The sequence below is a fragment of the Bacillus sp. GW821-FHT11D08 genome (genome assembly GCF_058808515.1).
In genome coordinates this window covers 1-55,089 of the sequence record NZ_JBXARS010000010.1, presented here as the reverse complement: position 1 = coordinate 55,089, position 55,089 = coordinate 1, and the positions used below count along the sequence as shown (strand labels likewise).

The 55,089-nt window shown below is 44.6% G+C and carries 70 protein-coding genes, 1 rRNA gene, 1 pseudogene and 2 other annotated features; of the genes and pseudogenes, 1 reads left to right on the top strand and 71 read right to left on the bottom strand.

The annotated features are described in order from the left end of the window. Positions 1 to 124: 124 nt before the first annotated feature. Positions 125 to 598 (top strand): DinB family protein, encoded by a 474-nt coding sequence (locus AC1RRX_RS18035; protein ID WP_053573811.1) that lies wholly within the window; start codon positions 125 to 127, stop codon positions 596 to 598. Positions 599 to 611: 13 nt separating this feature from the next. Here AC1RRX_RS18035 and AC1RRX_RS18030 read toward each other — a convergent pair whose 3' ends face one another. The 71 genes and pseudogenes from AC1RRX_RS18030 to rrf all read right to left on the bottom strand — a co-directional run. After that, on the bottom strand, positions 612 to 1,379 hold the full coding sequence (locus AC1RRX_RS18030; protein ID WP_033575232.1) for a class I SAM-dependent methyltransferase: 768 nt from the start codon (positions 1,377 to 1,379) through the stop codon (positions 612 to 614). 137 nt (positions 1,380 to 1,516) lie between these two features. Continuing rightward, positions 1,517 to 1,909, bottom strand: coding sequence for a 30S ribosomal protein S9 (gene rpsI / locus AC1RRX_RS18025; RefSeq protein WP_032867232.1), 393 nt, complete (start codon positions 1,907 to 1,909; stop codon positions 1,517 to 1,519). 20 nt (positions 1,910 to 1,929) lie between these two features. Then, complete coding sequence (rplM, locus tag AC1RRX_RS18020) at positions 1,930 to 2,367, bottom strand: 50S ribosomal protein L13 (protein WP_003225844.1); 438 nt, start codon at positions 2,365 to 2,367, stop codon at positions 1,930 to 1,932. A 159-nt stretch (positions 2,368 to 2,526) separates the two neighbouring features. Continuing rightward, positions 2,527 to 3,270 carry a tRNA pseudouridine(38-40) synthase TruA gene (gene truA / locus AC1RRX_RS18015; protein WP_144464944.1) on the bottom strand — a complete coding sequence of 248 codons (744 nt, stop codon included), beginning with the start codon at positions 3,268 to 3,270 and terminating at the stop codon, positions 2,527 to 2,529. Positions 3,271 to 3,282: 12 nt separating this feature from the next. Beyond that, positions 3,283 to 4,080 (bottom strand): energy-coupling factor transporter transmembrane component T family protein, encoded by a 798-nt coding sequence (locus AC1RRX_RS18010; RefSeq protein ID WP_144464942.1) that lies wholly within the window; start codon positions 4,078 to 4,080, stop codon positions 3,283 to 3,285. Continuing rightward, positions 4,077 to 4,946 (bottom strand): energy-coupling factor ABC transporter ATP-binding protein, encoded by an 870-nt coding sequence (locus tag AC1RRX_RS18005; protein ID WP_042635690.1) that lies wholly within the window; start codon positions 4,944 to 4,946, stop codon positions 4,077 to 4,079. Before AC1RRX_RS18005 ends, AC1RRX_RS18010 begins: the two co-directional genes overlap by 4 nt. Further along, positions 4,922 to 5,767 (bottom strand): energy-coupling factor ABC transporter ATP-binding protein, encoded by an 846-nt coding sequence (locus AC1RRX_RS18000; protein WP_007615256.1) that lies wholly within the window; start codon positions 5,765 to 5,767, stop codon positions 4,922 to 4,924. Before AC1RRX_RS18000 ends, AC1RRX_RS18005 begins: the two co-directional genes overlap by 25 nt. 131 nt (positions 5,768 to 5,898) lie before the next feature. Continuing rightward, positions 5,899 to 6,261 carry a 50S ribosomal protein L17 gene (gene rplQ, locus AC1RRX_RS17995; protein WP_003156550.1) on the bottom strand — a complete coding sequence of 121 codons (363 nt, stop codon included), beginning with the start codon at positions 6,259 to 6,261 and terminating at the stop codon, positions 5,899 to 5,901. A gap of 77 nt (positions 6,262 to 6,338) precedes the next feature. Then, on the bottom strand, positions 6,339 to 7,283 hold the full coding sequence (locus AC1RRX_RS17990; RefSeq protein WP_003156549.1) for a DNA-directed RNA polymerase subunit alpha: 945 nt from the start codon (positions 7,281 to 7,283) through the stop codon (positions 6,339 to 6,341). Positions 7,284 to 7,459: 176 nt separating this feature from the next. After that, positions 7,460 to 7,855, bottom strand: coding sequence for a 30S ribosomal protein S11 (rpsK, locus tag AC1RRX_RS17985; protein WP_007410409.1), 396 nt, complete (start codon positions 7,853 to 7,855; stop codon positions 7,460 to 7,462). A 20-nt stretch (positions 7,856 to 7,875) separates the two neighbouring features. Continuing rightward, the gene (rpsM, locus tag AC1RRX_RS17980) at positions 7,876 to 8,241 is read right to left on the bottom strand and encodes a 30S ribosomal protein S13 (protein WP_003156545.1); all 366 of its coding nucleotides are present in this window, start codon (positions 8,239 to 8,241) and stop codon (positions 7,876 to 7,878) included. Between the two features lie 22 nt (positions 8,242 to 8,263). After that, entirely contained in the window at positions 8,264 to 8,377 is a 114-nt protein-coding gene (gene rpmJ, locus AC1RRX_RS17975) for a 50S ribosomal protein L36 (protein ID WP_003156543.1), read from the bottom strand. Positions 8,378 to 8,410: 33 nt separating this feature from the next. After that, entirely contained in the window at positions 8,411 to 8,629 is a 219-nt protein-coding gene (infA, locus tag AC1RRX_RS17970; protein ID WP_003156508.1) for a translation initiation factor IF-1, read from the bottom strand. Then, positions 8,607 to 8,889, bottom strand: a pseudogene (locus AC1RRX_RS17965) (KOW domain-containing RNA-binding protein). The gene infA and the pseudogene AC1RRX_RS17965 overlap by 23 nt, the downstream one beginning before the upstream one ends. 64 nt (positions 8,890 to 8,953) lie before the next feature. After that, positions 8,954 to 9,700, bottom strand: coding sequence for a type I methionyl aminopeptidase (map, locus tag AC1RRX_RS17960; protein WP_007410408.1), 747 nt, complete (start codon positions 9,698 to 9,700; stop codon positions 8,954 to 8,956). After that, entirely contained in the window at positions 9,697 to 10,350 is a 654-nt protein-coding gene (locus AC1RRX_RS17955) for an adenylate kinase (protein WP_007410407.1), read from the bottom strand. Before AC1RRX_RS17955 ends, map begins: the two co-directional genes overlap by 4 nt. Before the next feature lie 51 nt (positions 10,351 to 10,401). Then, a complete protein-coding gene (gene secY, locus AC1RRX_RS17950) occupies positions 10,402 to 11,697 on the bottom strand; it encodes a preprotein translocase subunit SecY (RefSeq protein ID WP_007410406.1) in 1,296 nt (431 codons plus the stop codon). A 1-nt stretch (position 11,698) separates the two neighbouring features. Continuing rightward, a complete protein-coding gene (gene rplO / locus AC1RRX_RS17945) occupies positions 11,699 to 12,139 on the bottom strand; it encodes a 50S ribosomal protein L15 (protein WP_007410405.1) in 441 nt (146 codons plus the stop codon). A 30-nt stretch (positions 12,140 to 12,169) separates the two neighbouring features. Next, entirely contained in the window at positions 12,170 to 12,349 is a 180-nt protein-coding gene (gene rpmD, locus AC1RRX_RS17940) for a 50S ribosomal protein L30 (RefSeq protein ID WP_003156497.1), read from the bottom strand. A 13-nt stretch (positions 12,350 to 12,362) separates the two neighbouring features. Next, positions 12,363 to 12,863, bottom strand: coding sequence for a 30S ribosomal protein S5 (rpsE, locus tag AC1RRX_RS17935; RefSeq protein WP_003156493.1), 501 nt, complete (start codon positions 12,861 to 12,863; stop codon positions 12,363 to 12,365). Positions 12,864 to 12,887: 24 nt separating this feature from the next. Further along, positions 12,888 to 13,250 (bottom strand): 50S ribosomal protein L18, encoded by a 363-nt coding sequence (gene rplR, locus AC1RRX_RS17930; protein WP_003156492.1) that lies wholly within the window; start codon positions 13,248 to 13,250, stop codon positions 12,888 to 12,890. A 34-nt stretch (positions 13,251 to 13,284) separates the two neighbouring features. Continuing rightward, positions 13,285 to 13,824 carry a 50S ribosomal protein L6 gene (gene rplF / locus AC1RRX_RS17925; protein ID WP_003156490.1) on the bottom strand — a complete coding sequence of 180 codons (540 nt, stop codon included), beginning with the start codon at positions 13,822 to 13,824 and terminating at the stop codon, positions 13,285 to 13,287. Between the two features lie 30 nt (positions 13,825 to 13,854). Further along, complete coding sequence (rpsH, locus tag AC1RRX_RS17920) at positions 13,855 to 14,253, bottom strand: 30S ribosomal protein S8 (RefSeq protein WP_003156489.1); 399 nt, start codon at positions 14,251 to 14,253, stop codon at positions 13,855 to 13,857. Between the two features lie 31 nt (positions 14,254 to 14,284). Then, positions 14,285 to 14,470, bottom strand: a complete 186-nt coding sequence (rpsN, locus tag AC1RRX_RS17915; RefSeq protein ID WP_003156488.1) for a 30S ribosomal protein S14 — start codon at positions 14,468 to 14,470, stop codon at positions 14,285 to 14,287. Positions 14,471 to 14,492: 22 nt separating this feature from the next. Beyond that, entirely contained in the window at positions 14,493 to 15,032 is a 540-nt protein-coding gene (rplE, locus tag AC1RRX_RS17910) for a 50S ribosomal protein L5 (RefSeq protein ID WP_003156487.1), read from the bottom strand. Between the two features lie 26 nt (positions 15,033 to 15,058). After that, entirely contained in the window at positions 15,059 to 15,370 is a 312-nt protein-coding gene (gene rplX / locus AC1RRX_RS17905) for a 50S ribosomal protein L24 (RefSeq protein WP_003156486.1), read from the bottom strand. 36 nt (positions 15,371 to 15,406) lie between these two features. After that, complete coding sequence (gene rplN / locus AC1RRX_RS17900; protein WP_007410404.1) at positions 15,407 to 15,775, bottom strand: 50S ribosomal protein L14; 369 nt, start codon at positions 15,773 to 15,775, stop codon at positions 15,407 to 15,409. Positions 15,776 to 15,815: 40 nt separating this feature from the next. Then, entirely contained in the window at positions 15,816 to 16,079 is a 264-nt protein-coding gene (gene rpsQ / locus AC1RRX_RS17895) for a 30S ribosomal protein S17 (protein WP_003156484.1), read from the bottom strand. Between the two features lie 22 nt (positions 16,080 to 16,101). After that, complete coding sequence (rpmC, locus tag AC1RRX_RS17890; RefSeq protein WP_003156482.1) at positions 16,102 to 16,302, bottom strand: 50S ribosomal protein L29; 201 nt, start codon at positions 16,300 to 16,302, stop codon at positions 16,102 to 16,104. Beyond that, on the bottom strand, positions 16,292 to 16,726 hold the full coding sequence (gene rplP, locus AC1RRX_RS17885) for a 50S ribosomal protein L16 (RefSeq protein WP_003156478.1): 435 nt from the start codon (positions 16,724 to 16,726) through the stop codon (positions 16,292 to 16,294). Before rplP ends, rpmC begins: the two co-directional genes overlap by 11 nt. Before the next feature lies 1 nt (position 16,727). Beyond that, on the bottom strand, positions 16,728 to 17,384 hold the full coding sequence (rpsC, locus tag AC1RRX_RS17880; RefSeq protein WP_003156476.1) for a 30S ribosomal protein S3: 657 nt from the start codon (positions 17,382 to 17,384) through the stop codon (positions 16,728 to 16,730). Between the two features lie 3 nt (positions 17,385 to 17,387). Beyond that, positions 17,388 to 17,729: a 50S ribosomal protein L22 gene (gene rplV / locus AC1RRX_RS17875; RefSeq protein ID WP_003156475.1), complete on the bottom strand. Its 342-nt coding sequence runs from the start codon at positions 17,727 to 17,729 to the stop codon at positions 17,388 to 17,390. 16 nt (positions 17,730 to 17,745) lie between these two features. Continuing rightward, positions 17,746 to 18,024, bottom strand: a complete 279-nt coding sequence (rpsS, locus tag AC1RRX_RS17870; RefSeq protein ID WP_003156472.1) for a 30S ribosomal protein S19 — start codon at positions 18,022 to 18,024, stop codon at positions 17,746 to 17,748. 57 nt (positions 18,025 to 18,081) lie between these two features. Beyond that, the gene (rplB, locus tag AC1RRX_RS17865; protein ID WP_003156470.1) at positions 18,082 to 18,915 is read right to left on the bottom strand and encodes a 50S ribosomal protein L2; all 834 of its coding nucleotides are present in this window, start codon (positions 18,913 to 18,915) and stop codon (positions 18,082 to 18,084) included. A gap of 31 nt (positions 18,916 to 18,946) precedes the next feature. Next, entirely contained in the window at positions 18,947 to 19,234 is a 288-nt protein-coding gene (rplW, locus tag AC1RRX_RS17860; protein WP_003156467.1) for a 50S ribosomal protein L23, read from the bottom strand. Beyond that, positions 19,234 to 19,857: a 50S ribosomal protein L4 gene (gene rplD, locus AC1RRX_RS17855; RefSeq protein WP_007615239.1), complete on the bottom strand. Its 624-nt coding sequence runs from the start codon at positions 19,855 to 19,857 to the stop codon at positions 19,234 to 19,236. The genes rplW and rplD overlap by 1 nt, the downstream gene beginning before the upstream one ends. A gap of 27 nt (positions 19,858 to 19,884) precedes the next feature. Further along, complete coding sequence (rplC, locus tag AC1RRX_RS17850; RefSeq protein ID WP_007410402.1) at positions 19,885 to 20,514, bottom strand: 50S ribosomal protein L3; 630 nt, start codon at positions 20,512 to 20,514, stop codon at positions 19,885 to 19,887. A 39-nt stretch (positions 20,515 to 20,553) separates the two neighbouring features. Then, positions 20,554 to 20,862, bottom strand: a complete 309-nt coding sequence (gene rpsJ / locus AC1RRX_RS17845; RefSeq protein WP_003156464.1) for a 30S ribosomal protein S10 — start codon at positions 20,860 to 20,862, stop codon at positions 20,554 to 20,556. Positions 20,863 to 21,110: 248 nt separating this feature from the next. After that, entirely contained in the window at positions 21,111 to 22,076 is a 966-nt protein-coding gene (locus AC1RRX_RS17840) for an alpha/beta fold hydrolase (RefSeq protein WP_007410401.1), read from the bottom strand. Between the two features lie 103 nt (positions 22,077 to 22,179). Continuing rightward, positions 22,180 to 23,370, bottom strand: a complete 1,191-nt coding sequence (tuf, locus tag AC1RRX_RS17835; RefSeq protein ID WP_007410400.1) for an elongation factor Tu — start codon at positions 23,368 to 23,370, stop codon at positions 22,180 to 22,182. A 119-nt stretch (positions 23,371 to 23,489) separates the two neighbouring features. Beyond that, complete coding sequence (fusA, locus tag AC1RRX_RS17830) at positions 23,490 to 25,568, bottom strand: elongation factor G (RefSeq protein ID WP_007410399.1); 2,079 nt, start codon at positions 25,566 to 25,568, stop codon at positions 23,490 to 23,492. A 52-nt stretch (positions 25,569 to 25,620) separates the two neighbouring features. Next, the gene (gene rpsG / locus AC1RRX_RS17825; protein WP_003156447.1) at positions 25,621 to 26,091 is read right to left on the bottom strand and encodes a 30S ribosomal protein S7; all 471 of its coding nucleotides are present in this window, start codon (positions 26,089 to 26,091) and stop codon (positions 25,621 to 25,623) included. 39 nt (positions 26,092 to 26,130) lie between these two features. After that, positions 26,131 to 26,547 carry a 30S ribosomal protein S12 gene (gene rpsL / locus AC1RRX_RS17820; RefSeq protein ID WP_003156445.1) on the bottom strand — a complete coding sequence of 139 codons (417 nt, stop codon included), beginning with the start codon at positions 26,545 to 26,547 and terminating at the stop codon, positions 26,131 to 26,133. A gap of 115 nt (positions 26,548 to 26,662) precedes the next feature. Next, positions 26,663 to 26,911 (bottom strand): 50S ribosomal protein L7ae-like protein, encoded by a 249-nt coding sequence (locus AC1RRX_RS17815; RefSeq protein ID WP_003156443.1) that lies wholly within the window; start codon positions 26,909 to 26,911, stop codon positions 26,663 to 26,665. Positions 26,912 to 27,079: 168 nt separating this feature from the next. After that, positions 27,080 to 30,679 (bottom strand): DNA-directed RNA polymerase subunit beta', encoded by a 3,600-nt coding sequence (gene rpoC, locus AC1RRX_RS17810; RefSeq protein WP_007410398.1) that lies wholly within the window; start codon positions 30,677 to 30,679, stop codon positions 27,080 to 27,082. Positions 30,680 to 30,741: 62 nt separating this feature from the next. Continuing rightward, positions 30,742 to 34,323, bottom strand: coding sequence for a DNA-directed RNA polymerase subunit beta (gene rpoB, locus AC1RRX_RS17805; protein WP_003156440.1), 3,582 nt, complete (start codon positions 34,321 to 34,323; stop codon positions 30,742 to 30,744). 244 nt (positions 34,324 to 34,567) lie between these two features. Beyond that, the gene (locus tag AC1RRX_RS17800) at positions 34,568 to 35,173 is read right to left on the bottom strand and encodes a class I SAM-dependent methyltransferase (RefSeq protein WP_007410397.1); all 606 of its coding nucleotides are present in this window, start codon (positions 35,171 to 35,173) and stop codon (positions 34,568 to 34,570) included. Between the two features lie 91 nt (positions 35,174 to 35,264). Continuing rightward, positions 35,265 to 35,636, bottom strand: coding sequence for a 50S ribosomal protein L7/L12 (gene rplL, locus AC1RRX_RS17795; RefSeq protein WP_003156436.1), 372 nt, complete (start codon positions 35,634 to 35,636; stop codon positions 35,265 to 35,267). A 41-nt stretch (positions 35,637 to 35,677) separates the two neighbouring features. Then, a complete protein-coding gene (rplJ, locus tag AC1RRX_RS17790) occupies positions 35,678 to 36,178 on the bottom strand; it encodes a 50S ribosomal protein L10 (protein WP_007410396.1) in 501 nt (166 codons plus the stop codon). A gap of 63 nt (positions 36,179 to 36,241) precedes the next feature. Beyond that, positions 36,242 to 36,384: a sequence feature (ribosomal protein L10 leader region), on the bottom strand. A 48-nt stretch (positions 36,385 to 36,432) separates the two neighbouring features. Then, positions 36,433 to 37,131, bottom strand: a complete 699-nt coding sequence (gene rplA, locus AC1RRX_RS17785; protein WP_003156431.1) for a 50S ribosomal protein L1 — start codon at positions 37,129 to 37,131, stop codon at positions 36,433 to 36,435. Between the two features lie 94 nt (positions 37,132 to 37,225). Next, entirely contained in the window at positions 37,226 to 37,651 is a 426-nt protein-coding gene (gene rplK / locus AC1RRX_RS17780) for a 50S ribosomal protein L11 (protein WP_003156430.1), read from the bottom strand. 167 nt (positions 37,652 to 37,818) lie between these two features. Beyond that, positions 37,819 to 38,352 carry a transcription termination/antitermination protein NusG gene (gene nusG, locus AC1RRX_RS17775; RefSeq protein ID WP_003156423.1) on the bottom strand — a complete coding sequence of 178 codons (534 nt, stop codon included), beginning with the start codon at positions 38,350 to 38,352 and terminating at the stop codon, positions 37,819 to 37,821. 167 nt (positions 38,353 to 38,519) lie between these two features. Next, complete coding sequence (secE, locus tag AC1RRX_RS17770) at positions 38,520 to 38,699, bottom strand: preprotein translocase subunit SecE (protein WP_003156422.1); 180 nt, start codon at positions 38,697 to 38,699, stop codon at positions 38,520 to 38,522. A gap of 32 nt (positions 38,700 to 38,731) precedes the next feature. Beyond that, the gene (gene rpmG, locus AC1RRX_RS17765) at positions 38,732 to 38,881 is read right to left on the bottom strand and encodes a 50S ribosomal protein L33 (RefSeq protein ID WP_003156421.1); all 150 of its coding nucleotides are present in this window, start codon (positions 38,879 to 38,881) and stop codon (positions 38,732 to 38,734) included. 85 nt (positions 38,882 to 38,966) lie between these two features. Next, a complete protein-coding gene (sigH, locus tag AC1RRX_RS17760; RefSeq protein WP_003156415.1) occupies positions 38,967 to 39,623 on the bottom strand; it encodes an RNA polymerase sporulation sigma factor SigH in 657 nt (218 codons plus the stop codon). Positions 39,624 to 39,685: 62 nt separating this feature from the next. Further along, a complete protein-coding gene (gene rae1, locus AC1RRX_RS17755) occupies positions 39,686 to 40,198 on the bottom strand; it encodes a ribosome-dependent mRNA decay endonuclease Rae1/YacP (protein WP_003156414.1) in 513 nt (170 codons plus the stop codon). A gap of 6 nt (positions 40,199 to 40,204) precedes the next feature. Beyond that, complete coding sequence (rlmB, locus tag AC1RRX_RS17750; protein WP_003156413.1) at positions 40,205 to 40,954, bottom strand: 23S rRNA (guanosine(2251)-2'-O)-methyltransferase RlmB; 750 nt, start codon at positions 40,952 to 40,954, stop codon at positions 40,205 to 40,207. After that, positions 40,938 to 41,369 carry a Mini-ribonuclease 3 gene (locus AC1RRX_RS17745; protein WP_003156412.1) on the bottom strand — a complete coding sequence of 144 codons (432 nt, stop codon included), beginning with the start codon at positions 41,367 to 41,369 and terminating at the stop codon, positions 40,938 to 40,940. The genes rlmB and AC1RRX_RS17745 overlap by 17 nt, the downstream gene beginning before the upstream one ends. A 4-nt stretch (positions 41,370 to 41,373) precedes the next feature. Next, the gene (gene cysS, locus AC1RRX_RS17740; RefSeq protein WP_064107494.1) at positions 41,374 to 42,774 is read right to left on the bottom strand and encodes a cysteine--tRNA ligase; all 1,401 of its coding nucleotides are present in this window, start codon (positions 42,772 to 42,774) and stop codon (positions 41,374 to 41,376) included. Then, on the bottom strand, positions 42,771 to 43,424 hold the full coding sequence (cysE, locus tag AC1RRX_RS17735) for a serine O-acetyltransferase (RefSeq protein WP_003156410.1): 654 nt from the start codon (positions 43,422 to 43,424) through the stop codon (positions 42,771 to 42,773). Before cysE ends, cysS begins: the two co-directional genes overlap by 4 nt. A 74-nt stretch (positions 43,425 to 43,498) precedes the next feature. Continuing rightward, positions 43,499 to 43,732: a binding site (T-box leader), on the bottom strand. 2 nt (positions 43,733 to 43,734) lie between these two features. Continuing rightward, the gene (gltX, locus tag AC1RRX_RS17730) at positions 43,735 to 45,186 is read right to left on the bottom strand and encodes a glutamate--tRNA ligase (protein ID WP_007410392.1); all 1,452 of its coding nucleotides are present in this window, start codon (positions 45,184 to 45,186) and stop codon (positions 43,735 to 43,737) included. A gap of 91 nt (positions 45,187 to 45,277) precedes the next feature. After that, complete coding sequence (gene ispF, locus AC1RRX_RS17725; RefSeq protein ID WP_003156407.1) at positions 45,278 to 45,754, bottom strand: 2-C-methyl-D-erythritol 2,4-cyclodiphosphate synthase; 477 nt, start codon at positions 45,752 to 45,754, stop codon at positions 45,278 to 45,280. Then, positions 45,747 to 46,445 (bottom strand): 2-C-methyl-D-erythritol 4-phosphate cytidylyltransferase, encoded by a 699-nt coding sequence (ispD, locus tag AC1RRX_RS17720; RefSeq protein ID WP_064115710.1) that lies wholly within the window; start codon positions 46,443 to 46,445, stop codon positions 45,747 to 45,749. The genes ispF and ispD overlap by 8 nt, the downstream gene beginning before the upstream one ends. Before the next feature lie 12 nt (positions 46,446 to 46,457). Then, on the bottom strand, positions 46,458 to 47,558 hold the full coding sequence (locus tag AC1RRX_RS17715; protein ID WP_003156403.1) for a PIN/TRAM domain-containing protein: 1,101 nt from the start codon (positions 47,556 to 47,558) through the stop codon (positions 46,458 to 46,460). A gap of 113 nt (positions 47,559 to 47,671) precedes the next feature. Beyond that, positions 47,672 to 48,754 carry a DNA integrity scanning diadenylate cyclase DisA gene (gene disA, locus AC1RRX_RS17710; protein WP_007410390.1) on the bottom strand — a complete coding sequence of 361 codons (1,083 nt, stop codon included), beginning with the start codon at positions 48,752 to 48,754 and terminating at the stop codon, positions 47,672 to 47,674. 3 nt (positions 48,755 to 48,757) lie between these two features. Then, positions 48,758 to 50,137, bottom strand: a complete 1,380-nt coding sequence (gene radA / locus AC1RRX_RS17705) for a DNA repair protein RadA (protein WP_014304212.1) — start codon at positions 50,135 to 50,137, stop codon at positions 48,758 to 48,760. Positions 50,138 to 50,230: 93 nt separating this feature from the next. Then, a complete protein-coding gene (gene clpC / locus AC1RRX_RS17700) occupies positions 50,231 to 52,663 on the bottom strand; it encodes an ATP-dependent protease ATP-binding subunit ClpC (RefSeq protein ID WP_007410388.1) in 2,433 nt (810 codons plus the stop codon). Continuing rightward, positions 52,660 to 53,751: a protein-arginine kinase McsB gene (mcsB, locus tag AC1RRX_RS17695; protein WP_003156398.1), complete on the bottom strand. Its 1,092-nt coding sequence runs from the start codon at positions 53,749 to 53,751 to the stop codon at positions 52,660 to 52,662. The genes clpC and mcsB overlap by 4 nt, the downstream gene beginning before the upstream one ends. Then, a complete protein-coding gene (mcsA, locus tag AC1RRX_RS17690) occupies positions 53,751 to 54,308 on the bottom strand; it encodes a protein-arginine kinase activator protein McsA (protein ID WP_007410387.1) in 558 nt (185 codons plus the stop codon). Before mcsA ends, mcsB begins: the two co-directional genes overlap by 1 nt. Before the next feature lie 13 nt (positions 54,309 to 54,321). Then, positions 54,322 to 54,786 carry a transcriptional regulator CtsR gene (gene ctsR / locus AC1RRX_RS17685; protein WP_003156396.1) on the bottom strand — a complete coding sequence of 155 codons (465 nt, stop codon included), beginning with the start codon at positions 54,784 to 54,786 and terminating at the stop codon, positions 54,322 to 54,324. 227 nt (positions 54,787 to 55,013) lie between these two features. Next, positions 55,014 to 55,089: ribosomal RNA gene (gene rrf, locus AC1RRX_RS17680) — 5S ribosomal RNA — on the bottom strand; the annotation flags it as partial.

Genomic DNA, 55,089 nt, shown 5'->3' with positions numbered 1-55,089 from the left:
CCACGCTCCTTTTTACTGTTATTTTGAAAGGAAAAGGGAAAAAGCATGCTTTGTTGATAGTGGAAATCCTCCCAAATGAAGGAGTTTTATGTTAACTGGAAGAAGAAAGAGCTGAGGTGACGTTATGAAAAAGCTGTTTCAATACAATTGGACGGTGCGTGACGAGTGGTTTATGATATGTGAAAAGCTGAGCCGGGAGGAACTGACGAAAACCCGGACGGGCGGAATGAAGAGCATCTTGCGCACTTTATTTCATATCATTGATGTCGAGATCAGCTGGGCTCGTGCCATTTTAGGTAAAGATGATGTTTTACCTGCTGAGTCTGACTATACGAGCATTCAGGATCTCAGAAAGCTGTCTGAACAATATCGGAAGGATGTCATTCATGCGGTCTCCCGCAAAGGACCGGATCTTGTTAAGCCGGAATGGATGGACCAAACCTTTCCTAAAGAAGATATTCTCCGCCACATCCTTGCGCATGAGATTCACCATATGGGACAACTGTCGGTTTGGGCCAGAGAAATTGGAATAGAACCGGTTTCGGCTAATGTGATCAGCCGTCCGCAGGAAAAAGCCGCAAAAAAACAGCACCTCTGACGGGATGCCGTTTTTATATTTTAATGCTTCTTGTTACGGAGTATGTATTAATGTATTCATCCAGCACGAGGCCGCCTTTGTCCTCGTAAAAACCGGCAACCATGAAGCCTGCGTCAATCTGACCTTTAATTTGATCCTCCAGCGTATGGCCGAATTCAAGCGCTTCATGATTATCAATAAGTTCCTTTACCTTTTTCTTACTCAGATCTTTTTCATCCGAAAACGGAATGGAATACTTTACTTTTAGTACGCCTTCCTGCTCTAAATCCATATCAAATAAGAACACGACGGGATTTACAAAACCGGAGACTAAAGACCCGCCTTTTTTCAATACGCGATGAGCTTCTTTCCATACCGGAAGAACCGTATCAACAAAGCAATTCGATACCGGGTGCACGATAAAATCAAATGACTCATCATCAAAACAGCTCAGATCATTCATGCTGCCTTTGACAGTCCGAAGCGTAAGATCGTCCCGCCCGGCAACCATTCTGTCTTGCGCAAGCTGTTTTTCCGAATTGTCAAAGATGGTCACATCCGCTCCTGCAGCAGCAAGGACCGGCCCTTGCTGTCCTCCTCCTGAAGCGAGACAAAGAACCTTCAGACCGTCTATGGGCGGAAACCAGTCCGCCGGCACATCTTTTCCGGGGGTCATTCTGATGCTCCAATTGCCTTTTTTCGCTTCACCAATCGTATGAGAATCAACCGCAACCGTCCATTCATTGCCTGTTTCGACTTTTTTATCCCATGCCTTGCTGTTATGTATGACTAACTTATTCATTATAACTGCGCTCCTTATTGGTAATGAATAGAGTATAACAAACAATTCTAGAAAAACATCGGATAACCTCTTGAATATGAGAAAAAAATACAAAAAAACCACAACCAAGAAGTTGTGGTTTTTGCCATCCAAAACGATTAACGTTTTGAGAACTGAGGTGCACGACGAGCGCCTTTAAGACCGTATTTTTTACGTTCTTTCATACGAGCGTCACGAGTCAGAAGACCAGCACGTTTAAGTGTTGCACGGTATTCTGGATCTGCTTCAAGCAAAGCACGAGCGATACCATGACGGATTGCTCCAGCTTGACCAGATAAGCCGCCTCCATGTACGTTTACTAAAACATCATAAGTACCAGCTGTTTCAGTTAAAGTTAATGGTTGTTTGATATCTTCGATTAGAGCTGGAGATGGAATGTGCTCGTTGATTTCACGATTATTAACGACGATACGACCTTCACCTGGAACTAAGCGCACACGCGCTACAGAACTTTTACGACGGCCAGTACCGTAATATTGAACCTGTGCCAAATTGGTAACCTCCTTTTTAATTAACCGCGAAGTTCGTAAACTTCAGGTTTTTGTGCTTCATGTGGATGCTCAGAACCACGGTATACGTTCAATTTCTTGAACATTTGACGACCTAGAGAACCTTTTGGAAGCATGCCTTTGATAGCAAGCTCAAGCATTTTCTCAGGGTAGTTTGTACGCATTTCAAGAGCAGTTCTTGATTTTAATCCGCCTGGATGTTGAGTGTGACGGTAGTAGATTTTGTCAGTTAACTTTTTACCAGTTAACTCGATTTTTTCAGCGTTGATGATGATCACATGATCTCCAGTATCAACGTGCGGTGTGTAAGTCGGTTTGTGTTTCCCGCGAAGGATAGATGCAACTTCTGTAGAAAGACGTCCTAAAGTCTTGCCAGCAGCATCAACAACTAACCACTTGCGTTCAATAGTACTTGCGTTAGCCATAGGTGTTGTACGCATTGAATTTCCCTCCTAAATGATCTGTCATTTTCAATAATCTTCGATTACGTTCTATTTCACAACACAATAAGTTCCGGGGCTTATCGTGGGGTTGAAATACATACCATATGATATCTTATAACTTTATGCAGACTCTGTCAAGAAAATGTTACACCTGGTTTAGTTGTCATAGCAAACGCTCCATAAATACAGCCCGTGTCCCGGTGCGGTGCGCCCCGCGGCTTCACGATCCTTCGCTTCGAGCATTGCTTTTACATCATCGGGAGAAAATTTTCCAGCTCCTGTATCCAATAACGTTCCGGCAATGATTCTGACCATATTATAGAGAAAACCGTTTCCGGTGATCCGCATCTGCAGGCCGTCTCCGGTCTCAGTCCAATCCAGCTCGTAAATTGTTCTGACTTTATCCTGAACCGCGGTATCAGCCGCGCAAAAGCTTGTGAAATCATGTGTCCCGACGAGGTGCCTTGAAGCTTCCCTCATTTTCTGCACATTAAGCTGATATGCAAAATGGTAAGCGTAATGTCGTTTAAATACGTCCGGGTGTTTCTCCGTATATACAAAGTAGCGATATTCCTTTTGGACCGCGCTAAATCGTGCATGGAACCCATCATCCGCAATCTCTGCTGTTTTGACGGCAATATCATCAGGCAGCAGGGCATTGAGCGCAAACGGCCATTTCTCACCCGGGATAGACAGCGGCGTATCAAAATGAATGACCTGCCCGGCAGCATGAACATCGCTGTCCGTGCGGCCGGATGAGTACACAGGCACTCTGCCGTCCGTTTTATGGATGACGGCCAGCGCTTTTTCCAATTCACTTTGAACGGTCCGCTTTCCAGGCTGAACCTGATATCCGTTAAATAAATGCCCGTCATAAGCAATGGTACATTTCACTCTCATTCAGCAGCACCTCTAACTTCTTAAGAAAAACAATAACACGGCTAATAAGATGATGAGCAGAATAGCTCCGGTATCCTTTCCGGTCCAGACGAGCTTTCTGTATTTCGTTCTCCCCTCACCGCCCTGGTAGCCTCTCGCCTCCATGGCGACCGCGAGCTCTTCCGCGCGTTTAAAGGCGCTGACAAACAGCGGGACAAGCAGCGGAACAACCGCTTTGATTCTGTCTTTCACCGGGCCGCTTGTAAAGTCCGCACCCCTCGCCATTTGCGCCTTCATGATTTTATCTGTCTCTTCCATCAATGTCGGGATAAATCGCAATGATATCGACATCATCAATGCGAGTTCGTGTACGGGCAGCTTCACCTTTTTAAAAGGATTCAGGAGCTGCTCCATTCCATCCGTTATTTCAATCGGCGTTGTTGTCAGCGTCAGCAGCGTCGTCATAAAGATAAGGTGAACGAAACGGAGGGAGATAAAAATACCCTGTATAAGTCCGCCCTCATACACTTTAAACCAGCCAAGCTGAAAAATGACAGATCCTTCATGCGTCATGAAAATGTGTAATAAAAAGGTAAACGCCACAATCCAAATAATCGGCTTAAGCCCCTTCAGCAAAAAGCTGAACGGCACGCGAGTCAAGGCGATCACTCCGAATGTAAACAAACCGAGCACAGCGTACGTCTGTACGTTGTTTGCCAAAAAGACGATACATACAAAAAGAAAAATGCTGACAAGTTTTGTTCGCGGGTCCAATCGGTGAATAAGCGATGATCCGGGAACATACTTTCCGATAATCATGCTGTCCATCATTGGTCCTTCTCCTCCTGAAAGAAAGCCTTAATTTCACTGGCGGCATCCTGCAGGGTCAGCATGGGTTTTTCATACTTGACTCCGAGAGCCTTCTCAAGCCGTCTCTGAAACTTCACCGATTCAGGAAGATCCAGTCCCATTTCGGCCATCTCTTCACCTTTTACAAACAAGTCACGCGGACTCCCCGTCGCTTTAATGGTTCCTTTGTGCATGACGATCATTTCGTCAGCATAACGGGCGGCGTCCTCCATGCTGTGGGTGACGAGAACGGTAGTCAGGTTTCCCCGCTGATGAAGCGCATAGAACATGTCCATAATGTCCTGGCGCCCTCTCGGATCAAGACCGGCCGTCGGTTCATCCAAAACCAGCACTTCCGGCTCCATCGCGAGAACGCCGGCAATCGCCACTCTGCGCATCTGGCCGCCGCTGAGCTCAAATGGTGAATGATCCAAAATGTCTTCCGGAAGGCCCACAAGCCCCAGCATTTCTTTTGCTTTCCGTTCAGCGTCTTCTTTTTTCACACCAAAATTCATCGGTCCGAATGCGATGTCCTTCAGCACAGTCTCTTCAAACAGCTGATGTTCGGGAAATTGGAAAACGATTCCGACTTTTTTTCGCAAAGTCTTAAGGTCTTTATTCTTTTTACCGGCTGCCAGAATCGTGCTCCCGAGTTCAAGCTGTCCTTTAGTCGGTTTCAGCAAACCGTTTAAATGCTGCAGGAGCGTCGATTTGCCCGACCCTGTATGCCCGATGACGGCAACGTAGCTGCCCTCTTTTATCACGGCATTGATATCATACAGAGCCAGCCGTTCAAACGGTGTCTTCATTTGATAGCGGTGTTCTACATCTTTGATTTTAATGTCCACAGCTCATTCACCAGCCCTTCCTGAGTCAGATGGTTTTTCGTTAACGCCAGTCCGCTTTCTTTCAAAAGCAGGCTGAGCTGGAATGAGAAAGGCAAATCAAGACCGATGCGAACCAAGTCTTCGTTTAATTTAAAAATCTCTTCAGGCGTGCCCTCTGCATATTTCCTGCCGCCGTTCATCACAATGATCCTGTCCGCCCTTGCGGCTTCTTCCAGGTCATGTGTTATCGAAATGACGGTGGCCATGCCCTGATCTTTTAAGCGTCTGACAGTATCAAGGACTTCTTCTCTCCCAATCGGGTCAAGCATGGATGTCGCTTCATCCAAAATCATAATATCAGGACGCGCGGCAATAATTCCCGCGATCGCCACTCTTTGTTTTTGACCTCCGGAGAGATGGTGCGGCTCTTGATCAAGAAAATCCTGCATATTGACTTGTGTGACAGCCCAATCTACTCTCTCAATCATTTCTTCGCGCGGAACACCATTGTTTTCTAAACCAAAAGCCACATCATCGCGAACAGTCGTTCCGACAAATTGGTTATCGGGATTCTGAAAGACCATCCCTATTTTTTTTCGCACATCCCACACGGTATCCTCAGTCAGTTTGATGCCGCCGACTTCAATTTCTCCGGCCTCGGGCAAAATCAGTCCGTTCAGCGCTCTGGCCAAAGTCGACTTCCCTGAACCGTTGTGACCTACGATAGCAAGCCATTCTCCTTCGTATACCTCCAGACTCACACCGTCCAGCGCCGGTCTTTCTGCATCTTTGCGGTATCGGAATAGGATGTCTTTTACGGATATAAGCTGTTTTTGATCCACGGGCGCCTGACCTCCTCTCAGCTATAGCTCTGCTTTTCTGTCTCATGATAAAAAGTTCTGATATCTAAAAAAAGGGCATAGATCCAGTTAGAAACTGTCCCGCCCTTCTTTAGATACACAAAAATATGTGATTAAACCAATTCGATGATTGCCATTGGTGCACCGTCACCACGGCGAGGACCAAGCTTCATAATACGTGTGTATCCACCTTGGCGCTCCTCGTAACGAGTTGCAATGTCAGAGAATAATTTTTGAAGTGCATCTTGGTTATTTTCTTCATTAGCAACCTCGTTGCGAATGTATGCAGCAGCTTGACGACGAGCATGCAAGTCACCGCGCTTACCAAGAGTGATCATCTTTTCAACAACAGAGCGAAGTTCTTTCGCACGTGTTTCAGTTGTTTCAATTCTTTCGTTGATGATCAAATCTGTTGTAAGATCACGAAGCATAGCTTTACGCTGTGAACTCGTACGTCCTAGTTTTCTGTATGACATGTGATGTCCCCTCCTTTAATGGAATGCTGTTTCTAAATAAAAAACACACGAAAATCCTAGTTCACATGGAAACTAGATCAATCGTCTTTGCGAAGGCCGAGTCCAAGTTCTTCAAGTTTCGCTTTCACTTCTTCAAGTGATTTGCGTCCCAGGTTGCGAACTTTCATCATATCTTCTTCCGTCTTGTTCGCAAGTTCTTGAACCGTGTTAATGCCCGCACGCTTCAAGCAGTTGTAAGAACGGACAGAAAGGTCAAGTTCCTCAATCGTCATTTCAAGAACTTTTTCTTTTTGATCCTCTTCTTTTTCAACCATGATTTCAGCATGCTGAGCTTCGTCAGTTAAACCGACGAATATATTAAGGTGTTCAGTTAAAATCTTTGAACCGAGAGCAATTGCTTCCTTCGGTCCAGTGCTTCCGTCAGTCCAAACATCAAGTGTAAGTTTGTCATAGTTTGCAACCTGGCCTACACGAGTGTTTTCCACCTGATAAGATAAACGAGAAACTGGCGTAAAGATTGAATCGATCGGAATCACGCCGATTGGCTGATCGTCTCTTTTGTTCGAATCAGCAGGTGTATACCCACGTCCTCTTTGTGCAGTAAGGCGAACTCGGAAACTCGCATTCTCACCAAGAGTCGCGATATGAAGATCCGGATTAAGGATTTCAACATCGCTGTCGTGTGTAATATCAGCTGCTGTGACAGTTCCTTCGCCCTGTACATCAATTTCAAGCGTCTTCTCTTCATCAGAGTAGATTTTCAATGCAAGCTTTTTAATGTGCAAGATTATCGTTGTAACATCTTCCACAACGCCTTCGATTGTCGAGAATTCGTGCAGTACACCATCTATCTGGATCGATGTTACAGCGGCACCAGGGAGTGAGGATAAGAGGATACGACGTAAGGAGTTACCCAGAGTTGTACCATATCCACGCTCAAGCGGCTCTACGACAAACTTACCAAATTTGGCATCGTCGCTGATTTCAACCGTTTCGATTTTTGGTTTTTCAATCTCGATCATTACTTAAAACCCTCCTTCAAAACGTCGAAACCTCGAATAGAATCATATGAGATTCCATCCGAAATTCCCCATTGTTTAGTCCCGTATGTGCTCAGGCAACGAGTCGGTGCATTCGTTTCATAAATAACTGTATCATAACCCATTATTGACAGGGACACAAAATCTATACAAACAAATTACACGCGGCGACGTTTTGGTGGACGGCATCCATTATGAGGAACAGGAGTTACGTCTCTGATAGCTGTAACTTCAAGTCCGGCAGCTTGTAAAGCACGAATTGCAGCTTCACGGCCAGAACCTGGTCCTTTAACAGTTACTTCAAGAGTTTTAAGTCCGTGTTCGATTGAACCTTTAGCAGCTGTTTCAGCAGCCATTTGCGCAGCAAAAGGAGTAGATTTACGAGAACCTCTGAATCCTAGAGCTCCGGCACTTGACCAAGAAAGAGCATTACCATGAGTATCAGTGATCGTAACGATCGTGTTGTTGAAAGTTGAACGAATATGAGCGATTCCTGACTCAATATTCTTTTTCACGCGACGTTTACGCGTGTTTTGTTTACGAGCAGCAGCCATTGTTTAGGTACCTCCCTTACTTATTTTTTCTTGTTAGCTACAGTACGACGCGGACCTTTACGAGTACGCGCATTGTTTTTAGAGTTTTGTCCGCGAACAGGCAAACCTCTGCGATGGCGGATTCCGCGGTAGCTTCCGATTTCGATCAGACGCTTGATGTTAAGAGAAACTTCACGGCGAAGGTCACCTTCTACTTTCAGTTTGTCAATAACATCACGGATTTTACCAAGTTCTTCTTCAGTAAGATCACGCACACGAGTATCTTCAGAAACACCAGCCTCTTTCAAGACTTGCTGAGCCGTTGTGCGGCCAATTCCGAAGACATATGTTAAAGAAATAACAACACGTTTGTCACGTGGGATATCTACACCAGCAATACGAGCCATTCTCTGGGCACCTCCTTATTAATTATCCTTGTTTTTGTTTATGCTTTGGATTTTCACAGATCACCATTACTTTTCCTTTTCTGCGAATAACTTTACATTTCTCGCAGATTGGTTTAACTGATGGTCTCACTTTCATGTGTTTCCAACCTCCTTCAGTTTCCGGAGTGCTTTATTTGTAACGGTACGTAATCCTGCCACGAGTTAAGTCATATGGAGATAATTCTACCGTAACTTTGTCTCCAGGTAAAATGCGAATGAAGTGCATGCGGATTTTACCAGATACGTGAGCCAAAACCGTATGGCCATTTTCGAGTTCAACTTTGAACATCGCGTTTGGCAGTGTTTCGACAATCGTACCTTCCACTTCAATTACATCGTCTTTCGCCATTCAAGTGTTCTCCCTTCTTCAAATCAGTAACTTGCTCTCTGACAAATTTCAAAAGAGAAAATCTCAGTTATCCGTTTGTCACACGCCCTGTTTCGTTTATACTGTTCTGAACTTCCGGAGATACGCAATCATAAAGGGTGAATGATTGATATTCTTTTTCTAAGGAGAATGAAATGTACGCTTTTCTCCGTCTGCTTTAGTACACGATGATGAATCTTCATTCCGATGACAGCAGCTAGCCGGTTTTTCTTCCGACCAATTGTAAACCTACAATCTGCCCAGGTGCGGAATGAAAAACATGTGTCATGGAATTCATTTCATCATCTAGACTTTTGTCAGTATATCAAAACCCGTTTCCGTAATCGCAATCGTATGTTCAAAATGAGCACACTTTTTCCCATCTACCGTTACAACCGTCCAGTTATCAGCCAATGTTTTCACATATCGGCTGCCAGCGTTAACCATCGGTTCTATAGCGAGAACCATACCAGGCTTCAGCCTAGGTCCTTTGTTTGGCGGACCGTAATGAGGAATTTGCGGATCCTCATGCAAGTCTTGACCAACACCATGTCCGACATACTCCCTAACAACTGAAAACTGCTCATTTTCGACATACGTTTGTATTGCGTGGGAAATATTCGACAAACGTTCACCTGGTTTTGCTTCCTTCAAGCCTTTATATAAAGACTCCTCTGTTACTTCCAGCAGTCGTTTATCATCATCACTGATGTTTCCTACCGGATATGTCCAAGCAGAGTCACCATGATAACCATTTAATTTAGCACCGATATCAATGCTGATAATGTCACCGTCACGTAAAACCCTTTTACCGGGTATTCCGTGAACGAGTTCTTCATTAACTGATACACAGATGCTCCCGCGAAACCCATTATACCCCTTAAAAGATGGGATTGCACCCTGCTTCTCAATAAAACGTTCGGCAATTTGATCCAATTCTTTTGTCGAGATTCCTGGTTTAATGTGCTTTTTCATCTCTTCATGAGTCAAAGCCACGATTCGCCCTGCTTCCCGCATGATGCCAAGCTCACGAGGGGTCTTACAGATAATCATTTGCTCAATCCTCCAAGAAGCTCTTTCACATCTTTGTACACGTCGTTAATGTCCTGCTGGCCATTGACGTTGACAAGATACCCTTTCTCAGAATAAAAATCGAGTAAAGGCTGAGTCTGCTTCATGTTGACCTCAAGCCGTTTTGAGACGGTTTCCTCATTATCATCTGCCCGTTGATAAAGGTCTCCTCCGTCTTTATCACAAACACCCGGCGTTTTCGGCGGATTGAAAACCAAATGATAGGTTGTGCCGCAAACACTGCAAATTCTGCGTCCAGTCAAACGTTCCATTAAAGAGTCTTTGTCTACTTTAATGTTAATGACATAATCAATCGGCTTGCCGTATTCCTCAAGAATGTTTTCAAGAGCTTCAGCCTGAGCGACTGTTCGCGGAAATCCGTCCAGAAGAAAACCTCTTTCACAATCATCTTTGCCTAGTCTTTCTTTGACAATGCCGATTGTGACTTCGTCCGGTACGAGCTCGCCTTTATCAATATAAGACTTTGCTTCGAGTCCGAGTGGTGTTTCTTCTTTCATAGCAGCACGGAACATATCTCCCGTTGAGATATGAGGTATCCCATAATCCTCAACAATTCGTTCTCCCTGTGTGCCTTTACCGGCTCCAGGAAGTCCCATTAAGACTAAGTTCATTCGGATTTCCCCCGTCCTCTCTTATTTAGAGGAATGGTTAAAACCAGTCCTCTAATTTTTCATAAATCCTCGGTAATTACGTTTCACTAACTGGCTCTCCAGCTGCTTCATTGTCTCCAAGGCTACCCCGACGACAATTAACAATGATGTTCCGCCAATCTGTGCACTTTGAGGCAATCCAGCGAATTGAATGAAAAAGATAGGAAGAATGGAAATCACGGCTAAGAATATAGAACCCACAAACGTAAGTCGATACAAAATGCTCGTAATTCTATCTTGAGTCATTTTCCCTGGACGAACCCCCGGGATATAGCCACCCTGTTTTTTAAGGTTATCAGCCATTTGTTCAGGGTTTACCTGCACAAAAGCATAGAAGTACGTAAAGGCGATAATTAATGCGACATAAACCGCCATGCCCACCGGATGTGTATTGTCAAAGTTGGCTTGAATCCACTTTGTCACATCGTTCTCTCCGAAAAATGACGCGATAGTACGCGGCGTAATAAGAAACGCAACCGCAAAGATTACCGGAATAACCCCTGCCGGATTCACTTTAAGCGGAAGGTGAGTTGACTGGCCTCCGCCAACAGGTGAACGACCTTGCCCTTTTGCATATTGAATCGCGATTTTGCGTACGGCCTGCTGAATGAAAATAACACCAACAATAACGGCCAAAATCGCAATCACCAGTAAAGCGATTTTTACAATATGAATAAACAGCTGATCGCTGCTGCCGACAAATTGAGTCTCATAAATCTGCCCAACAGTTTTCGGAATACTAGCCACAATCCCCGCGAAGATGATGATCGAAATTCCGTTACCTACTCCATTGGAAGTAATTTGTTCTCCCAGCCACATTAAAAAAGCAGTTCCTCCAGTGAGTACTAAAGCAATAATCAGATATGTCGATATGCCGGATTTTTCAATCAGCATACCGTTTGCCAGGTTGTTAAACCCGTAAGACATACCTAATGCCTGGATAAAACCAAGCACAATCGTAAAATATCGCGTGAACTGAGCTAATTTACGGCGGCCGACTTCACCTTGCTTAGACCACTCGGTAAACTTCGGCACAACATCCATCTGAAGCAGCTGAATGATGATTGAAGCAGTGATGTAAGGCGTAATTCCCATCGCAAAAATGGAGAATTGATAAAGCGCACCGCCGCCAAATGTGTTAAGGAGATCAAAAACCCCCATCGAACTTTGTGTCTGCAACGCCTGAGCATTTACATATGGCACAGGGATAAACGCACCTATGCGAAAGACGATAAGCATGAGTAATGTAAAAATGATTTTATTCCGAATATCACTCACACGCATAAAGTTGGAGATTGTCTTAAACAAGTTAGATCACCTCAGCTGTACCGCCAGCAGCTTCAACAGCTTCTTTCGCAGAAGCAGAGAATTTATTGGCTTTTACAGTTAATTTTTTCTCTAATTTACCGTTGCCAAGAATCTTTACTCCTGCATTAAGTTTGCTAATAACACCAGTCTCAAGAAGAAGTTCAGGAGTGACTTCCGTTCCTTCCGCAAAACCGTTCAATTTGTCTACGTTCACAATAGCGTAATCCTTACGGTTGATGTTTGTAAAACCGCGTTTAGGAAGACGTTGGAATAAAGGCATTTGTCCCCCCTCGAATCCAGGGCGTACACCGCCGCCAGAACGAGCGTTTTGACCTTTGTGACCTTTACCAGCTGTTTTACCGTTACCAGAACCAATACCACGACCTACGCGATTGCGTACTTTACGTGAACCTTCTGAAGGCTTTAATTCATGAAGTTTCATTAGGACACCTCCTTAGCCTATAATTTATTTTTATTGTTCTTTAACAGAAACTAGATGAGATACTTTATTAATCATACCGCGGATCGCAGCGTTATCTTCATGAACGACAGTTTGGTTTGTTTTCTTTAAACCAAGTGTTCTTACAGTAACGCGCTGATCTTCCGGGCGACCGATTACACTGCGTTTGAGGGTAATTTCTAATTTAGCCATTAATGTTCCCTCCTTATCCTAACAGTTCTTCTACAGATTTTCCACGAAGCTTCGCAACCTCTTCAGCACGTTTAAGCTCACTTAAACCTTGAAGTGTTGCACGGATCATGTTGATCGGTGTGTTAGAACCTAAAGACTTAGAAAGGATATCAGCAACGCCAGCAAGCTCAAGTACCGCACGTACAGGGCCTCCAGCGATAACTCCAGTACCTTCAGAAGCAGGTTTCAACAAGATATTGCCTGCACCGAAACGTCCGATGATTTCGTGTGGAATCGTAGTTCCAACCATTGGTACTTCAATCAAATTCTTTTTCGCATCTTCAACAGCTTTACGGATTGCTTCAGGTACTTCTTGTGCTTTACCAGTACCGAAACCTACGTGACCGTTTTTGTCACCGACAACGACTAGAGCTGCGAAACGGAAACGACGACCACCTTTAACAACTTTCGCTACGCGGTTAACCGTAACTAAGCGTTCTTCTAACTCTAATTTGCTTGGGTCAATACGACGCATAATCATGTGTCCCTCCTTTTTTTATTAAAATTTCAGTCCGGCTTCACGAGCTGCATCGGCCAGAGCTTTTACACGTCCATGGTATAAGTATCCGCCGCGGTCAAATACTACGTCAGAAACACCTTTCTCAGAAGCGCGTTTCGCAACGAGTTCACCGACTTTAGCAGCAGCAGCGCTGTCACCAGTGCTTTCCACGTTCAAATCTTTATCGAGAGTAGAGGCACTAGCAAGTGTAACGCCATTTACATCATCGATGATTTGAGCATAAATGTGTTTGTTTGAACGGAACACATTCAGACGAGGTCTTTCAGCTGTGCCTGAAAGTTTAGCACGAACACGGGCATGTCTTTTTTGACGAGCAGCATTTTTGCTAGTTTTCGTAATCATCCTTAGGTCACTCCTTTCTTCACTTTAAGCGGTCTTACTTAGCAGATTTACCTTCTTTACGGCGAACAACTTCACCTTCGTAGCGGATTCCTTTACCTTTGTAAGGCTCTGGAGAACGTACAGCGCGGATGTTAGCAGCGATAGCTCCTACACGCTCTTTGTCTGTACCTTTTACAACTACTTTAGTTTGAGAAGGAACTTCGATTTCGATGCCCTCTTCAGGAACGATCTCAACAGGGTGAGAGTATCCAACGTTTAAAACAAGTTTGTTTCCGGATTTAGCCGCACGATAACCGACACCGACTAATTCCAAACCTCTTTCAAATCCTTTAGATACGCCTTCAACCATGTTTCCAAGCAGACTGCGAGTCGTACCATGCAGTGCACGGTGCTCTTTGTGATCAGAAGGACGAGTAACTGTAAGCACGTTGTCCTCAATTTTGATTTCCATATCAGGATGGAAAGTACGAGTTAATTCTCCTTTTGGTCCTTTTACAGCTACAGTGTTGCCTTCGTTCAGCGTTACTGTAACTCCAGAAGGGATCTCAAGCAGTTTTTTACCTACACGAGACATACTAAAACACCTCCATTCTTGTTAAACTTCTTACCAAACGTATGCTAGAACTTCTCCACCAGCTTGTTTTGCACGGGCTTCTTTGTCCGTTAAAACACCTTGTGATGTAGAAATAATCGCGATTCCAAGACCGTTAAGTACGCGAGGTACTTCATTTGATTTAGCGTATACACGCAAACCTGGTTTGCTGATTCTTTTAAGACCAGTGATAACGCGCTCGTTGTTTTGTCCGTATTTCAAGAAAACGCGGATGATACCTTGTTTGCTGTCTTCTACGAACTCAACGTCACGAATGAAACCTTCACGCTTTAAAATGTCAGCAATTTCTCTTTTCAATTTAGAAGCAGGAATTTCAAGCTTCTCATGACGTACCATGTTTGCATTGCGAATACGAGTCAGCATATCTGCAATTGGATCTGTCATAACCATTATATAATTACCTCCTTCCCATTCTTGGGGATTACCAGCTGGCTTTTTTCACGCCAGGAATTTGTCCTTTATATGCAAGCTCACGGAAACAAATACGGCAAAGTTTAAATTTACGAATGACTGAGTGCGGACGTCCGCAGCGTTCACAGCGAGTGTACTCTTGCACTTTAAACTTTGGTGTACGTTGTTGTTTCGCAATCATTGACTTTTTAGCCACGATTTCGCCTCCCTTTCATTGATTATTTCTGGAACGGCATACCTACTTGAGTTAATAGCTCACGAGCCTCTTCGTCAGAGTTAGCAGTCGTTACGATAACGATGTCCATTCCGCGAACCTTTGTTACTTTATCGTAGTCAATTTCAGGGAAGATTAACTGTTCTTTAATACCAAGAGTGTAGTTTCCGCGACCGTCGAAAGATTTCTTAGAAATCCCGCGGAAGTCACGTACACGCGGTAAAGATACAGAAATAAGTTTATCAAGGAAATCATACATGCGCTCTCCGCGAAGAGTTACTTTCGCACCGATAGGCATTCCCTCACGAAGACGGAATCCAGCAATTGATTTCTTCGCACGAGTAACGACAGGTTTTTGACCTGCGATAAACGTTAATTCTTCAACAGCACTGTCGATTGCTTTTGCGTTTTGAACAGCATCACCGACACCCATGTTGATTACGATTTTTTCGATTTTTGGCACCTGCATAACAGAGTCGTAGTTGAACTTCGTCATTAAAGCAGGTGAAATTTCTTTATTGTACTTTTCTTTAAGGCGGTTCATGAGATAGACCTCCCTTCCTTTAAATACTATTTATCTAAGACTTGCCCAGATTTTTTTGCAACACGAACTTTTTTGCCATCTTCCACTTTGTATCCTACGCGAGTCACTTCACCTGTTTTAGGATCGAGCGGCATAACGTTTGATACATGAATTGGCGCCTCTTGATTAGAAATACCGCCTTGAGGGTTTGCTTGAGTTGGTTTAGAGTGCTTCTTCACCATGTTTACGCCCTCAACTAGAACGCGGTCCTTTTTAGGGAAAGCAGCAAGGATCGTACCTTGTTTGCCTTTATCTTTACCAGAGATAACCATTACTTTATCGCCTTTTTTCACATGCATCCTGATCGCACCTCCTTGAGTAAGGCATTTATTTCATTAGATAACTTCTGGAGCCAGAGAAACAATTTTCATGAAGTTGTTTTCACGTAATTCACGGGCAACCGGTCCGAAGATACGAGTTCCACGCGGGCTCTTGTCGTCACGGATGATAACACATGCATTCTCATCGAAGCTGATGTATGATCCGTCAGTTCTGCGTGCTCCGCTTTTTGTGCGAACGATAACAGCTCTTACGACTTCACCTTTTTTGACAACGCCTCCTGGTGTTGCTTGTTTAACCGTGCAAACAATTACATCACCAATGTTAGCCGTTTTACGTCCAGAACCGCCAAGAACTTTAATAGTAAGTACCTCACGCGCACCGGAGTTGTCAGCAACTTTTAAACGAGTCTCTTGTTGAATCATTATTTGTTACCTCCCTTCGGAAAAAGAATTCCGAACTTTATTAGATAATAACAGCTTCTTCGACAACTTCTACTAGACGAAAACGCTTAGTTGCAGATAATGGACGAGTTTCCATGATCTTTACGATGTCTCCGATTTTAGCTTGGTTATTTTCATCATGTGCTTTGAATTTCTTTGAGTATTTTACGCGTTTACCGTAAATAGGATCCTTTTTGTATGTTTCAACAACAACAGTGATGGTTTTATCCATTTTGTCAGAAACAACACGGCCTTGGTAAACTTTGCGTTGGTTACGTTCGCTCATGCTCACGACCTCCCCTCAGTGATTATTTGTTGGCAGCAATTTCTCTTTCACGAATCACAGTTTTCATGCGCGCGATAGCTTTGCGCACTTCACGAATGCGAGCAGTATTTTCAAGTTGTCCTGTCGCTAATTGAAAGCGAAGATTGAAAAGTTCTTCTTTAAGAGACTTTACTTTTTGTTCAATTTCAGCAGTGGTAAGGTCACGAATTTCATTAGCTTTCATTTGATTCACCACCAATTTCTTCACGTTTTACGAACTTCGTTTTAATTGGCAATTTGTGAGATGCAAGACGAAGAGCTTCACGAGCTACCTCTTCAGACACACCAGAAATTTCAAATAAAACTTTGCCCGGTTTTACAACAGCTACCCAGCCTTCAGGAGCCCCTTTACCGGAACCCATCCGTACCTCAAGCGGTTTAGCAGTGTAAGGTTTTGAAGGGAAAATTTTAATCCAAACTTTACCGCCACGTTTCATGTAACGAGTCATCGCAATACGTGCAGCTTCGATTTGGCGGTTTGTGATCCAAGAAGCTTCAAGAGCCTGGATACCGTACTCACCAAAATGTACTTCAGTACCGCCTTTAGCGCGACCGCGCATTTTTCCGCGATGCTCTCTGCGATATTTAACGCGTTTTGGTAATAACATATTATTTTCCTCCTTCCTCAGTTTTCTTCTTAGTAGGAAGAACCTCTCCACGATAGATCCAGACTTTTACACCAAGCTTACCGTAAGTTGTGTCAGCTTCAGATGTTGCATAGTCGATGTCAGCACGTAAAGTGTGCAATGGAACAGTTCCTTCACTGTAGTATTCAGAACGAGCAATGTCAGCTCCGCCAAGACGGCCGGAAACCATTGTTTTCACACCTTGTGCTCCAGCACGCATAGTGCGTTGGATTTGTTGTTTCTGCGCACGGCGGAAAGAAATACGGTTTTCTAGTTGACGAGCGATGTTGTCAGCTACAAGCTGAGCATCAAGATCTGCTCTTTTGATTTCAAGAATGTTAATGTGTACACGCTTGCCAGTAAGGCTGTTAAGGGCTTTACGAAGTGCTTCAACTTCAGATCCGCCTTTACCGATTACCATACCAGGCTTAGCAGTGTGGATCGTAATGTTAACGCGGTTTGCTGCGCGCTCGATTTCTACTTTAGAAACAGAAGCGTCAGAAAGGCGTTTGCTAATGAATTCACGAATTTTTAAATCTTCGTGCAGGAAGTCAGCGTAATCTTTACCAGCGTACCACTTAGATTCCCAATCACGAATGACTCCGATACGAAGACCGACTGGATTTACCTTTTGACCCACTACTTATCCCTCCTTCTTTTCTGATACAACGATTGTAATGTGGCTCGTACGTTTGTTGATTTGGCTCGCACGTCCCATAGCACGCGGGCGGAATCTTTTTAACGTTGGGCCTTCGTCAACAAATGCCTGAGAAATAACCAGATTGTTAGCGTCCATCTCGTAGTTGTGCTCAGCATTTGCGATAGCAGATTTTAAAACTTTTTCGATGATCGGAGAAGCAGCTCTCGGAGTTAAGTTCAGGATAGATACTGCTTCGCCTACTTGCTTACCTCGAATCAGGTCCATTACTAGACGTGCTTTACGAGGAGCAATACGGACTGTTCTTGCAACAGCTTTAGCTTGCATTTAAAAGCCTCCTCTCTTAGCGTCTTGTTTTTTTATCGTCACTGGCGTGGCCTTTGTAAGTACGAGTCGGTGCGAATTCGCCCAACTTGTGGCCTACCATGTCTTCAGAAATGAATACAGGCACGTGTTTACGTCCGTCATATACTGCGATAGTGTGACCGATAAATTGTGGGAAAATAGTTGAACGGCGAGACCAAGTTTTTACAACTTGTTTCTTGTCCGTTTCATTTAATTTCTCGATTTTTGTCATCAAGTGTCCATCGACAAATGGTCCTTTTTTCAAGCTGCGAGCCATTTTGGAACCTCCCTTCGTGATTGCACTACGGTCCGAAATGAACCGTAGACAACCCCGTTATTTATTTTTACGACGACGTACGATAAATTTATCAGATTTGTTCTTTTTCTTACGTGTCTTGAATCCAAGAGTCGGTTTGCCCCAAGGAGACATTGGTGATTTACGTCCGATTGGCGCGCGACCTTCACCACCACCGTGCGGGTGATCGTTAGGGTTCATTACAGAACCGCGGACTGTAGGGCGGATGCCTTTCCAGCGAGAGCGTCCTGCTTTACCAACGTTGATAAGTTCGTGCTGCTCGTTACCTACTTGACCGATAGAAGCGCGGCAAGCAGAAAGGATCATGCGAACTTCACCAGAGTTAAGACGTACAAGAACGTATTTGCCTTCTTTACCAAGAACCTGAGCAGATGTACCAGCTGAACGTACAAGCTGTCCGCCTTTACCAGGTTTTAATTCAATGTTATGCACAACTGTACCAACAGGGATGTTGATAAGCGGAAGTGCGTTACCTACTTTGATGTCAGCTTCAGGGCCGGACATGATTTCAGTACCTACTTGAATTCCTTTTGGTGCAAGAATGTAACGTTTTTCTCCGTCTACATAGTTGATTAGTGCAATGTTAGCTGAACGGTTTGGATCGTACTCAACTGTAGCAACGCGTCCAGGTATACCATCTTTATCGCGTTTGAAGTCGATAACACGGTATTGGCGTTTGTGTCCGCCACCTTGGTGACGTACAGTCAATTTACCTTGGTTGTTACGTCCGCCTTTTTTGTGAAGGGGCGCAAGCAAGGATTTTTCCGGCTGGTCAGTCGTGATTTCAGCAAAATCTGAAGTTGTCATGCCACGACGTCCGTTAGAGGTCGGTTTATACTTTTTAATCGCCATTTTGAATTTCCCTCCTTCTTTTTACAGATAATTAAGCTTCAAAAATTTCGATTTCTTTGCTGTCTGCAGTAAGTTTTACGATCGCTTTTCTGCGACGGCTAGTCATACCAGTGTAGCGGCCGACACGTTTTGATTTCCCTTTGTAGTTCATGATGTTGACTTTGTCAACTTTCACTCCAAAGATACTTTCAACTGCATCTTTCACTTCTGTTTTATTAGCTCTTACATCAACTTCAAAAGTATATTTTTTTTCAGTCATTAAATCAGCAGAACGTTCAGTAATGACGGGGCGCTTAAGAACATCACGAGGATCTTTCATTATGCAAGCACCTCCTCTACTTTTTCAACCGCAGCTTTTGTAATCAGAAGCTTCTCGTGGTTGACAACGTCTAACACGTTGATTCCGTTAGCTTGAACAACTGTAACTCCAGGGATGTTGCGTGCAGAAAGAGATACTGCTTCGTTTGCATCCGCAGTTACGATTAAAGCTTTTTTCTCAACAGATAATCCTTTAAGGATAGCTGCCATTTCTTTTGTTTTAACCGTATCAAGAGTAAGATCTTCAAGAACAATAATGTTGTTGTCGTTCACTTTAGAAGACAATACTGATTTGATTGCCAAGCGGCGAACTTTTTTAGGTAATTTGTAAGAATAGCTGCGTGGTGTTGGGCCGAATACGACACCACCTCCGCGCCATTGCGGTGAACGGATTGAACCTTGACGGGCACGACCTGTACCTTTTTGACGCCATGGTTTGCGACCTCCGCCGCGTACTTCAGAACGATTTTTTACTTTGTGAGATCCTTGACGTAAGGAAGCTCTTTGCATAAGAATAGCGTCGAATACTACGCTCTCATTTGGCTCAATTCCAAATACAGACGCGTTTAATTCGATATCACCAGCAGTAGAACCGTTTTGGTTGTATAATGCTACTTTTGGCATGATCAATTTCCTCCTTTCCTAAGAGACTTATTTAGATTTAACAGCACTTTTAACAGTGATTAAAGTTTTTCTCGCACCAGGTACGTTACCTTTAATCAAAAGAAGATTGCGCTCAGCATCTACTTTTACGATTTCAAGGTTTTGGACAGTGATTTGATCTCCGCCCATGCGTCCAGGTAATAGTTTACCTTTGAATACACGGTTAGGATCTACAGGTCCCATTGAACCAGGACGACGGTGGTAGCGTGAACCGTGAGACATAGGTCCGCGAGATTGTCCGTGGCGCTTGATTGCACCTTGGAAACCTTTACCTTTAGATACTCCTGTTACATCTACGATTTCTCCTGCAGAGAAAATTTCAACCTTGACTTCCTGACCAATTTCATACGCATCCATATCCACGCCGCGTAATTCTTTAACGAAGCGCTTAGGAGCAGTTTCCGCTTTTGCAACGTGTCCTTTTTCCGGTTTGTTTGAAAGCTTTTCACGCTTATCGTCAAAACCAAGCTGGATCGCTTCATAGCCATCATTTTCAGCTGTTTTCTTTTGAAGAACAACGTTTGGAGCTGCTTCAATAACAGTTACCGGGATAAGATCACCGTTCTCTGCGAATACTTGCGTCATACCAATTTTTCTTCCTAAGATTCCTTTGGTCATTCGTCACACCTCCTATTAAGATCATTCTATATTTTAGAATTAAAGTTTGATTTCGATATCGACACCAGATGGTAAGTCTAATCGCATGAGAGCATCAACAGTTTGTGGTGTTGGGTTCACAATGTCGATTAAACGTTTATGTGTACGCATTTCAAATTGCTCACGAGAATCTTTGTATTTGTGCACCGCACGAAGGATTGTGTAAACTGATTTTTCAGTTGGCAACGGAATCGGACCAGATACGCTGGCACCAGAACGTTTTGCCGTTTCAACAATCTTCTCTGCAGATTGATCAAGGATTCTATGATCATATGCTTTTAAACGAATACGAATTTTTTGTTTTGCCATTATTTTCCCTCCTTTTCGCCTACATCACGTTAGACAGTTCTCCGTGAGAAAAACCTGATCACCTTGCCATGGCAAAGCGGCCGGGTGTGTCAGCAACCTCTCACTTCATCGCAGTCAAAGACCAACATACACTATTATACAGAAAATAGACGCATGTTGCAAGGTTTATTTAAAGAACCTTGTGGTTTTCACACTTTGATTATTATACAGGTGATACCATGATTAATCAAGGATATGCCTGTTTTCTTTCAGAGATGGAACGATGCGAACCGGCTGACAACTTCGGCAAAGCGATCCGGCTCCTCCAAGTGAGGCGAATGGGCTGAGTTCTCAAACCAATGCCATTCTTTATACGGCGCATCAACCTTCTGATAATATTCATAAGACGTCGTCCCCGGGACCGTCAAATCGTATCTCCCTGACATAAAACAGCACGGTATTATAATAGAAGAAACTGATTCCCCGGCATCAAAGAAAATAAGATCCTCCCACAGGTGTTTCAGGCTGAACATTTGTCCCCGCGCGGCTAAGAAGCTCCCTCTCACACCGTACGGTTCACCAAACAGCATTCGTCCCCCTGCTTTAAGAGCGCCGATCGGATGATGGGTAAAGCCCCCTCCCCTCATCTCGATACAAAGCAGAAACAACGTTCGCTGCAGCTGTTTCTCCCATGGAGGCGCTCCGATAAAGCTAAGCGTCTTTTCCAGCAGGAAATGTTTGCGTCGCCTGCTCCATTCCATCATCAGCCGGTAAGCTTCCGTTTCTTCCTTTTGAATATTAACCACCTGACTGATACCGATATACGCATAATACAAATCAGGTCTCTCTTGAAGAACATGAAGCGCCAGAACTGAACCCCACGAATAACCGGCGATATATATTTTTTGCCTGCTGAATTGCTTGCATAAGCGTTCGGTCAAATGAATGGTATCGGCTGTCAGCTGATCCAAGGTCATAGATGAACCCGGAATTTCCTTTGAATAAGAGAGACCCGCCCCCCTCTGATCCCAGTTCACAACGGTGAAATGCTTTTCCAGCTTATTCTGGTATTTTCTCGCATAGCCGATTTGAGGAGTGCCGGGACCGCCGTGCAAAAACAAAAGCAGCGGATTACTCCTGTCATCACCATTAATCATAATGGTTTGTTCACTGCCATTAATCAGCAATTGCTGAAGCATTGAAATACGATTGGTTTTCTTGAAGTTATCGTTCATCGGTCTGCTCCTAAAATTTGTATACGTTCTATTATACATGGAATCAGCGGGGAAACAAAAAAACGAGGCCCCATAAGGGACCCCGCATTAATGAACGAGTCGATTACTCAGTGATTGTAGAAACAACGCCTGAACCAACTGTACGTCCGCCTTCACGAATAGAGAAACGAGTTCCTTCTTCGATAGCGATTGTAGAGATAAGTTCAACGATCATTTCAGTGTTATCTCCAGGCATAACCATTTCTACGCCTTCTGGAAGATTGATGATACCAGTTACGTCAGTTGTACGGAAGTAGAACTGAGGACGGTAGTTAGAGAAGAATGGAGTATGACGTCCACCCTCTTCTTTAGAAAGAACGTAAACTTCAGCTTTGAATTTGCTATGTGGAGTGATTGTACCTGGTTTAGCAAGTACTTGTCCACGTTGGATGTCTTCACGAGCTACACCGCGAAGAAGCGCACCGATGTTGTCTCCAGCTTCAGCATAGTCAAGAAGCTTACGGAACATTTCAACACCTGTAACAGTTGTTTTGCTGTTTTCTTCTTGAAGACCGATGATTTCAACTTCGTCACCGACTTTAACTTGTCCGCGTTCTACACGGCCAGTAGCAACTGTACCACGACCAGTGATTGAGAATACGTCCTCAACTGGCATCATGAATGGTTTGTCAGTGTCGCGTTCTGGAGTTGGGATGTACTCGTCAACTGCAGCCATAAGTTCAAGAATTTTTTCTTCGTACTCAGCGTCACCTTCAAGAGCTTTAAGAGCAGAACCTTTAACAACTGGTACATCATCACCAGGGAAGTCGTATTCGCTAAGAAGATCGCGAACTTCCATTTCAACAAGCTCAAGAAGCTCTTCGTCGTCTACCATGTCGCATTTGTTAAGGAATACTACGATGTATGGTACACCAACGTTTTTAGAAAGAAGGATGTGCTCACGAGTTTGTGGCATTGGGCCATCAGCAGCAGATACTACAAGGATAGCTCCGTCCATTTGCGCAGCACCAGTGATCATGTTTTTAACATAGTCAGCGTGTCCTGGGCAGTCAACGTGTGCATAGTGACGAGTGTCAGTTTCGTACTCAACGTGTGCAGTAGAGATTGTGATACCGCGCTCACGTTCTTCTGGAGCACCATCAATTTGATCGTACGCCATAGCTGTACCTTTACCAGATTTCTTATGAAGTACTGTTGAGATAGCAGCAGTTAATGTTGTTTTACCATGGTCAACGTGTCCAATTGTACCGATATTGGCATGTGATTTGGAACGGTCGAATTTTTCTTTAGCCATTCTAAAATCCTCCTTAAGAGCTTTTAATTAGTAATGTATAGAGTGATAGAAAGTGAAAGCAAGCTTTCACTTCCTCATCTTACAATAGTAGTTATACTTGAGTTAAGTGGCAAAATCAATTATTCGCCTTTATTTTTTTTGATAATTTCTTCAGCGATGCTCTTCGGCACTTCTTCGTAGTGATCCATGAACATTGTGAACGTACCGCGTCCTTGCGTGTTAGAACGAAGGGCAGTAGCGTAACCGAACATTTCAGCAAGAGGTACCATCGCACGCACAACTTGAGCGTTACCGCGAGCTTCCATACCTTCTACGCGTCCGCGACGAGAAGTAACATCACCCATGATGTCTCCCATGTATTCTTCAGGAATAACAACTTCAACTTTCATGATTGGTTCAAGAAGAACTGGGTTACATTTGCTGACTGCATTTTTCAATGCCATAGAAGCAGCGACTTTAAACGCCATTTCGTTTGAGTCAACATCATGGTAAGATCCATCAAAAAGTTTCGCCTTGATGTCGATTAGCGGGAATCCGGCTAGGACACCATTTTCAAGAGAGTCTTCAAGACCTGCTTGTACGGCTGGGATGTATTCACGAGGAACAACACCACCGACGATTGCGTTTTCGAATTCAAAGCCAGCGCCTTCTTCGTTCGGTTCAAATTCGATCCAAACATGACCGAACTGACCGCGTCCGCCTGATTGACGTACGAATTTACCTTCAACTTTTGCACCGGTACGGAATGTCTCACGGTACGCAACTTGAGGAGCACCAACGTTAGCTTCAACTTTGAACTCACGCTTCATACGATCAACAATGATATCAAGGTGAAGCTCACCCATACCAGAGATGATTGTTTGACCTGTTTCAGGGTTTGTTTGTGTACGGAATGTAGGATCTTCTTCAGCAAGTTTCGCTAAAGCGATACCCATTTTATCTTGGTCAGCTTTTGATTTAGGCTCAATCGCTACGTCGATAACAGGCTCTGGGAATTCCATTGATTCAAGGATTACAAGATCCTTCTCATCACATAGAGTATCTCCAGTAGAAGTATCTTTTAGACCTACAGCAGCTGCGATGTCTCCAGCGTAAACAGTAGAGATCTCTTCACGGCTGTTAGCGTGCATTTGAAGGATACGTCCTACGCGCTCACGCTTGCCTTTTGTAGAGTTCTTTACATATGAACCGGAATCAAGTGTACCGGAATATACGCGGAAGAATGTCAGCTTACCGACATAAGGGTCAGTCATAACTTTAAATGCAAGTGCAGAGAATGGCTCTTCATCAGAAGAATGACGAACGATCTCTTCATCTGTGTCAGGACGTACACCTTTGATTGCAGCAACATCAGTTGGCGCAGGAAGGTAGTCAAGAACAGCATCAAGTACAAGCTGAACACCTTTGTTTTTGAAAGCAGATCCAACAAGTACAGGGTAGAATTCAACATTCAGTGTACCTTTACGGATAGCAGCTTTCAGTTCAGGGATAGTGATTTCTTCACCTTCAAGGTACTTTTCCATAAGCTCTTCATCAAGCTCAGCTACAGCTTCAATCAGGCTGCTGCGAAGCTCTTCAGCTTGCTCTTTGTACTCTTCAGGGATTTCTTTCGCATCTGAACGAGTTCCAAGGTCATCTTCATAGAAATACGCAACGTTTTCTACTAAGTCGATGATACCTTCGAAGTTGTCTTCAGCGCCGATCGGCAATTGAATTGCGTGAGCGTTAGCTTGAAGACGGTCTCTTAAAGTGCCTACAGAGTAAAGGAAGTCTGCGCCGATTTTGTCCATTTTGTTGACAAATACAACGCGCGGCACTCCGTAAGTTGTTGCTTGGCGCCATACTGTTTCTGTCTGAGGCTCAACACCAGATTGAGCATCAAGTACGGCAACCGCACCATCAAGTACACGGAGTGAACGTTCAACTTCAACTGTGAAGTCTACGTGTCCCGGTGTATCGATGATGTTTACACGGTAACCTTTCCACTGTGCAGTCGTTGCTGCAGAAGTGATTGTGATACCGCGTTCTTGTTCCTGCTCCATCCAGTCCATTTGCGAAGCACCTTCGTGAGTTTCGCCAATTTTGTGGATACGGCCTGTGTAGAACAAGATCCGTTCTGTAGTAGTCGTTTTACCGGCATCGATGTGAGCCATGATCCCGATATTACGAGTTTTTTCTAAGGAGAACTCTCTTGCCATTGGGTAATTTCTCCTTCCTTATTAGGGAATTATTATTTTGATTATATGAATCCTACCAGCGGTAGTGAGCAAATGCTTTGTTCGCTTCTGCCATCTTGTGAGTGTCTTCACGTTTCTTAACGGCAGCACCAGTGTTGTTAGCTGCATCAAGAATTTCGTTAGCCAGGCGCTCTTCCATTGTTTTTTCTCCGCGAAGACGCGCATAGTTAACCAACCAGCGAAGACCAAGAGTTGTACGGCGTTCAGGACGAACTTCTACAGGCACTTGGTAGTTAGCTCCACCTACACGGCGTGCTTTTACTTCAAGTACAGGCATGATGTTTTTCAATGCTTGTTCGAAAACCTCCATTGCATCATTGCCAGTGCGTTCTTTAATGATATCGAATGACTTGTATAGGATTGTTTGAGATTTACCTTTTTTACCGTCGATCATCATTTTGTTGATCAGGCGGGATACCAGCTTAGAGTTGTAAAGCGGATCAGGTAAAACATCTCTTTTTGCTACAGGACCTTTACGTGGCATCTGAATATCCTCCCTTCATAGTTTTAATGATTTATTTGATTACTTTGCTTTAGGACGTTTCGTACCGTATTTAGAACGGCCTTGCGCACGGTTTTCAACTCCGGCAGTATCAAGCGCGCCACGAACGATGTGGTAGCGTACCCCCGGTAAGTCTTTTACACGTCCGCCGCGGATCAGTACAACGCTGTGCTCTTGCAGGTTGTGACCGATACCAGGAATGTAGGCAGTAACCTCGATTCCGTTAGTCAAACGAACACGAGCATATTTACGAAGTGCTGAGTTCGGTTTTTTCGGTGTCATTGTACCCACACGAGTACATACCCCGCGTTTTTGTGGAGAAGATACGTTAGTGTGCTCTTTTTTAAAGCTGTTGTATCCTTTGTTTAGTGCAGGTGACTTAGAGTTTTCAACTTTGCTCACGCGTCCCTTGCGAATTAGCTGATTAATTGTAGGCATGTTGTGTTCCTCCCTTCATTACGTTTTATAACCCACATACCCAGGTGGTTCATCATTAGGCAAAAAACAATGTCTTTACACAAGATTGATATCTTATATAAAAACAAAAAGTACGCTATAACATAATGGCAACAGCTGCTGCTCCCACTTCAATTCCGCAGGCTTTGCCGAGCTTTTTCATGGAATCCACCATACAGACAGCGGTATTTTGGTTCTTTGCAAGCTGGATAACGCCAGCTGTAAGAACTGAATCCGCGTCTTTTGCCACGACGACTTCCTTCACTGAACCTCGTTTTAGAGCTTTCACTGTTTGCTTCGTACCAATAATAATTGATTTGGCCTGTGATACTTTATCATAAGACATAAACATATCCTCCAAAGTAACAGGTTTTATTTCGAGCACCTTGGTTATATTATCACTCTGCGGGACGGATGTCAACAACGTATGACATTTTTTAGTGCAGTCCACCGCCAGAATAATTGTAATACTGAGGAAAAGCTGTCGAAACAGCCTTTCCTGCAGCAGTTTCTATTATTCAGCCGGAACCATATCTTCCGAAGGCTGAACGTTTGAAACAGGTTTTACTTTTCTGTAATTCATCATACCGGTACCGGCCGGAACCAGCTTACCGATGATAACATTCTCTTTCAGGCCGAGAAGTTCATCGCGCTTGCCTTTAATCGCAGCATCTGTAAGAACGCGTGTTGTTTCTTGGAATGATGCGGCAGACAAGAATGAATCCGTCTCGAGTGAAGCTTTTGTGATACCGAGAAGGACAGGACGGCCTGTAGCAGGTCGATTGCCTTCAAGCAGCACTTTTTTGTTCGCTTCTGTGAATTGGTGAATATCTAGCAATGTGCCAGGGAGAACATCAGTATCTCCGGCATCGATCACACGGACTTTGCGAAGCATCTGGCGAACCATTACTTCTACGTGTTTATCGCCGATTTCAACCCCCTGCATACGGTAAACCTTCTGAACCTCATGCAGAAGATATTCCTGAACCGTTGTCAGGTCAGTGACTTTAAGAAGTTCTTTCGGATCGATAGAACCTTCTGTCAGCACTTGACCGCGGGTAATCTGATCACCCTCAGCCACTTTCAGGCGTGAGTTGTAAGGTGCCGTGTATGAACGTGTCTCAACAGCGCCCTGAACAACAATCTCCTGCTGTTTGTCGCGGACTTCATTGATTTCGGCAATTGTACCGTCAATCTCAGAAATCGTCGCTTGACCTTTCGGATTACGCGCTTCGAAAAGCTCTTGGATACGCGGAAGACCTTGTGTGATATCGTCTCCGGCAACCCCGCCTGTGTGGAACGTACGCATCGTTAACTGTGTTCCAGGCTCACCGATAGATTGAGCGGCGATAATACCTACTGCTTCGCCGACTTCAACATCAGTTCCGGTTGCAAGGTTACGTCCGTAGCATCGTTTACACACACCATGAGGAGTGTTACATGTGAACGCAGAACGGATCCACACTTCTTCGATTCCGGCTTCAACGATTTCCAGCGCTTTATCTTCATCGATCAATTCATTTTCGTTAATGAGCACAGCACCCGTTTCAGGATGTTTGATCTGTTTTCTGGCGAAACGTCCGATCAGACGCTCTTCCAGACGCTCGATGATTTCCGTGCCTTCTTTGAGCGGTTTTGCAAGAATACCGCGGTCTGTTCCGCAATCTGTTTCACGAATGATAACATCCTGCGCAACATCAACAAGACGGCGTGTAAGGTAACCTGAGTCAGCTGTTTTCAGGGCGGTATCGGCAAGACCTTTACGCGCACCGTGAGTGGAGATAAAGTACTCCAATACTGTCAGACCTTCACGGAAACTTGATTTAATCGGCAATTCAATGATTCGTCCAGCCGGGTTGGCCATCAGACCGCGCATACCCGCAAGCTGTGTAAAGTTAGATGCGTTACCACGGGCTCCTGAGTCACTCATCATGTAGATCGGATTGACTTCGTCTAATGATTTCATCAGTTTGCCTTGGATAACATCTTTCGCTGAACTCCAAATTGAAATGACTCTTTCATAACGTTCTTCTTCGGTGATTAAACCGCGTCTGAACTGTTTCAGGACATTATCAACTTTGCTTTGTGCTTCTTCAAGGATTTCCTGTTTGTCATCGAGAACGACGATATCAGAAACCCCTACTGTGATGCCGGCTTTCGTTGAATATCTGAAACCGAGGTTTTTCATGCGGTCAAGCATTTTAGACGTTTCCGTGATATGGAATCGTTTAAAGATTTCCGCGATGATTTTACCGAGAATGCCTTTTTTAAACGGTGCGTTGATCGGCTGCTCAGCAATCACAGCTTTTACGTCAGCACCTTTATCTAAGAAGAAACGGTCAGGTGTCTTCTCTTCAATGTTGCTCTTCGTTGGTTCATTCATGTAAGGGAATGATTCCGGAAGAATTTCATTGAAGACGAGCTTACCGACAGTTGTAATTAACAATTTTGAACGCTGTTCTTCAGTAAATGTCACATTCTTAAGGGAGTTCGCTGCAACAGCAACTCTCGTATGAAGGTGAACATAACCGTTTTGATAAGCAAGAAGCGCTTCGTCCGTATTTTTGAAAACCATACCCTCGCCGACTGCTCCAGCGCGCTCAAGCGTCAGGTAGTAGTTTCCTAATACCATATCCTGAGACGGCGTAACAACCGGTTTACCATCTTTAGGGTTCAAGATGTTTTGGGCCGCAAGCATCAGAATGCGCGCCTCAGCTTGAGCCTCAGCTGATAAAGGTACGTGAACCGCCATTTGGTCACCGTCAAAGTCAGCGTTATAAGCTGTACATACTAACGGGTGAAGACGGATGGCGCGTCCTTCAACAAGCGTCGGTTCGAAAGCCTGGATACCTAATCTGTGAAGAGTAGGGGCACGGTTCAGTAAGACCGGATGCTCCTTAATGACAGATTCAAGTACATCCCATACTTCAGGCTGCACGCGTTCGATTTTGCGTTTTGCGCTCTTGATATTGTGAGCAAGGCCTTTTTCAACAAGCTCTTTCATGACGAAAGGCTTGAAGAGCTCAAGCGCCATTTCCTTCGGCAAACCGCACTGATACATTTTCAGATGCGGACCTACGACGATAACGGAACGGCCTGAGTAGTCTACACGTTTACCGAGAAGGTTCTGACGGAAACGCCCTTGTTTCCCTTTCAGCATGTGAGAAAGAGATTTAAGCGGACGGTTACCCGGTCCGGTAACCGGACGGCCGCGGCGTCCGTTGTCAATCAGAGCATCGACTGCTTCCTGAAGCATACGTTTTTCGTTCTGAACGATGATGCTTGGCGCGCCGAGGTCTAACAGACGTTTTAAACGGTTATTACGGTTGATGACACGACGGTAAAGGTCGTTCAGATCAGACGTTGCGAAACGTCCGCCGTCAAGCTGAACCATCGGTCTTAATTCAGGCGGAATAACCGGAAGCACGTCGAGGATCATCCAAGACGGCTTGTTTCCTGAATTACGGAAGGCTTCAAGCACTTCAAGGCGTTTGATCGCACGTGTACGGCGCTGTCCTTGAGAAGTCTTCAGCTCTTCTTTTAACATATCAACTTCTTTGACAAGGTCGATGTCCTGCAGAAGTTTATTAATGGCTTCCGCACCCATAGAGGCTTGGAATTTGTTTCCGTACTTATCCAGATACGCACGGTATTCCTTTTCAGATAAAAGCTGTTTCTTTTCGAGCGGTGTATTGGCCGGGTCAGTTACGACGTAAGAAGCAAAGTAAATAACTTCTTCCAGCGCACGCGGTGACATATCCAATACAAGACCCATACGGCTCGGAATACCTTTGAAATACCAAATGTGAGAAACCGGGGCAGCCAGTTCAATATGCCCCATTCTCTCACGACGGACTTTAGCCCGCGTTACTTCAACTCCGCAACGGTCACAAACTACGCCTTTATAACGAACCCGCTTGTACTTGCCGCAATGACATTCCCAGTCCTTAGTCGGTCCGAAAATGCGTTCGCAGAACAGGCCGTCCTTTTCAGGTTTCAACGTACGATAGTTTATCGTTTCAGGCTTTTTCACTTCACCAAAAGACCATGAACGGATTTTATCCGGTGAAGCAAGACCGATGTTCATATACTCAAAATTGTTCACATCTAGCAAGGGGCCTACCTCCCTTTTTATCTTCGGATTAACCGATGTCACTTGCCTTTATCAATCAGAGACTATTCTTTCGTTACTGCGTCACGTTCAACGTCTGGAGATGCTGTTTCTTCCGGCGCTTCATCACCTGATAATGCAAGGCCGTCAGCTTGTTTCGCATCTTCCTCGTCTTCTAGATCTCTCATTTCTATTTCTTCTTCATCGCCTGAAAGGATTTTTACGTCCATACCTAAGCTTTGAAGCTCTTTGATCAATACTTTGAATGATTCCGGAACACCAGGCTCTGGAACATTGTCGCCTTTGACGATGGCTTCATATGTTTTCACACGTCCGACCACGTCATCGGACTTCACAGTCAGGATTTCTTGAAGCGTGTAAGCTGCGCCGTAAGCTTCAAGCGCCCAAACCTCCATCTCACCGAAACGCTGTCCGCCGAATTGGGCTTTACCGCCGAGAGGCTGCTGCGTAACAAGTGAGTAAGGACCTGTAGAACGGGCATGAAGTTTATCATCAACCATGTGTGCCAGTTTGATCATGTACATGATTCCGACAGATACACGGTTGTCAAACGGTTCTCCCGTACGGCCGTCATAAAGAACTGTTTTAGCGTCTCTTGACATGCCTGCTTCTTCAAGTGTTTCCCACACATCTTCTTCACGCGCGCCGTCAAATACAGGTGACGCGATGTGAATGCCGAGGTAGCGGGCAGCCATACCCATGTGAAGTTCTAATACCTGACCGATATTCATACGTGATGGTACACCCAGCGGGTTAAGCATGATATCGATCGGCGTGCCGTCAGGAAGGTAAGGCATATCTTCTTCAGGAAGAATCTTCGAGATAACCCCTTTGTTTCCGTGACGTCCGGCCATTTTATCACCTTCAGAAATCTTACGTTTCTGAACGATATATACGCGTACAAGCTGGTTCACTCCCGGAGGAAGTTCGTCGCCGTCTTCACGGTTGAAGACTTTTACGTCGTGGATAATTCCGCCGCCGCCGTGAGGTACACGGAGAGAAGTATCACGGACTTCACGCGCTTTTTCTCCAAAGATCGCATGCAGAAGGCGTTCTTCAGCCGTAAGCTCAGTTACACCTTTAGGCGTTACTTTTCCTACGAGAAGGTCTCCGTCGTTGACTTCCGCGCCGATACGGATAATTCCGCGGTCATCAAGATTGCGAAGCGCGTCTTCCCCTACGTTTGGAATATCGCGGGTGATCTCTTCCGGCCCAAGCTTTGTATCACGTGCTTCTGATTCATATTCTTCAATGTGAATAGATGTGTATACATCATCTTTCACAAGGCGTTCACTCATGATGATGGCATCCTCATAGTTGTAACCATCCCATGTCATGAAGCCGACCATTACGTTGCGGCCGAGAGCAAGTTCACCAAGCTCCATTGAAGGTCCGTCAGCAAGGATTTCTCCTTTTACTACTTCATCGCCGACACTGACGATCGGACGCTGGTTGTAGCACGTACCTTGGTTGGAGCGGACGAATTTCAGCAAGCTGTACTTATCCAGGTTGCCTTTTACTTTTTGGCCGTCAATTTCTTCATAGCGGCGCACCCATACGTTTTTCGCTTCCACCCGTTCTACGATACCAGGGTGTTTACAAATAACGGCTGCACCGGAGTCTTTACCGGATACGTATTCCATACCCGTTCCGACGATCGGAGCTTCCGGCTGCATCAAAGGCACAGCCTGACGCTGCATGTTCGCTCCCATTAGGGCGCGGTTCGAGTCATCGTTTTCCAAGAACGGAATACATGCTGTCGCAGCAGATACAACCTGTTTAGGAGATACGTCCATGTAATCCACGCGGTTGCGGGCTACAACGGTGTTTTCCCCTCTGAAACGCGCTACGATGCTGTCATCCAAGAAAGAACCGTCATCGCTCAGCTTAGCATTCGCTTGGGCTACGACATAGTTATCCTCTTCATCAGCAGTCAGGTAGTCGATTCTAGGCGTTACTTTTCCTGTTTCAGGATCAACGCGGCGGTATGGCGTCTCAATGAAACCAAAGCGGTTTACTTTCGCAAATGATGACAATGAGTTGATCAAACCGATGTTCGGGCCCTCAGGCGTTTCAATCGGACACATACGGCCATAGTGAGAGTAGTGAACGTCACGTACTTCCATACCTGCGCGCTCACGTGTCAAACCGCCCGGTCCGAGAGCTGACAGACGGCGTTTGTGTGTCAATTCAGCAAGCGGGTTCGTCTGATCCATGAATTGAGAAAGCTGTGAGCTTCCGAAGAACTCTTTAATAGACGCAATAACAGGTCTGATGTTAATCAGCTGCTGCGGCGTAATTGTATTCGTGTCTTGAATAGACATTCTTTCACGTACGACACGTTCCATCCGGCTTAAACCGATACGGAATTGGTTTTGCAGGAGCTCACCTACAGAACGCAGACGGCGGTTTCCGAGATGGTCGATATCATCAGTGTCGCCCACTCCGTGCAGGAGGTTGAAGAAGTAGCTGATAGAAGAAATAATATCAGCAGGCGTAATGTTTTTAATCGCCTCTTCGATGTAAGCATTGCCGATCACATTGATCGTCTGCTCTCCTTCTGCATCGGTAGGAGCATAGATTTTAATGGATTGAAGCATCACTTCATCCTCGACAACGCCGCCGTTAGGATAAAGTTTTCTGAAGCCGATTCCATTTTCTAAGTATGGCAGTACTTTATCAAGTGTTCTTCTGTCAAGAATCTGCCCTTTTTCAGCGAGAATTTCACCGGTTTCCGGATCCACCAGTGTTTCTGCAAGGCGCTGGTTAAACAGGCGGTTCTTGATATGAAGCTTTTTATTAATTTTATAGCGTCCTACATTCGCAAGGTCGTATCGCTTCGGATCGAAGAAACGGGAATCCAGCAAGCTTTTTGCGTTTTCTACTGTAGGCGGCTCTCCGGGACGAAGGCGCTCATAGATTTCAAGAAGCGCTTTGTCACTGTTTTCAGTGTTGTCCTTATCCAGTGTATTGCGGAGATATTCATTCTCACCAATGAGATCGAGAATCTCTTGGTCGGAACCGAAGCCGAGAGCACGCAAAAGAACCGTAACCGGCAACTTACGTGTGCGATCAATGCGGACATACACAACATCTTTCGCATCAGTTTCGTATTCTAACCATGCGCCACGGTTTGGAATGACAGTCGCGGTAAAACCTTTTTTACCGTTCTTGTCTACTTTACCACTGAAATATACACTTGGAGACCGAACAAGCTGAGATACGATAACACGTTCTGCACCGTTGATGATAAAAGTACCGGTATCTGTCATAATAGGGAAATCACCCATGAAGACATCCTGGTCTTTTACCTCTCCAGTTTCTTTGTTAATTAAACGAACCTTCACTCTCAGCGGAGCTGAGTAAGTCACATCACGTTCTTTTGACTCTTCAACGGGATACTTAGGATCTCCTAAACTGTAGTCAATGAACTCTAGAGAGAGGTTACCAGTGAAATCCTCAATTGGTGATATGTCTTGAAACATCTCTCTAAGACCCTCATCAAGAAACCACTGATAAGAAGAGGTTTGAATTTCAATGAGATTTGGTAATTCTAACACTTCGCTAATGCGAGCATAGCTTCTGCGCTGGCGGTGTCGTCCATACTGAACTAGTTGACCTGTCAACTGATTCACCCCTCAAATCATGCGTATTATATGTGTAATAAGCATCTCTTACGATAAAGAAATACTTTTACAAGACAAAAGAAAAAAGGGTTTCTAATTAAGAAAACCACATCCAAAAACAAATACCGATTTTATTAGCATTTCCATGTTTGTATAATTTATACATGCACTATGATTATTTCAGCATATCATGCAAAATATATACATTGGCATTTTACAATATTAACATAGCTGAAAATTCAAGTCAAACTTTTTTTGCTTTTATGATATAATAGCCTTTCTTTTTTTGAACCACAGAAACTTCGTCAAAAAGCTCCTTCAGTTTTTCAATGGCAGAAGGCCCGCCCTGTTTTTTCTGTATAACGATCCACAATTCACCTGAAGCCCTTAAATGCTCAGCGCTTTTTTCAAAAATGGCATGGACAACTTTTTTTCCGGCGCGGATTGGGGGGTTTGTAATAATAGAAGCAAATGTTTGAGCAGAATCAATATTTGAAAATAAATCACTCTGATAAATCCGAACGTTTTTTATTCCGTTTTTTTCTGCATTTTCATTTGACAGCTCTACGGCTCTTTCATTCACGTCAATCATGTGCACGGTCCGGTCTGTAAATTCACCGGCGAGTGACAGACCGATCGGGCCGTAACCGCAGCCTGCATCCAGGAAGTCACCATCGATCTCCGGCTCTTCAAACGCTTCAATTAAGACACGCGAACCGAAATCAACTTCCTTTTTCGAGAAAACGCCGCTGTCACTTGTGAATGTATAAGATCTGTTCCGCAGTGTAAATGACCATGTCTGTTTATCGCTTTTAACTGAAGGTTTTTCTGAATAATAGTGATCACTCATTATTAGAACCTCCTTTTATAATGGCACTTAAAGAAAAGCAAAGAAAAAGCCCGCCTCATAAAAGCGAGCTTCCCCTACAGGCAAGTGAAGATTACTTAACTTCTACAGAAGCGCCAACTTCTTCAAGTTTAGCTTTAAGCTCTTCAGCTTCTTCTTTCGCAATACCTTCTTTAAGTGGTTTTGGAGTGTTGTCAACAAGTTCTTTAGCTTCTTTCAAGCCAAGACCAGTGATTTCACGAACAACTTTGATAACTTTGATTTTCTGAGAACCTGCACCAGCAAGGATAAGGTCGAATTCGCTTTGCTCTTCAGCAGCGCCGCCAGCAGCAGCTCCGCCAGCTACAGCTACAGGAGCAGCAGCAGTTACGCCAAATTCTTCTTCGATTGCTTTTACTAGGTCGTTCAATTCAAGTACAGTTGCTTCTTTAACGGAAGCAATGATTTCTTCGATATTTAAAGCCATTTGAAATTCCTCCATTTGTTTTATTTTAGGGTAAAATCAGATTAAGCGCCTTGTTCTTCCTTTTGGTCTGCAACTGCTTTAGCTGCAAGTGCAAGGTTGCGAACTGGAGCTTGAAGTACGCTAAGCAACATAGAAAGTAAGCCATCGCGTGAAGGAAGTTCAGCAAGAGCTTTCACTTCTTCAACAGAAGATACTTTTCCTTCGATAACGCCCGCTTTGATTTCCAGAGCTTCGTGATTTTTCGCGAACTCGTTAAGAACTTTTGCCGGAGCGATAACATCTTCAGTACTGAATGCGATCGCATTCGGTCCAGTTAAGACATCATTCAAACCATCAAGTTCAGCTTGTTCAACCGCACGGCGAGTCATTGTGTTTTTGTACACTTTGAACTCTACGTTAGCTTCGCGAAGCTGTTTACGGAGTTCAGTTACTTCAGAAACGTTAAGTCCGCGGTAGTCAACGATGATCGTTGATTTGCTTTCTTTCAGTTTAGAAGCAATCTCTTCAACAACAACTTTTTTTGTATCAATTGCGCTGCTCATGGTTACACCTCCTGTAGATTTTGTGTAACACTTATACCGCTAGGTGATCACGACTGTGACGACGATTTCATATAAAAAGCCTCCATGTGGACATGGAGGCTGTATATACAAGCATACGTAACGTAATAGCTGTGATATATATACACCTCGGCAGGATATTAAGCCTCAACGGCCCCTGCTGTCTACGGTATAAATGACATATTATATTTTACAACATTTTGAATCATATCAGAATGCTGATCTAAAGTCAAATATTATTTTACGTTGAAAGTAGAAGCGTCTACTTTGACACCAGGGCCCATAGTAGAAGTAACGGCAACGTTTTTCACGTAAACACCTTTAGCCGCAGCCGGTTTTGCTTTCAGGATTGTATCATACATTGTTGTGAAGTTCTCAACAAGTTTTTCATCCTCGAAAGAAACTTTTCCGATCGGAACATGGATGTTACCAGCTTTGTCAACGCGGTATTCTACTTTACCAGCTTTGATTTCGCCGATTGCTTTTTCCACTTCGAATGTAACAGTTCCTGTTTTAGGGTTTGGCATAAGACCTTTTGGTCCAAGCACACGACCGATTTTACCGACTTCACCCATCATGTCAGGAGTCGCAACGATTACATCGAATTCGAACCAGCCTTGCTGGATTTTCGCGATGTAATCAGAATCGCCAACGTAGTCTGCACCGGCAGCTTCAGCTTCTTTTGCTTTTTCGCCTTTAGCGAATACAAGCACGCGCTGAGTTTTACCAGTTCCGTTAGGAAGTACAACTGCACCGCGGATTTGCTGATCGTTTTTACGAGGGTCAACCCCTAAACGAAAAGCAACTTCAACTGTAGCGTCGAATTTAGCTGTGTTTGTTTTTTTAGTAAGCGCCACTGCTTCAGCGACATCATAAGCTTTCGCACGGTCTACAAGCTTCGCAGCTTCAACGTACTTTTTACCTTTTTTAGCCATTTTAAAATTTCCTCCTTATGTGGTTATAGCGGAATAACCTCCCACGAATAAGGGTTGCGAACTTGTGAAAACTCGCAACCCGACAAGAAACAAATTAATCCTCGATAACGATACCCATACTGCGGGCAGTACCTTCAACCATGCGCATTGCCGCTTCAACGTCTGCTGCGTTTAAGTCAGGCATTTTCGTTTCAGCGATTTCGCGAACCTTATCGCGCTTAACGGTTGCCACTTTATTACGGTTTGGTTCACCAGAACCAGACTCAATTCCAGCTGCTTTTTTAAGCAATACTGCAGCAGGCGGAGTTTTTGTAATAAATGTAAATGAACGGTCTTCGTAAACCGAAATTTCAACAGGAATGATTAAACCAGCTTGGTCAGCTGTACGAGCGTTAAACTCCTTACAGAATCCCATGATATTTACACCGGCTTGACCTAGTGCAGGTCCAACTGGCGGCGCTGGGTTAGCTTTTCCAGCAGGAATTTGCAATTTTACAACTTTTACTACTTTTTTAGCCACGAGACACACCTCCTTAAGTCCGTGATGTGGTAATAGGGTAAACCCTCCCACTCAAGGTTTCATTCTTTATATGAATGACGAAATATCAAGCTAGCTGCCTTGGATTAGTCCAAGACGTACCTTTGCTATATTATCATTAATATATAGCAATTTCAAGTTTTTTCACATTACAATTTGTCGATCTGGGTAAATTCCAGTTCAACCGGCGTTTCACGGCCGAACATGTTAACGAATACTTTCACTTTGCTCTTATCATAATCAATCTCTTCAATTGATCCTGTAAAGTTGGCGAAAGGTCCGTCTATGACTTTGACTGTCTCATTCAATTCAAAATCAATGTCGGTTTTCCGCTCATCCATGCCCATGCGTTTTAAGATGGTTTCCGCTTCGCCAGGAAGAAGCGGAGTCGGCTTTGAGCCTGAACCGGCTGATCCGACGAATCCGGTAACGCCCGGCGTGTTGCGGACCACATACCAGGAATCATCAGTCATGACGATTTCAACAAGCACATAACCCGGGAACACTTTCTTTTTGACTACTTTTTTCTTGCCGTTCTTAATATCAGTCTCTTCTTCTTCAGGGACGACAACGCGGAAAATTTTATCCTGCATTCCCATTGATTCCACACGTTTTTCAAGGTTTGCTTTTACTTTGTTTTCATAACCGGAATACGTATGAACAACATACCAATTCTTTTCCATTCTATCAGGACTCTGCAGTCCTTCCCTCCCCGCATTTAAAAATGAAGTGTAAAACAAAAAATAGGCTCAGGGCCTATGAATCCTTTTTTCAACAACACAATAAAAAACCCGCTGAACGGGTTTTGGCAAACGATATTATGATCTATTATAGCACGTATTGCTGATCATTATTCAACTATTAAACGAATTAATTGAGAAATTCCTGTATCAAGGAGGGCAAAAAAGATAACAAAAAAGATAACCGTTGAAATCACCGTGATCGTATAGCGCGTTAACTCTTTGCCTTTAGGCCAGCTAACCTTTTTCATTTCTTTCCCAACATCTTTAAAGAAACTCATCATGCGCATGTAAAAGACCTCCACAATTTAAAAAGCGAACACTATTTTGTTTCTAAATGAGCTGTATGTGAATTGCAAGTGCTGCAGTACTTCTTAACTTCTAACCGCTCAGCCGCTGATGCAGAGCTTTTCATTGTCGTATAATTACGATTTCCGCATGTTTTGCATGCCAGCGTAATCTTTTTTCTCATGTCGTTACACCTTTTCCTAAACATTCATTTATCTTAATAAAATAGCACAGTCAGAAAAATTCTGTCAATATGACACAGAAACCTGCTACAGGCTGATCTCTCTTATTTCTAAATACTTTTCAAGCTTGCGCTTCACGCGCTGCAGGGCATTATCGATTGATTTTACGTGTCGGTTTAAGTCATCTGAAATCTCTTGGTAACTTCTTCCGTCCAAGTACAAAACAAGCACCTTTCTCTCCAGATCGCTCAGCAGTTCTCCCATTTTCATTTCGATATCATCAAATTCTTCCTGATTAATAATCATCTCTTCAGGATTTAACGTTTTAGCGCCTGAAATGACATCAAGCAGTGTTCTGTCAGATTCTTCATCAAAAATAGGTTTGTCTAAAGAAACATAGGAATTTAAAGGAATGTGTTTCTGACGGGTAGCTGTCTTTATTGCGGTAATAATCTGGCGGGTAATGCATAATTCTGCAAAAGCTTTAAATGAAGTAAGCTTGTCCTCTCTAAAGTCTCGGATAGACTTATATAAGCCTATCATCCCTTCCTGTACAATATCTTCTCTGTCGGCCCCTATTAAAAAATAAGACCTTGCTTTCGCCCGTACAAAATTACGGTACTTCGTAATCAAGTAATCTAACGCATCACTATCCCCAACATGAACCTTTTCAATGACCTGCTCGTCCTCCAACTGGCAAAATTGCACTTTGTTGAACTTTCCCTTGCTGTTCTGTAGATTCACTGCGATCCCCCCGGCGCACGTAGATAGAAATATTATACATTAATGGGCGAAAAAGCGTCAACCTAATCCAGACCGCCTCGGCGCCACTTTTCAAACGTTTTCAAAACCTCTTCGGACAGCTCGATTTTACCCGGTGGTTTTTCAGAAGTGATCTTTGAAACCCGCCTTTGAATCCGGCGTTCTATCGTATCCACTTCCCTCAGGAGCTCCCGGGCGGATTTGCGGAGAGCCCCTTGTCCGAAAATCGCCCACTGCTCCGTATAATCGGAGGTTGCGACATGAATCTGTGTCGCAATATTATTCAGCGCCTGGGCAAGCTTCTCGATCCGCTCATCCGCCGTTTCATTCTCCCGTGTGAAAATCACTTCGACTCTGTGATTCGTTTGTTTTTTCTCTATGCCTTTTACCAGGTGTGCATCAAACACCACAATGACTCTGATTCCCGTGTAGGACTGATATTCCGCCATCTTCTGGATCAGTACATCTCTCGCTTCTTCAAAACTGTTCGCTTTTAAATCCTTTAGCTGCGGCCAAGCTCCAATCATGTTGTATCCGTCTACTAACAGGATGTCCATCTGTCTTCATTCCCCTAAAGGATTGCGCTTCCGGTAGACTTCATACATGAGAAGGCCGGCCGCTACCGACGCATTCAGAGAAGTGACTTTTCCGGCCATCGGAAGCTTAATGAGAAAATCACATTTCTCTTTCACAAGCCGGCCCATTCCTCTGCCTTCGCTTCCGATAACGAGCGCCAAAGGCATCTTGCCGTCCATAGAGCGGTAGTCTTCCCGGGCGGATGCATCCGTTCCGACGACCCAAATCCCCCGCTCCTTCATTTCATCAAGTGTCCGGGCAAGGTTGGTCACCTTCACGACGGGAATGTGTTCAATCGCACCGGTCGAAGCTTTTGCGACCGTCGAAGTCAGTCCGACCGCTCTGCGTTTCGGAATCACGATGCCGTGTGCACCGACAGCGTCAGCCGTTCTCATGATGGAACCCAGATTATGAGGGTCTTCCAGCTCGTCCAATATGAGAAAGAAAGGCTGTTCGTTTCTCTCTTCCGCTCTTTTATATAATTCGTCTAATTGTGCATATTCATATGCCGCCACCTGGGCGACAACACCCTGATGCTGCCCCTCCACCATCTGATCGAGTTTTTTCCTCGGTACAAATTGAATGGTGACGCCGCGCTTTTTAGCAAGCTCCATAACTTGCTGGGCCTGTCCTTTTACTGTGTTTTCCGCCATCCATAACTTATACAGCTTGCGATCTGACTTCAACGTCTCAATCACCGCGTTTTTTCCTATGACGTAATCATGTTGCTGACTCATTTGTTTTCCTCCCTGACGTCCCGACTTGTATAGCCTCAGCAATCAGCTGATTCAGTCTTTCTTCTCTTTTCTCAAGAAAAAGGTATCCGAGTAAAGCCTCAAAAGCTGTACTATGGCGGTACGTCTGTACATCTGTGTTTTTAGGCGTCGTCCCTGATTTCGCGTTTCTGCCTCTTCTCAGCACGGCTTCCTCTTCCTCCGTGAAAAAGGATTCGTCCTGAAGGCGGAACAATATGTCTGCCTGTGATTTTGCCGATACAATCCGGCTCGCCTTCTTATGAAGGTCATTCGGTTTCGTAAAGCCCTGCTTAAGCAGGTGATGCCGGACGTATATTTCAAAAATGGCATCACCCATATAAGCAAGCGCAAGACCGTTTAACTGCTTTGAATCTTTGATTTGTTCAAATTGAAGCATCCGCTTACTCTCCCCGCTTCCAGCGAGTTCCCTGGGCCGTATCTTCAAGAATGATATTCATGCTTTTCAGCTGATCGCGAATCTGGTCTGACAAAGCAAAATCGCGATTGCGGCGGGCTTCATTTCTCTTCTCAATCAACTCTTCAATCTCTTCGTCGACAAGCTCTTCTTCGCCGAGCGTAAGTCCGAGAACAGATCCGATTCTGTCAAACATGCTGATAAAGGCTTTAATGACGTGATCCGCCGTATTGTCTTCCTGCATGTAGTAATTGGCGAGCTTCGCCAGATCAAACCAAACGGAAATCGCATTCGCCGTATTAAAATCATCATCCATTGCTTCTTCAAACGCAGTGCGGTGCTCTTCGATTTTAGCGAGCCATTCCTCATCATTGTCAGTCAGATTCGTGCTGCTAATCAAACGATGGTTTAAATTACTGTAGGCCGTCTTCAGGCGGTTAAACGCGTTTTTTGTTTTCTCAAGCAGCTCTTCCGAATAGTTGATCGGGTGGCGGTAATGAACGGACAGCATGAAAAATCTCAAAAGCTGCGGGTCATGTTGCTTAATGATATCGTGCACCAAAACAAAGTTGCCGAGCGATTTTGACATTTTCTCATTATCGATATTGATATATCCGTTGTGAAGCCAGTATTTTGCGAATGTCTTGCCTGTTAATGCTTCAGATTGGGCGATTTCGTTTTCATGGTGCGGGAATGTCAGGTCCTGACCGCCGGCATGAATATCGATTTCGTCACCCAAATACTTTTTCACCATTGCGGAGCATTCAATATGCCAGCCCGGGCGGCCTTTTCCCCAAGGGCTATCCCATGAAATTTCTCCGTCCTTAGCAGCTTTCCAAAGAGCAAAGTCCAGCGCATCCTCTTTCTTCTCGCCGACACGGATACGCGCGCCTGATCTGAGTTCATCAATTGATTGCTGAGATAGCTTGCCGTACCCTTCGAAGGCCCTTGTTTTGAAATAGACGTCGCCTTCTGATTCATAAGCGTAGCCTTTTTTAATCAGCTCGCTGACAAATTCAATAATGGCATCCATATTTTCCATGACCCGGGGGTGAAGATCCGCTTTCCGGCATCCGAGGGCGCCCACATCTTCAAAATACGCTTTAATGAACCGTTCAGAAATGGTCGGGACGTCCTCGCCGAGCTCGTTGGCCGCCTTAATCAGTTTGTCGTCAACATCGGTGAAATTCGATACGTATTGGACATCGTATCCTTTATACTCTAAATAGTTGCGTACGGTATCATACACAATCGCCGGACGGGCGTTTCCGATATGAATATAGTTGTATACAGTCGGTCCGCACACGTACATTTTTACTTTGCCTTCCTCAAGAGGAACGAATGTTTCTTTTTTCCGTGTCAATGTATTATAAAGTGTAATGGTCATTTTTGGTTGATCCTTTCTTTTTTATCTTCCAGTTCAGCCTGCAGTTCAAAAATCTGCTGCTCCAATGCTCTAAACCGGTCAGCAACCGGGTCGGGCAAGTCTTGGTGATTGAGATCGCGTTTGATTTTTCTTCCGTTCTGAATGACGACTTTCCCCGGTATGCCGACAACGGTCGAAAAGTCGGGAACATCACGAAGCACAACGGAACCGGCCCCTACTTTAGAACCCTGCCCGACCGTAATAGAGCCGAGCACCTTCGCTCCGGTTGCAATTAAAGCATCATCTTTTATGGTCGGATGCCGCTTCCCCTTTTCTTTTCCCGTTCCCCCGAGAGTGACACCTTGGAATACCGTCACGTTATTGCCGATTTCACATGTTTCCCCTATGACGACCCCCATACCGTGGTCAATGAAAAACCTTCTCCCGATGGTCGCGCCGGGATGGATTTCAATTCCGGTAAAGAAACGGGCAATCTGTGATATCAGGCGCGCCAGGAAGAAAAATCTCCGTTTATATAAAGCATGTGCAATCCGATGCGCCCATATAGCATGTAAACCAGAATAAGTTAAAACAACTTCGAAATAGCTTCTTGCTGCCGGATCTTGATCGAACACTGTATCTATGTCTTCTTTTAGCATTTTAAAAAACACATGCTTCCCCCCATTCTCTCCCCGCTCCAGTCTGTTTTTCCGCCTATAAAAAAAGCGCCTCTGCATGTAAACATGACAGAGACGCTTTTACCGCGCGGTTCCACTCTGTTTGAAAAACAAGTCACTGTTTTCCCAACTTAAAAGCCGGTAACGGCGGCGGCCGCCTTTAAATACTGATTTCCGCAGAAATGTTCTTCAAAGGTCTTAAGGGCGCACTTCTAAAACATGACGCATGAATCTCTCTCAGCCGATGAAGATTCTTTCTGTAATGGTCATTGTTTTATACTCTTCCCTGTCAACAATCGTATATTTAAATGCTTTTCAGGCGTCTGACGGCTGTTTCTCTGCCGATCAGCTCAATGGCCTGCGGAAGCTCAGGACCGTGTGTCTGACCGGTAACCGCTACACGAATCGGCATGAACAGCTTTTTGCCTTTATGGCCTGTTTCTTTCTGAACAGCTTTGATTGAGGCTTTGATCAGCTCAGGCGTAAATTCTTCAAGCTCTTCAAGCTTGGCAGCAAATACGCTGAGCACTTCAGGCACCTGTTCCTCTTCCAGAACGGCTTTTGCCTCTTGATTATACTCGATCTCATCTTTAAAGAACAAATCAGTCAGCTCGACAATTTCAGCGCCGTAGCTCAATTGCTCATGGTAAAGAGAAATTAATTTACGAACCCATTCCTGCTCCTCGGCAGAAAGCTCAGTGCCGACTTTTCCTGCTTTTTGCAGGTGCGGCAGGGTCAGCTCAACCACTTGATCAAGATCCAGCGCTTTGACGTATTGGTTGTTGACCCATTTCAGTTTATGCATATCAAACAGAGCCGGTGACTTAGACAAACGATTCACATCAAAAATTTCAATGAATTGTTCTCTTGTGAAAAGCTCTTCTTCACCGACGGGAGACCAGCCGAGAAGTCCGATAAAGTTAAACAGCGCTTCAGGCAGGTAACCCAGCTCATCATACTGCTCAATAAACTGGATAATTGATTCATCACGTTTACTTAATTTTTTGCGGCTTTCGTTTACGATAAGCGTCATATGTCCGAAGACAGGAACATCCCAGCCGAATGCCTGGAAAATCATGATCTGTTTCGGTGTATTTGAAATGTGATCCTCACCGCGGAGCACGTGCGTCATTTTCATTAAGTAATCGTCAATCGCGACGGCAAAGTTATACGTCGGTGTTCCGTCTTTTTTGACGATGACAAAGTCGCCGATGCCGTCTGATTCAAAAGAAATCTCACCTTTTACGATATCGTTAAATGCGATGATTTTCCCTTCCGGCACGCGAAAACGGATGCTCGGCTGTCTGCCTTCGGCTAAAAACTGCTCCTGCTCTTCCTGAGTCAGGTTTCTGTGTTTGCCGGAATAGCGCGGCATTTCCCCGCGGGCGATTTGCTCTTCACGTTCTTTCTCAAGTTCTTCTTCCGTACAGAAACATTTATAAGCAAGCCCTTTTTCAAGAAGCTCTTCATAGTACTTTTTGTAAATGTCGTTACGCTCAGACTGGCGGTACGGGCCGTATTCTCCGCCGATATCCACACTTTCATCCCAGTCCATGCCGAGCCATTTCAAATAGTTGAGCTGGCTTTGCTCTCCGCCTTCAATATTTCGCTTTTTGTCCGTATCCTCAATCCGGATAATAAACTTTCCGCCTTGGCTGCGGGCAAATAAATAGTTAAAAAGCGCCGTTCTGGCGTTACCGATATGCAAATGTCCGGTCGGACTCGGTGCATAACGAACGCGTACTTCATTTCCCATGTTCAAATACTTCCTTTCATCTCGTCTGTAGCCTCTAGCCGAATATATGTATCTATTCTACCACCAAATAGACCGGGCATCAAAACAATGATCAGGCTTTTTGGATCAGAACGGTCGCCTGAGCGGCAATTCCTTCGGCTCTTCCGGTAAACCCGAGCTTTTCTGTCGTCGTCGCTTTTACGTTTACTTGAGAGACGTCCGCCTCAAGGCCTTCCGCTATCCGTTTTCTCATAGCATCAATATGCGGCGCCATTTTCGGCTTTTGCGCAATAATCGTGCAGTCTATATTTCCGAGTACGTACCCTTTTTCTTTTACAATGTTCCAGACATGCTGAAGCAGCTTAAAAGAGTCCGCATCCTTGAATTCCGGATCAGTATCCGGGAAATGCTTGCCGATATCTCCTTCACCTGCCGCTCCGAGACACGCGTCTGCGACTGTATGCAGCAATACATCCGCATCTGAATGTCCGAGCAGCCCCTTTTCATAAGGAATTTCAATTCCGCCGATGATGAGAGGACGGCCTTCCGTTAATTGATGCACATCAAATCCTTGTCCGATTCTAAACATTATGATTCCCACTTTCCGCTTTCATGATTGCTTTCGCAAATATCAGGTCATCCGGCGTTGTCAGCTTAATATTGGTATAGCTGCCTTCAACGATACTCACCTGATATCCATCAAGACGCTCGACGAGGCTGGCGTCATCCGTCCCTAAGAAGCCTTTGTTTTCCGCTTCCATATGCGCCGTCTTCAATAAAGAAAGACGAAAAGCCTGCGGCGTTTGAACGGCCCACAAGCTTGAACGATCAAAGGTCTCCGCAACCCGGGAGCCTTCCGCCCGTTTTATCGTGTCTTTCACAGGAACAGCCAGGACAGCCGCTCCCGCCTCCTCTGCTGTTTCAACGAGCTTATCGATATGCTGATGTGTGACAAACGGTCGCGCTCCGTCATGAACAAGGACGACCGCTTCCTTATCAATCACTTTCAGTCCTTCGTATACACTGTGCTGACGCTCCGCACCTCCGGTAACAAGCTCAATTTCCGTCTGAATCGGAAATTGGGCCAGCAGCTGGCGAAAATCTTCCCGTTCACTCTCGTTTATCACCAGGATTATTTTCTGACAGGGTGCGTGGCTTTCAAAAACCCGCAGTGTGTGTATAATAACAGGCGCACCTTTTAAGCTGATGAACAGCTTATTTTTCCCGGCCTTCATCCGTTTTCCTTGTCCGGCAGCCGGAATAACGACAACATATTCCATATGAACTCCCTCTTAAAGAGCTTTCTCAAGCAGCTTGGGCTTGGCAAAAATCATTCGTCCCGCCGCTGTCTGCAGTACGCTGGTTACGAGCACATCAATATGTTTCCCTATATAATTGCGGCCTTCTTCCACAACAATCATCGTCCCGTCATCCAAGTAAGCCACACCTTGATTATGCTCTTTCCCGTCCTTAATCACCTGCACATTCATCTCTTCGCCCGGAAGCACAACCGGCTTCACCGCGTTTGCAAGGTCATTAATATTCAGTACCGCAACCTTCTGAAGCTCGCATACTTTATTTAAATTAAAATCATTCGTCACAACGACGCCGGATGTCAGCTTCGCAAGTTTGACAAGCTTGCTGTCAACCTCCTGAATGTCCTCGAAGTCGCCTTCATAAATTTCAACCGTAATATCCAGTTCCTTTTGAATGCGATTCAAGATATCCAGTCCGCGGCGTCCTCTGTTACGTTTTAAAACATCTGAAGAATCAGCGATATGCTGTAATTCCTCCAGCACAAATTGAGGAATGACAATGACGCCTTCTAAAAAGCCCGTCTGACAAATATCTGCAATTCTCCCATCAATAATAACACTTGTATCCAAGATTTTCAGCCTTTTATCCTGTTCCTCCTGCTCCTCATCAGCACTTCCCTTTTTCTTCTGCATTCTTGCAGAAATGGAGAAAAGACTGATCAGTTCATCCTTTTTCTTAAATCCGACTTGGAAGCCCAGATAACCGAGAAAGAAAGCCAGAAAGACCGGAATGATGGTGCTGAATATACGGTACGGAATATTGTCCAGCGGAATCACGTTTACAATGAGATATGCGATGATAAGTCCAAAAACCAATCCGAGACTCCCGAATAACAGATCCGGCACCGGAGCTCTCAGCAAAGAATCTTCAATCCATTTTACCCAATTAATCACATATTCTGTCGTCCATATACTGATGAGAAAAAAGATAATAGCACCAATTGCAGCAGACGTATATGCGTTTGTTATTAAAGGTATGTCCTGTATATTTGACAGCACAAACAATTCAGGTATTAAAAAGATACCGACAACGCCGCCCACAATAATGAAGAACGCCTGAACTATTCGTTTTAACATACCTCCACCTCCTTTTAAGTAACATTTTTTCAGCAGACTGTCAGAGCCTACAAATTCAGAATAAACAAAAACTAACAATAATATACCCGGATTCCGACAGGTTTAAGCGATTCTTAAAGCTGTCTATCTATATAGTGTTTTTCCTGAAGGCGTTTTAAGCCTTTTTTGATTTTTTTGGCGCGCACTTCGCCGATACCCTCAACATCATCAAGCTCTTCTACAGTGGCTTCCGTTATGCTTGGCAAAAATCCGAACGCCTCAACCACATTTTCAACAATCGGCATCGGCAGACGCGGAATTTTGTTCAGCAGCCTGTATCCTCTCGGGAGCACATAATCATCAAGATTGGTAGAAGCCGGATATCCAAGCAGCTTAAACAGAATGGAATCATCAAGCAGATCATAGCTGGACATATCCTGAAGCTCTTTTAACAGCACGAACGGATCTTTGATTTTTTCTTTGACATAGTCTTTGATGAAAAGTGCTGCCTCTTCTTCCATGTCCGTAATCAGTTCAATCACCTGCAGACGGATTAAGTGGCCTTCCGTTCCGAGTTCTTTAATATACATATTGATTTCATTTTTTATTCGGAGCACCATTTCATATCGATGCATGACGGACAGCACGTCACTGAATGTCACAAGCTCCTCAAACTCTAATGCGTTTAAAGCCGTAATCGTTTTGTCTAAAATGGTTTTATACTTCTCAAGCGTTTGAATGGCCTGATTTGCCTTTGTTAAAATAAATCCTATGTCCTTTAGTGTGTACTTCATGCTGTCCTGATATAACGTAATGACATTTCTGCGCTCAGAAATGGCGATGACGAGACAGCCGGTCTGCTTCGCCACCCGTTCCGCCGTACGGTGTCTCATTCCCGTTTCTGAAGAAGAAATGGTCGCCTCCGGCATAAGCTGCGTATTCGCATAAAGAATTTTCTGGCCGGAATCACTTAAAATAATGGCACCGTCCATTTTGGCCAGCTCGTATAAGTGAGCGGGCGCAAATGATGTATTAATATGAAAACCGCCATCCACGACTTGCTTTACCTTATCATTGTATCCGACAACAATCAGGCCGCCTGTATTTGCCCGAAGTACATTCTCTATCCCGGCTCTGAGCGGGGTGCCCGGTGCAACGAACTGCAGAATTGCAGACAGGTCAAGCTCTTGTTTCGCCCCTTTTTTCTCTTTTTCCATCTATTATGATCCTCCTAATGAAGTACGAAGCGCTTCTGCAACATTTGCTACTCCGACAACCTCAATCCCTTTTGGTATTGTCCACCCGTCTGCATTCGCCTCAGGTATGATCATGCGCTTGAAGCCGAGTTTCGCCGCTTCCTTTACGCGCTGTTCGATTCTTGACACCCTGCGGACTTCTCCTGTCAGACCTACTTCACCGATAAAGCAATCTGCGGGATTCGGCGGTGTATCTCTGAAGCTTGAGGCAATGCTGACGGCTACTGCCAAATCAATCGCCGGTTCATCCAGTTTGACCCCGCCGGCGACCTTTAAATACGCATCTTGATTTTGAAGCAAAAGACCCACCCGCTTCTCAAGCACAGCCATAATTAACGATACCCTGTTGTGGTCAATGCCTGTAGCCATGCGGCGCGGGTTTCCAAAACTGGTCGGTGAAATGAGCGCCTGGATTTCAACCAGAATCGGTCTCGTTCCTTCCATTGACGCAACGATACTCGAACCCGATGCCCCGGCAGAACGCTCTTCCAAGAAAATTTCAGAAGGGTTCAGCACTTCCGTAAGCCCCTCTTCCCGCATTTCAAAGATGCCCATTTCATTTGTGGAGCCGAAACGGTTTTTTACGGCCCGCAAAATACGGAATGTATGGTGCCGCTCTCCTTCAAAGTATAGAACGGTATCGACCATGTGCTCAAGCAATCTCGGCCCTGCGATCGATCCTTCTTTTGTGACGTGCCCGACGATAAAAATAGGTATGCCGTTTGTTTTCGCGATTTTCATCAATTCAGCCGTACATTCTCTTACTTGTGATACACTGCCGGGAGCCGAGGTGATATCACTTTGATAAACGGTCTGAATGGAGTCTACGACAACAAATGCGGGTTTCATCTCTTGTATAGCAGACGAAATATACTCCATATCGGTTTCAGATAAAACATGTAACATTTGGCTGTTGATTCCAAGTCTGTCGGCGCGCAGCTTCGTTTGCTTCACGGATTCTTCCCCTGAAATGTAAAGCACGCTGCCGGCCGTATCTGCTAATTGTGCGGATACTTGGAGAAGGAGCGTTGATTTTCCGATCCCGGGATCGCCGCCGATTAATACTAACGAGCCTTTCACAACGCCGCCGCCAAGCACTCTGTTGAATTCTTCGAGCTTTGTTTGGACGCGGGGTTCTTCCGATGTTTCAATTGATGTAATGGGTGATGGTTTCTGGACGGTTTGAACGGAGTGGGAGAAAGCCGCCCGCCGATTCGCCGGCGCTTTTTTTATGGTTTCTTCCACCATTGTATTCCAAGCCCCGCAGCCCGGGCACTTTCCCATCCATTTTGCGGATTCATAACCGCATGAGTGGCAGATGAATTTTGTTTTTGATTTAGCCATATATGTTGTAAGACCTCTTCCTTATCGAATATTTCTCTATATAACAAAGTGAGGCATACACTTGCTTACGTATGCCTCATGTTTGTCACTATATTAGTTCGTTTTAGCAGTTGTTTTTACGACAAATTCGCCGTCCTCAACATCAAGAACAATGTGCTGGCCTTTATCAATATTGCCTCTGAGGAGTTCTTCTGATAACCGGTCCTCCACATGCTTTTGAATCGCTCTTCTTAACGGACGTGCGCCGTATTCCAAATCGACGCCCTCTTCTGCCACTTTTGCTTTTGCAGCATCCGTCAGCTCGATAGAGAGATCTTGTTCTTTCAGACGTTTTGTTAACTGATCAGACATAAGCGACACGATGTCTGTAAGATGTTTTTTCTCAAGGGAGTGGAAGACGATAATTTCGTCAATCCGGTTGATAAACTCAGGTCTGAAGGCACGCTTCAGCTCTCCCATGACTTTGTCTTTCATGTCTTTATGGTTTTGTGATTCATCCTGCACATTGAAGCCCACATATTTGTTGCGTTTCAGCTCGCTCGCTCCGACGTTTGACGTCATAATCAGGATCGTGTTGCGGAAATCCACAGTGCGCCCTTTTGAATCAGTCAAGCGTCCGTCTTCAAGCACTTGCAGGAGTATGTTAAACACATCAGGGTGCGCTTTTTCAATTTCATCAAGCAGTACGACAGAGTAAGGTTTTCTTCTCACTTTTTCTGTCAGCTGGCCGCCTTCATCATAGCCGACATATCCCGGAGGAGAACCGACAAGACGTGAAGTTGAGTGTTTCTCCATGTATTCGGACATATCCACTCTGATCATCGCTTCCTCATCACCGAAAATGGATTCCGCCAGCGCTCGTGCCAGCTCTGTCTTCCCAACGCCTGTAGGGCCTAAGAAGATGAATGAACCAATCGGGCGTTTCGGGTCCTTCAGACCGGCTCTTGCACGTCTGACAGCCTTTGCAACGGCTACAACAGCTTCATCCTGGCCGATGACGCGGGAGTGCAGAATGCTTTCCATATTGAGAAGCTTATCTGTTTCCGTTTGGGCAATTTTAGATACAGGCACCCCGGTCCAGCTGGATACAACCATCGCGATATCCTCTACAGAAACTTCGGAGTTCTCCTGTCCTTGTTTTTCTTTCCAGGTTTTTTTCGTGTCTTCCACCTGTTCTCTCAGGCGCTGCTCCGTATCACGAAGGGAAGCCGCTTTTTCAAACTCCTGGCTCTGAACGGCAGCGTCTTTTTCCTTGCGAACTTCATCGAGTTTCTGCTCAAGCTCTTTTAAGTTCGGAGGCGTTGTGAACGAACGGAGACGCACTTTTGAACCGGCTTCATCAATTAAATCGATCGCTTTATCCGGAAGGAAGCGGTCAGAAATATAACGGTCGGACAATTTTACCGCCGCTTCAATCGCTTCATCGGTAATGGATACGCGGTGATGCGCTTCATAGCGGTCACGGAGTCCTTTTAAAATTTGAATGCTTTCATCGGCTGAGGGCTGATCCACCTGAATCGGCTGGAAACGACGCTCGAGAGCGGCGTCTTTTTCGATATATTTACGGTATTCATCAAGCGTTGTCGCACCGATGCATTGGAGCTCTCCGCGGGCCAGTGAAGGTTTTAAGATATTCGATGCGTCAATCGCACCTTCTGCTCCCCCCGCTCCAATCAGTGTATGCAGTTCGTCAATGAATAAAATAATATTGCCGGCCTGACGTATTTCATCCATTACTTTTTTCAAGCGGTCTTCAAATTCTCCGCGGTATTTCGTACCGGCTACAACCGTACCCATGTCTAATGTCATTACGCGTTTATCACGTAAAATTTCCGGCACTTCATTATTGATGATCTGCTGTGCGAGGCCTTCAGCAATCGCAGTTTTACCTACACCCGGTTCTCCGATAAGAACGGGGTTATTCTTCGTTCTGCGGCTTAATACCTCAATAACACGCTGAATTTCTTTGCTTCGGCCGATAACCGGATCAAGACTGTCTTCCTTCGCAATCGCAGTTAAATCACGCGCCAGACTGTCCAGCGTCGGCGTGTTTGCATTGCTGTTCGTACCGGATGCAGAAGATCCCGTCTCATTGCTTCCCAGAAGCTGCAGCACTTGCTGTCTCGCCTTATTCAAGCTGACACCGAGATTATTCAGAACTCTCGCCGCTACGCCTTCTCCTTCACGAATCAGTCCGAGAAGTATGTGTTCTGTTCCCACATAAGAATGTCCTAGCTTTCTGGCTTCATCCATGCTGAGCTCAATGACTTTTTTTGCTCTTGGCGTATAATGAATCGTTTGAGACATTTCCTGTCCCCGTCCGATTAAGCTCTCCACTTCTTTCTGAATTTTATCCGAACCGAGTCCGAGTGCTTGGAGTGCTTTAGCCGCAATCCCTTCTCCTTCACGAACCAGACCTAATAAGATATGTTCAGTTCCAATATTGTTATGGCCTAAGCGCAGTGCTTCTTCCTGTGCCAGTGCCAATACCTTTTGAGCTCGCTCTGTAAACCTTCCAAACATCATATCGAATCATCCTCCTGTCTATTTGCACTCATTTCTAAATGCAGCCTTTCCCTGATAAGAGCCGCTCTTCTCGCGTCTCTTTCGTTCGGCCGTAATGCACCGCCCGAATATTGCTGGAGAAAACCCGGCTGTGTCAAAATCATCAGTTCATTAAGTATATTGCTTGATAGCCCTTTAATGATCCCCAGGTCTATCCCCAGCCGAACGTCAGAAAGGCATTTCGCCGTTTCCTTTGATTCAATCATACGGCAGTTGGATAAAACACCGTAAGACCTGAATACCCGGTCCTCCAATTCAATTTTCGAGGTTTGGTAAAGCGCTTCTCGGGCTGAACGTTCCTGCTCAATCAGCTGGGCAGCCACACTGTTTAAATCATCTACAATGTCCTGTTCTGATTTTCCGAGTGTGATTTGATTTGAAATTTGAAAGATATTTCCTAATGCTTCGCTGCCTTCACCGTAAATTCCTCTAACAACTAAACCTAATTGGTTAATTGCCGGTATAATTCGATTCATTTGCCTAGTTAATACAAGGCCCGGCAAATGCATCATGACTGAAGCCCTTAGTCCCGTCCCTACATTTGTAGGACAGCTTGTTAAGTACCCTCTCTTCTCTCCAAAGGCGTAATCCACTTTCTCCTCAATCCAGTCATCAACCTGGTTTGCCGCTTTTATGGCATTGAGAAGCTGGAAGCCGGGGAAGAGGCATTGAATTCTGATATGATCTTCTTCATTTAACATAATGCTGACTTCTTCATTTTCAGAAAGCAGACAGCCGCCAAAAGGAGATTCCGTTAAATTCGGGCTGATCAGATGTTTCTCCATCAGCACCCGTTTTTCCAAAGGCTGAGCTTCACTCATTCTGATTAAATGAAATTGACCGATATCAGGCAGTTCTTTTCCTGAAAAGTGATCTTCGAATTGCTGAATGATGGATGAGGCTTCTTCATTCGTATACCGGGCGGGAAACTTTATATTTTCAAAGTTTCGGGCCAACCGTATACGGCTGCTGAGTACAATGTCACTTTCAGGTCCCTTTTGCTTCATCCAATTGCTTAGTGCGTCCTGAATAAAATGCTTGAGCGACATTACCCTTGTTCCCCCTCACTGTCTTTACTTTTTAACTTCTGCTCTAACGATCGGATCTGATCCCTGACCTCCGCTGCTCTTTCAAACTCTTCGTGGTGTATTAAAGATTCAAGTTCTTTTTTTAACATTTCCATTTGCCGTCTTACATGCAGGTTTCCGCCTATTCGTTTTGGAATTTTCCCGGCATGCACCGTATTCCCGCTGTGAACTTTTCGCAAGATCGGCGTAATTTGGCTGTAGAACGTATCGTAACATTCCGCACAGCCGAAACGCCCTGTTTTTCTCAGCTGCTGAAACGTCATACCGCATTTCTTACAAGCTGTCCCTTGCTCTGAATAGCCGAACATTTGAGAACCGGTGTTTTGAAATGAAGACTCCATATTCAGCAGTCCTGATAATAAATTATGGATCGAGAACCCTTGGTTTCCACTTATACTGTATGAATCGCTATTTTCTTTTGCACATTGTTCACAAATATGAACTTCTTGTTTTTCTCCATTAACAACTTTCGTAAAGTGAAAAGTGGCCGGTCTCTCATTGCATTCTTGACAAATCAATCTTTTCACCCGCTTACTTTAGTTTTAAAGATGTGAGCATTGCTTTCATCATTCTGGCTCTTAGTTCATCCCGTTCGGGCAAATCAATATATAGAACTGAACGATCCATTACACTCACCATCATTTTAGCTTCTCTTTCCGAAATAACTCCGTCCTCTAACAGTCTGAGAATAATGTCATCAGAGGCTGCCTGGGACAAGTGGGTATGAATCTGCGAAATAATATTATTGATGAGGACGACTTCGTTATTCATTTTAATTTTGATAATACGAATATAACCGCCGCCTCCCCGTTTACTTTCAACAATATATCCTCTTTCACTTGTAAATCTGGTGTTGATGACATAATTTATTTGGGAAGGAACACATTGAAATTTATCAGCGATTTCACTGCGTTTGATCTCTAAAATTTCTTTGCCATTTTGATCCAATACTTGTTTCAAGTACTGTTCAATGATGTCAGAAATATTATGTCCCACTCAACCCCCTCCTTCATTGACTTTGACTATATTTGACTTTAACCTTACTATAAGGTGTTTCGCAAAATTTTTCAACTGTATCGCTCTATCTCTATTATTTCCACTTTGCACAAGCATAAAACCTGCTTTTGCAAAAAGGCATATCGTTACGTTTCTCATATTATATAATGTATGCAGAAAAACACAAAAAAGGCAGCTCATAATGAGCTGCCTTTACCGTAATGATAGCTTGGCGGCGTCCTACTCTCACAGGGGGAAACCCCCGACTACCATCGGCGCTGAAGAGCTTAACTTCCGTGTTCG

Bases quoted from the DNA above. Each gene is read 5' to 3' on its own strand.
- AC1RRX_RS18035 (WP_053573811.1), top strand. From the start codon at position 125: ATGAAAAAGCTGTTTCAATACAATTGGACGGTGCGTGACGAGTGGTTT.
- AC1RRX_RS18030 (WP_033575232.1), bottom strand. From the start codon at position 1,379: ATGAATAAGTTAGTCATACATAACAGCAAGGCATGGGATAAAAAAGTC.
- rplM (WP_003225844.1), bottom strand. From the start codon at position 2,367: ATGCGTACAACACCTATGGCTAACGCAAGTACTATTGAACGCAAGTGG.
- truA (WP_144464944.1), bottom strand. From the start codon at position 3,270: ATGAGAGTGAAATGTACCATTGCTTATGACGGGCATTTATTTAACGGA.
- AC1RRX_RS18010 (WP_144464942.1), bottom strand. From the start codon at position 4,080: ATGATGGACAGCATGATTATCGGAAAGTATGTTCCCGGATCATCGCTT.
- rplQ (WP_003156550.1), bottom strand. From the start codon at position 6,261: ATGTCATACAGAAAACTAGGACGTACGAGTTCACAGCGTAAAGCTATG.
- AC1RRX_RS17990 (WP_003156549.1), bottom strand. From the start codon at position 7,283: ATGATCGAGATTGAAAAACCAAAAATCGAAACGGTTGAAATCAGCGAC.
- rpsK (WP_007410409.1), bottom strand. From the start codon at position 7,855: ATGGCTGCTGCTCGTAAACAAAACACGCGTAAACGTCGCGTGAAAAAG.
- rpsM (WP_003156545.1), bottom strand. From the start codon at position 8,241: ATGGCTCGTATTGCTGGTGTAGATATCCCACGTGACAAACGTGTTGTT.
- rpmJ (WP_003156543.1), bottom strand. From the start codon at position 8,377: ATGAAAGTGAGACCATCAGTTAAACCAATCTGCGAGAAATGTAAAGTT.
- infA (WP_003156508.1), bottom strand. From the start codon at position 8,629: ATGGCGAAAGACGATGTAATTGAAGTGGAAGGTACGATTGTCGAAACA.
- map (WP_007410408.1), bottom strand. From the start codon at position 9,700: ATGATTATCTGTAAGACCCCTCGTGAGCTTGGCATCATGCGGGAAGCA.
- AC1RRX_RS17955 (WP_007410407.1), bottom strand. From the start codon at position 10,350: ATGAACTTAGTCTTAATGGGACTTCCTGGAGCCGGTAAAGGCACACAG.
- rplO (WP_007410405.1), bottom strand. From the start codon at position 12,139: ATGAAACTTCATGAATTAAAGCCTTCAGAAGGTTCACGTAAAGTACGC.
- rpmD (WP_003156497.1), bottom strand. From the start codon at position 12,349: ATGGCTAAATTAGAAATTACCCTCAAACGCAGTGTAATCGGTCGCCCG.
- rpsE (WP_003156493.1), bottom strand. From the start codon at position 12,863: ATGCGTCGTATTGACCCAAGCAAATTAGAGTTAGAAGAACGCTTAGTT.
- rplR (WP_003156492.1), bottom strand. From the start codon at position 13,250: ATGATTACGAAAACTAGCAAAAATGCTGCTCGTCAAAAAAGACATGCC.
- rplF (WP_003156490.1), bottom strand. From the start codon at position 13,824: ATGTCTCGTGTAGGTAAAAAACTGCTTGAGATCCCTTCTGGAGTTACA.
- rpsH (WP_003156489.1), bottom strand. From the start codon at position 14,253: ATGGTTATGACAGATCCAATTGCAGATATGCTGACTCGTATTCGCAAT.
- rplE (WP_003156487.1), bottom strand. From the start codon at position 15,032: ATGAACCGCCTTAAAGAAAAGTACAATAAAGAAATTTCACCTGCTTTA.
- rplX (WP_003156486.1), bottom strand. From the start codon at position 15,370: ATGCATGTGAAAAAAGGCGATAAAGTAATGGTTATCTCTGGTAAAGAT.
- rplN (WP_007410404.1), bottom strand. From the start codon at position 15,775: ATGATTCAACAAGAGACTCGTTTAAAAGTTGCTGACAACTCCGGTGCG.
- rpsQ (WP_003156484.1), bottom strand. From the start codon at position 16,079: ATGAGCGAACGTAACCAACGCAAAGTTTACCAAGGCCGTGTTGTTTCT.
- rpmC (WP_003156482.1), bottom strand. From the start codon at position 16,302: ATGAAAGCTAATGAAATTCGTGACCTTACCACTGCTGAAATTGAACAA.
- rplP (WP_003156478.1), bottom strand. From the start codon at position 16,726: ATGTTATTACCAAAACGCGTTAAATATCGCAGAGAGCATCGCGGAAAA.
- rplV (WP_003156475.1), bottom strand. From the start codon at position 17,729: ATGCAAGCTAAAGCTGTTGCAAGAACAGTCCGTATTGCTCCTCGTAAA.
- rpsS (WP_003156472.1), bottom strand. From the start codon at position 18,024: ATGGCTCGCAGCTTGAAAAAAGGACCATTTGTCGATGGACACTTGATG.
- rplB (WP_003156470.1), bottom strand. From the start codon at position 18,915: ATGGCGATTAAAAAGTATAAACCGACCTCTAACGGACGTCGTGGCATG.
- rplW (WP_003156467.1), bottom strand. From the start codon at position 19,234: ATGAAAGATCCTCGTGATGTTCTTAAGCGCCCCGTCATTACTGAACGT.
- rplD (WP_007615239.1), bottom strand. From the start codon at position 19,857: ATGCCAAAAGTAGCATTATACAACCAAAACGGTTCTACTGCTGGTGAT.
- rplC (WP_007410402.1), bottom strand. From the start codon at position 20,514: ATGACCAAAGGAATCTTAGGAAGAAAAATTGGTATGACGCAAGTATTC.
- rpsJ (WP_003156464.1), bottom strand. From the start codon at position 20,862: ATGGCAAAACAAAAAATTCGTATTCGTTTAAAAGCATATGATCATAGA.
- AC1RRX_RS17840 (WP_007410401.1), bottom strand. From the start codon at position 22,076: ATGAACGATAACTTCAAGAAAACCAATCGTATTTCAATGCTTCAGCAA.
- tuf (WP_007410400.1), bottom strand. From the start codon at position 23,370: ATGGCTAAAGAAAAATTCGACCGTTCCAAATCACATGCCAATATCGGT.
- fusA (WP_007410399.1), bottom strand. From the start codon at position 25,568: ATGGCAAGAGAGTTCTCCTTAGAAAAAACTCGTAATATCGGGATCATG.
- rpsG (WP_003156447.1), bottom strand. From the start codon at position 26,091: ATGCCACGTAAAGGTCCTGTAGCAAAAAGAGATGTTTTACCTGATCCG.
- rpsL (WP_003156445.1), bottom strand. From the start codon at position 26,547: ATGCCTACAATTAATCAGCTAATTCGCAAGGGACGCGTGAGCAAAGTT.
- AC1RRX_RS17815 (WP_003156443.1), bottom strand. From the start codon at position 26,911: ATGTCTTATGATAAAGTATCACAGGCCAAATCAATTATTATTGGTACG.
- AC1RRX_RS17800 (WP_007410397.1), bottom strand. From the start codon at position 35,173: ATGAGTGATCACTATTATTCAGAAAAACCTTCAGTTAAAAGCGATAAA.
- rplL (WP_003156436.1), bottom strand. From the start codon at position 35,636: ATGGCTTTAAATATCGAAGAAATCATTGCTTCCGTTAAAGAAGCAACT.
- rplJ (WP_007410396.1), bottom strand. From the start codon at position 36,178: ATGAGCAGCGCAATTGATACAAAAAAAGTTGTTGTTGAAGAGATTGCT.
- rplA (WP_003156431.1), bottom strand. From the start codon at position 37,131: ATGGCTAAAAAAGGTAAAAAGTACGTTGAAGCTGCGAAGCTTGTAGAC.
- nusG (WP_003156423.1), bottom strand. From the start codon at position 38,352: ATGGAAAAGAATTGGTATGTTGTTCATACGTATTCCGGTTATGAAAAC.
- secE (WP_003156422.1), bottom strand. From the start codon at position 38,699: ATGCGCATGATGAGTTTCTTTAAAGATGTTGGGAAAGAAATGAAAAAG.
- rpmG (WP_003156421.1), bottom strand. From the start codon at position 38,881: ATGAGAAAAAAGATTACGCTGGCATGCAAAACATGCGGAAATCGTAAT.
- rae1 (WP_003156414.1), bottom strand. From the start codon at position 40,198: ATGGACATCCTGTTAGTAGACGGATACAACATGATTGGAGCTTGGCCG.
- rlmB (WP_003156413.1), bottom strand. From the start codon at position 40,954: ATGAGTCAGCAACATGATTACGTCATAGGAAAAAACGCGGTGATTGAG.
- AC1RRX_RS17745 (WP_003156412.1), bottom strand. From the start codon at position 41,369: ATGCTTCAATTTGAACAAATCAAAGATTCAAAGCAGTTAAACGGTCTT.
- cysS (WP_064107494.1), bottom strand. From the start codon at position 42,774: ATGACCATTACACTTTATAATACATTGACACGGAAAAAAGAAACATTC.
- gltX (WP_007410392.1), bottom strand. From the start codon at position 45,186: ATGGGAAATGAAGTACGCGTTCGTTATGCACCGAGTCCGACCGGACAT.
- ispF (WP_003156407.1), bottom strand. From the start codon at position 45,754: ATGTTTAGAATCGGACAAGGATTTGATGTGCATCAATTAACGGAAGGC.
- ispD (WP_064115710.1), bottom strand. From the start codon at position 46,445: ATGGAATATGTTGTCGTTATTCCGGCTGCCGGACAAGGAAAACGGATG.
- AC1RRX_RS17715 (WP_003156403.1), bottom strand. From the start codon at position 47,558: ATGTTAAAACGAATAGTTCAGGCGTTCTTCATTATTGTGGGCGGCGTT.
- disA (WP_007410390.1), bottom strand. From the start codon at position 48,754: ATGGAAAAAGAGAAAAAAGGGGCGAAACAAGAGCTTGACCTGTCTGCA.
- radA (WP_014304212.1), bottom strand. From the start codon at position 50,137: ATGGCTAAATCAAAAACAAAATTCATCTGCCACTCATGCGGTTATGAA.
- clpC (WP_007410388.1), bottom strand. From the start codon at position 52,663: ATGATGTTTGGAAGGTTTACAGAGCGAGCTCAAAAGGTATTGGCACTG.
- mcsB (WP_003156398.1), bottom strand. From the start codon at position 53,751: ATGTCGCTCAAGCATTTTATTCAGGACGCACTAAGCAATTGGATGAAG.